This is a genomic window from Amycolatopsis sp. WAC 04197 (genome assembly GCF_003947475.1).
In the GTDB taxonomy this organism is placed as follows: Bacteria; Actinomycetota; Actinomycetes; order Mycobacteriales; family Pseudonocardiaceae; genus Amycolatopsis; species Amycolatopsis japonica.
In genome coordinates, this window is sequence record NZ_QHJK01000006.1 from 337,113 (window position 1) to 393,483 (window position 56,371).

Genomic DNA, 56,371 nt, shown 5'->3' on the forward strand with positions numbered 1-56,371 from the left:
GCGTGGCTGGTTCCGGTGCAGCTCCCCGACAAAGCTGCCTCAGTGGCGATCCCGTGTCGCCGTCTGGCGACGACTTCCGGCCACGAGATCTCGGACAGGTTACGAAACCACGGGCACCGCGTCCACCATGGCAAGCGCAAAAACTCTCCGTGATGCGCCGAAACACCTTCGGACCAGCATGAGCGGAAAGGTGTGACGGGCGTTACAACCTGGGGCCGATCACGACTACCTACCGTTCACCCGATCGGATCGACCACTCGTCGAATACCCCGGTCGAGGCGTGTCCTCAGGCCGTTTTCCGGCGCTCCTGCTCCACGATCTCGACCATCCGGAGGCGCGGGACCATCCCGGCTTCGGCGAGCGCGTCGACCGCTTTCCGCTCGTCGGCGTCCCATTCGAGCGCGAGCGGCGCGCCGAGGAGGACGCTGACGACGCAGTCATGACATGCGTCACCGCGGACCGCGCACCGGTCGCAATCGATGACGAGCGTCTCTATGTCGGCTATATCGGCGATGGCCTTGTCGTCCATCTCGGACTCCTCACTTTCAGTGGTGAGGTGCACATTAAGAGCGACCACCGACAGTTTCGGGCCTCGTGAGCTGCAAGGAGCGGTCCCGGATGTCATGAAAGGGCCGTTCAAGACGAAAAACGTCCTGAACGGCCCTTTCATGACATCCGGAAGCGCTACACCCGGCTGAGCCGCGACACCAGCACCGCCGACGGCACCGGATGCGCGCCCTTGCCCCGCACCGAATCCGCCACCGCCCGGTCCGTGCTCGCGACCACCATCGGCCGCCCCGGCGGCTCGGCCGCGACGAGGGACCGGATGACGTCGTCCGCGAGCACGCCGCGTTCGGAGAACAGCACCCGCACCCCGCGCGGCACCGCAGCGGGCACGGAAAGCACGCCGGCACCGTCGAACACGACGGTCACTTCGGCCGAAGTCCGCGCGGCGAGTGCGGAAAGCTGATGGATCAGCCGGTCGCGCTGGTCGGAGAGCGCCAGCTCCGGATAACCGGTCTTCGTGACGTTGTAGCCGTCGACGATCAGATGCACGTTGGGCAGCGCGAGATGCCGGTCGAGCGCGGTGACGTCCTGGATCTTGCCGCCCGCCCCCAGACCCGACGTCGCGCCGCGCACCATGTCGGCCGGACGCTGCCCCCGCGCGCTCACCGAAAGTTCACGACGGAGCCCGCCGACCGCGCCCTCGATCGTGTCCAGCAGCAACCCGAGCCTGACCTCGTCGGCCTGACGCGCCTCACGCGCCGACTGACGGGCGATCTCCGCGTCCGTGACGGCCTTCTCCGCCCGCGCCCGCTCTGTCGCGACGCGCTGCCTCTCGCGGTCCAGCTGGGCCTTCAGCGCCTTGATCTCTTCGGCGCTCTCGGCGCCTCCGCTCTCCAGCCGGGCGTGCGCCTCGGCGACGGCGTCCTTCGCCTGGCGCAGTTGGACACCTTGTTCCCGCAGGCGCTTCAACAGCTTTTCGACCTCGGCGTCGCGTTCGCCCCGCGCACTACCGGCGATCTCCTTGGCCTCGCGCAGTTCTTCGCGCAGCTGCGCGAGTTCCGCCTCGAGCCGCTGGTTACGCGCCAGCGCGGCGTCGCGTTCGGCACGCAACGCCGTCTCCTCGGCGTTCTTCGCCACCAGCCGGACCCGTCCGGCCGCGCCCGCCTCGCCGAGCAGCACGGCGGCGGCCGCGGCGGCGACGGAATCGGGGGCGTTCGGGTCGAGGGCGTCCTTGCGGTGGTCACGCAGCCATTCGGTGACCGCGACCCGGAACTGCGAAGACTCCCCCAACGCGGTGAGCAGCGCCGTCCCACCGAGTTTCGCGCGTTTCGCCGGGGCGAACTTCGCGACCGGGCGCAGCTGCCTCGGCACGTCGGCGACCGGCAGTTTGCCGACGGCGGCGGCCGCCAGCTCGGCGATCCGCTCCCGCACGGTCTCCGGCAGGGCGGTCCAGCCTTCGGCGGGCACCTCTTCGGACGGCTCCGGCGCACCCGCCGACGCCACGACACCCGAGGGGCCGCCGGTGGCGTCCTCGGGCGATTCGGGCACTGCGGGCTGCGGTTGCATCGCTCCAGCGTAGGCCCCATGGCCTCGGGGCGCGCTCGATGGGACGGCGTGCGCGCATCCTGGGATTGTCGGTGCCCGCCCCTACTGTGCCCGACCATGGACACCGGACGGCGGCCCGGCGCGGCGCAACTCGCCTTCGACGAGCTGGGAACTCCTTTGCGGGACATCACGTTCGTCGTATTCGACCTGGAAACCACCGGCACGAAACCCGGCCCGGACGGGATCACCGAGATCGGCGCGGTCAAGATCCGCGCGGGTGAGGTCGTCGGCGAGTTCGCCACCTTCGTCAACCCGGGGATGCCGATCCCACCGCAGATCGTCGAGCTCACCGGCATCACCGGCGCGATGGTCTACGACGCTCCCCGGATCGAGCGCGTGCTCCCCGCGTTCCTCGAATTCATCTCCGGTGCCGTACTCGTGGCGCACAACGCCGCCTTCGACACCGGATTCATGCGCGCGGCCTGCGAGGGCCACGGTTATCACTGGCCCAAGACGGCCGTCGTCTGCACGGTCCGGCTCGCCCGCCGGGTCATCTCCCGCGACGAGACGCCCAGCTACCGCCTTTCCGCGCTGGCGGCGTTGTTCGGAGCGCGCACGACGCCCAACCACCGCGCGCTCGCCGACGCGCGCGCCACCGTCGACGTCCTGCACGCGCTGCTCGAACGGGTGGGCAATCTCGGCGTCCACACCCTCGAAGAGCTGCTGGACTACCTACCAGAGGTGACCGCGGCCCAGCGCCGCAAACGGTCGCTGGCCGAACATCTGCCGTCGAGGCCGGGCGTCTATCTCTTCCGCGGCCCAAGCGACGAGGTCCTCTACGTCGGGACCTCATCCGATCTGCGCCGCCGGGTCCGGCAGTACTTCACCGGTTCGGAGAGCCGTGGCCGGATCCGGGAGATGGTCGCGCTGGCCGAGCGGGTCGACGCGGTGGAATGCGCGCACGCGCTCGAAGCCGCCGTCCGTGAGCTCCGGCTGATCGCCGCCCACCGCCCCATGTACAACCGCCGCTCCAAGAACCCACGGCACGCGTGGTGGGTCGCGCTGACCGAGGAGGCGTTCCCTCGCCTTTCGGTGGTCCGCATGCCGCGAGACGGGATGCTGGGGCCCTTTCGCACCCAGACCGACGCCCGCTCCGCCGCGGACACCCTCGCCGGCGCCTCCGGGCTGCGGACGTGCACCCAGCGCATCTCGGCGACCGCGCCGAACGGGACACCCTGTGTCCTCGCCGAACTCGGCCGCTGCGGCGCGCCGTGCGCCGGCAAGCAAACGGTCGAGGCGTACCGGCCGGGAGTGCTGGCGGTGTCCGGCCTCATCGCCGGTACGGACGGACGGCCGCTGCGGGCCGCCGCCGACCAGCTGGCCCGGCTCGCCGCGGCGGAGCACTACGAGCAGGCCGCCCAGCATCGCGATCAGCTGGCCGGGCTGATCCGCGCGGTCGGCCGGGCGCACCGGCAGTCGGCGCTGGCGGGTATCCCGGAGCTGATCGCCGCCGGTCCGGACGGGAACGGCGGCTGGGAACTGGCGGTGATCCGGCACGGCAGGCTCGCGTCGGCGGGGGTCGCGCGGCGCGGGGTGCCGCCGATGCCGGTCGTCGAGATGCTCGTGGCCTCGGCGGAGACGGTCATCCCGGGGCCCGGCCCGCTCTTCGGCGCGATCCCGGAGGAGATCGGCATCCTCCTGCGCTGGCTGACCCGTCCGGGTGTCCGGCTCGTGCGCACGACGCATCCCTGGGCGGAGCCCGCCGCGGCGGCGGGCGGCTGGCAGGAGTGGCTCGACCTGGCGGCGAGCGCGACGGCGCTGGAACGGGTGGCGGGCTAGGATTCGCACACCGGATTCATTGACGTAGGAGGCGCTGTAGTGATCACCGCGATCGTGTTGATCCAGGTCGAGGCCGATGCCATCCCCGAGGCGGCGCAGGCGATCGCGGACATCGAGGGTGTCCGCGAGGTCTACTCCTGCGCGGGTGACGTCGACCTGGTCGCTTCGGTCCGGGTCACGGCCCACGAAGACCTCGCCGATCTGATCCCGGCGAAGATCGGCAAGGTGCCCGGCGTGCTGAACACCGTCACGCATATCGCGTTCCGCTCGTACTCGAAGGCCGACAAGGAGTCCGCGTTCGACATCGGCGTCGAAGGAGCTTGAGGACAAACAAGAACCCCGCCCCGTCGGTGACTTTTTAACCTTCGGGGTGCATCTTGCGCAAACCGCCCATTCGCGGTTAGCTGGGTTCAGAATCGGAATTTCACTGGGGGAATTCCGGTACTGGGGATTCCGGGGTATGTACCGATGATCGATCCGTCATGGGATCGCGGCGATCGCCGCCACATTCACTCCACACGAGCCACCGCATCGCCCGTCGGCGGAAGCTGCTCGCCGATCCATCACCGAAGCCGCCGGATACGCGGCCACTGACGAAGCCAGAACCCTTTCCCGGTGACTGAAACAGTCACCGGGAAAGCGCTGGCGTTTTCCCGACAAGGATTCGAAGAACTTCGAATTCATCGCCGGCTCCGGTCTCGATTCCGGATGCCGTTGCCACCGACACCTTTCCCGGCACCGTCCGGGAAGGGTCCCCGTTAATTCAACCTGCACCGAAGCTGACTGGGGGCTTGGAGTGTACAAGCGTATTTTGTCCTGCGCGCTTTGCGCCGCGGCGCTGTTCTCCGGGACGGTCGCCGTTCCGGCGGGGTTCGCCGCCGAAACCGGAGTACACGCCACGGCCGCGGCGATGACACCCGGCGAGATCGCCCGCTGGGAGGTCCTGACCCACGCCAGGTACAGCGTCCACAGCACGGTGAAGACGGACGCGTGGACCGCTCTGCTCAGCGAAGACCCGGAGGCGGCGTCCATCGAGTTCCTCCGCTATCCGGGTGGCGGGCTCGAATACGCCACACAGCGGGCGCTCAACCGCGACGAAGGCAACAAGCGCTTCCTCCGGCGACTGCTGGAGACCCACCTCCGGGCCTACTCGCCGGAGGTCTACGACGCGGCGAACCACCATTTGACGGCGACCGCGTCCAAACGGGAACAGTTCTGCCACGGTGGCGGTTACGAAGCCGCGAAGGCGCGGGATCAGAAGTTCCGCGCCGACCTCGGCGAGCAGAAACGCGCCCTCGTCGAGGAGGACCGCCGATACGTGCGGATGCTCGCCGAGCGGGATCCGGGTACCCAGGTGAGATTCGCCGCGGCCTACGCGGTCCGCGAGGGATCGACCGACGACGATCTGACGGATTTCTTCGCCTGGGGCTGGGCACAGGGCGCGCGGCTGGACATCGAGACCTTCCGCGAAGAGATGCTGCGCGAGAACCGCCAGTGGCAACTGACGATCACCCAGTTGATCGTCGACGCCGAAGCCGCCGAAAAGGCCGCGCGGGAAATCGAAGGCGAAGCCGGCAAGGAGGCCCGTGACCGGGCCGCGGCCGCCTGGCGCAAGGTCGGCACCGAGGTTTCGCCGGTGCGGTCGAAATGGGAAGAGGCGAGGGACTTCGCCCAGCGGCAGGCGGAAACCTGGCACGCCATCCTGCTCGCCGCGCAGCAGGCCGCCCAGAACCCCAACTGGAAGGCGATCATCGACCCCGCGAAGACGGTGGAAGGCGACTGGACGGACAACCGGTCCCTCTCCGGCGAAAACGTCGAGTACTGGGAGTCGTTGCTGCGGAAGGCCCTCGAAGGCGAGCAGCGGATCAAGAACCCGAGCTGATCATTCCGCCGTCCGGTTTCCCGCGGCGGCTTCCTCTCGAGAATAGGTGACTGGGGTATGCGAAGAACGTCCATGTCAAGGCCATGGCTCAGCCGTGGCATAGCGGCGGCCGCCGTCGCCGCCGTGTTCACGGGGCTGGTCGGCGCACCGGCGGGCGCGGCCGAAACACCACCAGGACAGGGTGTGCCGCCCGCCGTACCGACCGCGGAACCCGATATCGGGTCGACCACGGTTCCCCCGGCGTCACAGCGGGACAAGGTGCTGGCGGTCGAGGCGATCGAGGTCGGCGAGGCGACCGACGATTGGCTGCGGTTGTCCGACAAGAACTTCGTCTTCAAGGTCTACGAGAAGATCAGTATCGACGCCTTCCCCCGTACCAAGGCGGAAGCGTCACGGATCTACGGTCTCACCGTCGCCGACGCCTCGGCGTTCATCCGGACCGGTATCCACGAATTCGTCCAGCGCGATCACGACGAGAAGATCCTCCGCGACATCGAACGGCGGGACCGGATCGGCGCGCGGATGAAGGCGCTGGAGAACGCCCGCATCATCCCGTTGGACCCCGTGCTGCTCGACCTCACCGACCGGAACTTCGTCTTCCAGGTCGCCAGCCGGGCCAAGAGCGGCTCCAAGGTCCAGAGCGGCGCGATGACCGCGTACAAGGGGGACGCCGCCGCTTGGAAGACCTTCATCGAGGTCACCATCCTCGACCTCGCCGAGCAGGACATCATCGAACACCTGGAACGCCTCCGGCAGGAGAACGCCGAGAAGGCGGCCCGGGAAGAGCGTGACATCAAGCGGCGCACCGCCGTCGCCGAGATTCCGGCCACCTTCCAGAACGTCTGGCTGGACGCCGAGGACGACGTCTTCGTCCGTGAGCTGCTGCGGCTGCCCGAACTGGCCAACCCGGCGAACATCGAGGTCAAGGACGCGGCGGAGCGCGCCTCCCGCAGCACGGATCCGGCGGCGTGGAAGGCGTTCATCGACACCGGGCTCAAGGCGGCGGCCGGCCGGGACAAGGCCCGCCGTGAAGCGCAGGAGGACCAGGCCAACCGGGACGCCGTGCGGCAGCTCAAGGTCCGTGCGGAGAACAGCGGGCTCCGGCCGCGGCTGGTCGCGGCCGCCAACGCGGCGCTGGCGGGCAACCGCGACGCGGTGGTCACGTTCCTGCGCACGGGCCAGTACGAGGTACTGACCCAGTCGCTCGGGACCTACACCCCCGGCGTCCGCGGCTGGCACGTCCACACCGGCGGGGGCGACGCGTGGATCACCACCGGGAACCCCGGCACCGACGGGACCAAGGCGTTGCCGTACGCGACCTGGAAGGTGGCGAGCGGGCTCGCCGACCCGCTGTGTTACTCCCTGGAGTCCACCGACCGCGCCGGGAACTACCTGCGGCAACAGGATCTGCGGGTCAAACTGCACGGCAACGACGGCACCGACCAGTTCAAGAAGGACGCCACCTGGTGCCCGCGGCGCAACGGCGGCGAGGTCCAGCTGGAGTCGAAGGCCCACCCGGGCCGGATCCTGCGGCATATCGACGCGCAGCTCTGGATCGCCCAGCAGGGTGGCGGGAACTGGTTCGACACGGACCGGCTCTTCACCGAGGACTCGAACTGGCGGGTGGTCGCGCCGAATCCCGAGGTGTCGACGCCGCTGATGCTGGACTGGTTCAACAACGACGGCCTGCGCGGGCTCGCCGGTAGTCCGAAGGCGGCTGAGATCTACGACGCGGGTGTCCGGTTCCGCGAATTCACCAACGGCCGCCTGTACTGGGGCCCGGAGACCGGCGCGAAGTTCATCACCGGCGAGATCCTCACCCGGTACCTGAGCCTCGGCGGGCACAAGTGGCTGCTGCCGAGTACCGACCAGGTGAACGGGACCAACCGGTCGATGATCAATTTCCACGGCCACAACATGGCGATCTACTGGACGCCGTCGACCGGGGCCAAATTCGTGATGGGTTCCATTCGCGACCGGTGGAATTCGCTCGGCGCGGAAAACGGCAGGCTCGGTTTCCCGACCAGCGACGAGTTCACCATCCCCATCGGACGGCAAAGCAATTTCGAGCACGGCTACATGACCTGGAACTCCAGCACTTACGAAATCCTCGTGTTCATGACCGTCAACTGACCGAGTTCGTCCTGCTCCGGCCGGGGGCCCGGGAAACACGCTCCCGGGCCCCCGGCCGGCCTTTTTCGCCCGAACAGAGGTATGTGAAATGCGAAGATCACTGATCGTCGGCAGACGACCGGCCGGACGTGTCGCCGTGCTGACCGCCGCGACCGTGCTGTGCGGCCTGGTCACCCCGGCCATCGGGTACGCCGCTCCCCCGGCACCGCCGAGCCCGACCGTCGAGGCGCCCGCCCCGTCCGCCCCCGAGGCATCGGTCCCCCGTGAAAGCCCGGACGCCGCGGCGGCCGAACTGCCGAGCGCGACCGAAACCGAAAAGGTACGCGCGGTTTTCGAGATCGAAGTCGGTGAAGCCACCAAGGAATGGCGCGAGGCCACCGACATGAATTTCGTCTTCAAGGTCTACGACAAGATCGACGCGACGAACTTCCCGGTCACCAAGGCCGAGGCCTACCGCGTCTACAAGGTCATGCTCGACAACAACGCCGCCCCCGACGCCACGGCGTTCATCCGCACCGGCGTCTTCGATTTCGCCGCCCGCGACCGCGTCGAACGGCAGCGTCGCCAGGAGGCCTGGGACCGCACCGTCCAGCTGCGCCGGGAGATCCTGATCGACGCCGACATCGTCGGTTTCGACGACGTCATGCTCAACGACAACGATCAGATGTTCATCTACAAGGTGTACCAGAAGGCGAGGCCGGAACAGCCGAAACTCAAGCAGGGCGCGTTCGACGCGTTCGGCGGTGACGCGGCGGTGTGGAAGGACTTCATCGAGAACAAGATCCGGGCACTGAATCACCAGGATCAGCTCGATTACCTCGACCGGTTGAACCAGGAGAACCAGGAGGCCGCCCGCAGGGAAGCCGCCAGGATGGCGAAGAAGGACGCCTGCGACAAGGTTCCCGTCATCGCCGTCGCGGCCTGGCTCGACCTCGCCGACGACGACTTCATCCGCGAGCTGCTCAAGACCCCGGAGCTCGCCGACCCCGCGCACCGCGAGATCAAGAACGCGGCCACCGTCGCCCTCACCGGCCTGCCCGCCGACTGGAACGCCTACATCAGGACCGGTGTCGCCGAGGCCCGTGCGAGGGACGACGCCAGGATCCTGCGCGAACGGGAAGAGGCCGACCGGCAGAAGGTCCGCGACATCAAGGCCAAGGCCGACGCCAGCAGGCTCCGTCCCCGGCTCGCCGCGGCCGCGGCCGACGTCGCCGCGAACGGGACCTGGGACCAGGTCAAGGACTTCCTCGCCAAGGGTCAGTACACCGTGCTGGAACAGGCGTTCGCCGGCGTCACCGCCGGACGGCGGGGCTGGCACGTCCGCAGTGCCGGCGGCGATGCCTGGGCCACCCCGGGAACCCAGCCGTCGAATGTCGTCACCGCACCACTGGGCGACGCCACCTGGAAGATCGTCCCCGGGCTCGCCGACCCGAACTGCTTCTCGCTGGAATCGGCCACCCGGGTCGGCAGCTACCTGCGCATCGCGCCCAACCTGCGCGTCCAGCTGGCGGGCAACGACGGCACCGACGGATACAAACTCAACGCCACCTGGTGCGCCAAGGCGGGCAGGGACGGCAATCCGACCAACGTGACGCTGGAGGCGAAGGCGTATCCGGGCCGCTACCTGCGGCAGTACTGGGGCGAGCTCTGGGCGGCCAACGGCCAGAGCAAGGAGAACAACTTCGACACCGACGGCAACTTCGCCGCCGACATCAGCTGGATTCCCGTCGGCCCCAACCCCTCGATCACCACGAAGATCGACGAGCGCTGGCTCAACGAGGACTGGTGGGGCTGGAACGGCCTCGGTCCGCAGACCCAGCCGGAAAACATCTTGAACGGCATCCGCTACAAACGCTTCCAGAAGGGTGGCGCCTTCTGGTCGGCACAACACGGCGTGGTCCGGATATTGGACCCGCTGCTCAACAAGTACCTCGAATCCGGTGGCCGGAACATTCCGGGATTCATTCCCAGCGGGGACACGGGATATCTGCCCGACGGGAAGGGTCTGCGCAACCTGTTCGCCGGCCCCAGAGGAATCTGGTACCACCCCGACATCGGCCCGAAGCTGATCTACGGAGCCATTTTCGATCGGTGGGCGGCACTGCAGTACGAACGAAGCAGGCTCGGTTATCCCACTTCCGACGAAATGGATTTCCCCGGCGTACCCGGTAAACGCGTGAGCTACTTCCAGCACGGAAGGATCGAACACACCGCCGCCGAAGGCGCGAAAGAGTACTACAACTGACAAGCCCGAGGTGCCTGCCGGTTCGACCGGCAGGCACCGATTTCTGGGGGTTCTGATGTCGAGAACGAGATATCTGCTGAGAACGTTCCTTGTCTTCTTGGCCACCGCCCTGCTCGCCGGGCTCATCAACCCGGCGCCCGCGGCCGCGGCCGACGATCCACCACCGACCACACCGCCACCGACGTCCCCGGCCCGTCCCCTGCCGGAAGACCCGTACCGCAACTGGGACGGCCGATCGGGTGTCCCCGCCCTGGTGGGCAGTCCCGTCGTCCGGCAGATCATCGCCGATCACGCCGAGCTGGCCGAGGAGCCCGAAGTACGTGAGGCCGCGCGCGCGGCGCTCGACGCGGGCACCGAAGCCGCATTGCACGAATTCCTCGAAACCGGCCTCGACGCCGCCAAGGCGAGGGCCGCGGCGCGGGAAGCCGAGACCGCGCGCCAGAACCGGGCCACCATCCAGGCGATGGCCGGCACCGGCGGGCCGATCTTCAACGCCGAGGTCCAGCGGGTCCTCGCGGGAAGCGATACCGACCGCGAGCAGTTCCTCGCCTACGGCAAGGAGATCGCGAGGGAACGCGACGCACAGGTCGCGGCGGGCGGCCAGGCACGCGCGGAGCAGCTGCGCGCCAGGGTCACGGCGCTGCTCGGCGTCGCCGGGCACCACGTGAAGACGGCGGCACAGGCCGCGCTCGACGCGGGTGACGCGGCCATCGCCGAGTTCCTGAACACCGGATACCTCGCCGCGGCGAAACGTGACGCCGAAGAGCGGGAGAAGCAGATCCGTGATCAGGAAGCCGCGGCACGGGCCGCCGAGCAGCTGAGCGACCTCGCCAAACGGGCCGTCCGGGCGATGACCGCGCGGCGGAACCTGATGGTGGCGCACGGGGACGCGCTGCGCGCGCTCCAGCGGATCGCGAACGCGATGGTGCTCGCGGGGAACGAAGCCCGTAAGGCCAAGCAGATCCTGGACGCGAACGACGCGGCGGGCAACCACCCGCCCGACTCCTTCGCCTTGGTCAAGGCCGAGGCCGCTCGTCAGGTCGGCAACGCCCGCGTCGCCGCGGCCGATGCCGTACGCGCGGCCGAACAGGCAGGCGTCCAGGCCGCCGAACTGGTCGCCGTCGGACTCCCCTACGGCACTCAGTGGGCCGACATGGCGAGAGGGATGAGCGCGGCCGGGCAGGCGGCGGTCCACGCCTCGGAGACCGCACAGCACGCGATCGACGCCACCGAAGCCACCGACCAGGCACGCAACGCCCAGGAACGCGCCGAGAAACACGCCGAGCAGGCTCGCCAATGGGGTCTGCACGCCGAAGAACACGCGACCGCCGCGGCCCAGGTGGCCGAAGCAGCGCGAGTGCAGGCGGTGGCGGCCAAGGACGCGGCCGTCCGGGCCAGACAAGCGCGCGAAGCGGCCGAAGCCGCGGCCAACGCCGCCAGGGCCTCGGCCGAACGCACCCGCGCGCATCGCGAAGAAGCGGAACGGCAGCGGGACAGGGCGAAGAACGCCCGCAGGGTCGCCGAGGCCGAACGCGCCAACGCGGCCGCCGCCCGTCAGCGTGCCGACCAAGCGGCCGCGGAAGCACGTCGTCATCGCGGCGAAGCCCAACGCCAAGCCGGCATCGCCAACGACTCCAACCTCCGCGCGCAGGAACAGGAACGGCTTGCCGGGGAAGCCGAACAGCGGGCGGTGGGCGAAGAAGGGAAGGCGAGAACCGCTCGCGACGCCGCCTTCACCGCGGAACGGCTGAAGCAGACCGCGCAGGCGAAGGCGGAAGCGCTGAACGCGGCCGAAGCCGCCGCACGAGGCACCGCGGCGGAGACCGATGCGAAGAACGCCGCCGCCGCGGCACGGAACGAGGCCAACAACGCGACCGCCGCGGCCACCGCGGCCCGCGACGCCGCCGACCGGGCGACCGGCGCCGCCGTGGTCGCGAGGCAAGCGGCGGGCGAAACGACCCGGGCGGCGGCACGAGCCCGCGCAGCCGCTCAGGAAGCCCGTGCCGCCGCCTCCGCGGCCAACCACGCGGCCAACCAGGCCGAGTCCTCGGCGGCGGAGACCCATCACCACGCCACCCAGGCCAACGTGAAGGCGGCCGAGGCGACCGCTGAGGAGACCAAGGCGGCCGAGGCGGCGCGGAACGCGGTCCAGCTCGCGGAACAGGCGGCGGGCGAGGCGATGCGTTCGCTGATGGCGGCGGAGCGTACCCGCGCCGAAGCCGACGCCGCGTTCACCGAGTCGGTCTCCGCGGCCACGCAAGCGGATATCGCGCTGCGGGCGTCCACCGCCGCGCGGTCGTCGTCGAGTGCGATCACCGATCCGGCCAACCGGGCGATCACCGTCGTCGCGCCGTACGCGGGTTCGGACCTCGACGCCGATTTCGTCGTCCTCGTCGCCAACCAGGCCAGGGCGGTCGGAGCCGAGCAGGCGCAAGCGGCTCGCGACCGGGCCACCGAGGCGAGGCTGGCTGCGGATCGGGCGGCCGAGGCCGCGGCCCGGGCCCAGAAAGAGGTGAAACCCGCGTTCGAAGCGGCGTCGAGGGCAGCGGCTTCGGCCGCCGCTGCGGCGAACTCGGCGGCCGAAGCGCAGGAAGCGGCAGCCGCTGCCGCGGCCGAAGGCGCGCTGGCCCGTGCCGCGGGCGAGCGGGCGAACGCGTCGGACGCGGCCGCCCGCGCCGACGCCCAGACCGCGCGTGCCGCGGCCAACGAGGCCAACGCCGACGCCGCCATCGCCGGCCGGAACGCCGCCGCGGCCGAACGCGAGGCACAGAGCGCACGGGACTCGGCGTCGCGGGCCGAGCGGGACGCTCAAATCGCCAGGGACGCGGCGACCGCCGCGGAAGCCTCGGCGGCGGAAGCCAGGGCCGCGGCCGACCGGGCCGAAGAACACGCGCGCAACGCGGCCGCCGCCGCGGAACGGGCCCGGCAGAGCGCGACCGAAGCCCAGCAAGCCGCCGACCGTGCGGAAGACCAGCAACGCAAGGAAGAAGAGGAGGCGAGACGCCGCGCGGCGGAGGAGACGGGCGCCGGGCTGCCCGATCTGACCCAGGAAGAGGTCGCCATGCTCTCGGCGACCGAATTCGGCCGGATGCTGCTGGACGAGTACCGCCAGGCCGCCGAACAGTCCAAGAACGGCGGCAGTGTGACGTCGTTCCTGGTGGAGATCGGGGCCGAAGTCCTGCTGGAGGTGATCGGCTGGCGTGACGCGGAGCGGTGCTTCGGTGAAGGCAACATCGAGGCCTGCATTTGGACTGTGGTCAACGTCGCGTCGATCGTCGTCGTCTTCCTGAAACTGCCCAAGGTGGCTTCGGCGGTCGTCAAGATCATCCAGAACATCTCCAGGTTCTTGAACAAATCCGCGATCTTCCGCAAGGTCGCGGACAAGGTCAAACCGCTCTTCAACGCCATCCGCAAATGGTGCAACCGGATCAGCCAGGTACCGGCCACCGCGAAGACCGCGGACCTCCCCGATTTCACCTGCGGGCTCGTGGATCACGGTGACAACGGGGGAACGTTGCCGAGCATCGCGCTCGACTACCGGATCGGAAACGGCTACGGAACCAGCCGGAACGTCGCCGTCGCCTATCTCCCCGGCTACAAGGACCCGAACGGGAAGCTCCCCGACGGCTACGTGGCGGGCAACAGCAACGACGCCGGCCGCCACTCCGAGCAGCACATCGTCGAGCAGGTCATCGAGCAGGGTTTCGATCCCAAGAACATCAAGGGCCTCTACAGCGAACGCGAACCGTGCCCCGACTGCAAACGGGACTGGGTCAGCAAGATGGCGCCCGATCTCAAGACGTCGTTCTCGGTACCGTGGACCGGTGATCCCGAGATCGACAAGATCTACAAGGGGAGCCTGATCGACATGATCAAGAAGTCCTACAAGAGACGCGGACTCTTCCCCGGTGCGGCGACGGCCGCCGAAGCGGAACAGCGCGTCTTGGTGGGCAGCGGAGCAGGTGGATGACCTCGCTCCGCCGCGTCCACCCCGCCGAGCAGGAACGGCTGTTCGCTCTGGGCGACCGGACCGAAGCCGCGTTGCGGATGGCGGGAGTCCCGGTGATCGTCGAGCCCGATCCGGACGATCACCGGGACGCCGGAGGTGCCGTGATCGAGGTGGACGTCTTCGAGGGCTCCTGCGGGGTCTGGGTCGACTGGGTGGTGGCGAGGCCTTGGCGTGATGAGGCCTTCCGGCTCCTGGTGGCGGGCGACAAGGAGGATCCCCGGGTGCGGCGGCAGATCGCCGTCCACGCGGCGATGCGGACGGCGCTCACCGCCGTCCTCACCGCCGCGGGCCTGACCGTCGTCCCGAGCGACGACGACATGCGTCCCCTGGAGCTCAAGGTCACCGGCTGACGATCCACCACGCGTGGCAGGGTCCGTGAAGGCCTCCTTCCCTACCTTGAACGCAGGGTCCCTGCAAAGTCGGATAAGCGCTGGTCAGTGCCACTCCAGGCGGTTCGGACTCGATCTCCGAACGGACGGACGACCGAACGCTTGACCGGGTGATGTCCACAAAGGACACCAACCGGCAGGCAAATGTCCGTTTGATTCATATTCGTCCGGTTTTCAAGTGGGGGTCGTGAGTGTTTTGGGTCGTTCTAACGACCCAAAACACTCACGAGGCGGCACCTGCGACCGAACCGCCGCTCCCCGTAGCCGACCGGGGCGAAGGCTCCTTTCGTCACATCAGACTCGATGAAGGGAGCCTTCAGCCCACACCACTCCGCTAGTGCCCACAGGCGCAGGTTGGATCAGCCGCAGCCGCTCTCCGCGTAGGCAATTTAGACCCCCTTGGCTCTAACGACCAAAAACACTCACGACCTTTGCCGGGCCCCTGCCTTGAGCGTAGGGAAGGAGGCCTTCACGACACGAATGCCGGACCCCTAACGCGTGCGAAGGCCCCCTTCCCTCGGCTGAGCCGAGCGAAGGGGGCCTTCACGCGTGTCTGACGAACTAGTGCCCGGAGGTGATCTCCTTGCGCTCCTCCGAAGGCTCGCCACCGATGTCGTCGACCTTGCCGTTGCCGTGCCCGTTGGCCCGGGCGCGCTCCAGCGCGATCGTCTCCTCGACCGGGTCCGGGGACCAGGTCGAACCGGCGACGGCGTGTCCGGCCGAGCCGAGCTTGTTCATCTTCTTCGGCACCGACGCGCCCTGGTACTCGAGCGGGATCGCGTGGCCGTGGTCGTCCACCGGGCCGAGCGGCTGGTGGATCTCGATGAACTCACCGTGCGGCAGGCGCTTGATGATGCCGGTCTCGACACCGTGCTCCAGCACCTCGCGGTCGGCCCGCTGGAGGCCGAGGCAGATCCGGTAGGTGATGTAGTAGGCGATCGGCGGCAGCAGCAGGACACCGATCCGGCCCGCCCACGTCGTCGCGTTCAGCGAGATGTCGAAGGCGAACGCGATGATGTCGTTGAAGCCCGACAGCATGATGACCGCGAAGAAGGTCAGGGCCATGATGCCCAGCGAGGTCCGGACCGGGACGTCGCGCGGACGCTGCAGCAGGTTGTGGTGCGCGGTGTCCTTGGACAGCTTTCGCTCGATCCAGGGATACATCACCAGCAACCCGATCAGCAGCGGCATCCCGACCGCGCCGGGGAAGAACACCGCCGGGACCGTGTAGTTCCCGAGGTAGAGCTCCCACGCGGGCCAGATCCGCAGCATGCCGTCGGCCCAGGCCATGTACCAGTCAGGCTGCGAACCCGCCGAGACCTGCGCCGCGTTGTACGGGCCGATGTTCCAGATCGGGTTGATCTGGAAGAGGCCCGACATCAGCGCGATGACGCCGGTGACCAGCGCGAAGAACGCACCGCCCTTGAGCGCGAAGACCGGCATGATGCGGACGCCGACGACGTTGGTCTCCTTGCGGCGCACGCCGGGGAACTGCGTGTGCTTCTGGTACCAGACCAGCGCGAGGTGCGCGGCCACCAGGCCGAGCATGATGCCCGGCAGCAGCAGGATGTGGATCGTGTACAGGCGCGGGATGATCTCGTTGCCGGGGAACTCCCCGCCGAACAGCGCCCAGTGGATCCAGGTGCCCATGACCGGCACCGAGAGCACGATGCCCGACAGGGTCGCGCGGATACCGGTACCGGACAGCAGGTCGTCCGGGAGCGAGTAGCCGAAGAAGCCTTCGAACATGCCCAGGACCAGCAGCAGCGCGCCGATGACCCAGTTCGCCTCACGCGGGCGGCGGAACGCTCCGGTGAAGAAGATCCGGAACATGTGCACCATCATCGAAGCCACGAAGATCAGCGCGGCCCAGTGGTGCAGCTGGCGGACGAAGAGACCGCCCCGGACGTCGAACGAGATGTCGAGCGTGGTCGCGAAGGCCCGCGACATCTCGACGCCCTGCAGACCGGTGTAGCTGCCGTTGTAGACGACCTCCTCCATGGAGGGGTCGAAGAACAGCGTGAGATACACACCCGACAGCAACAGGATGATGAAGCTGTAGAGCGCGATCTCGCCGAGCAGGAACGACCAGTGCGTCGGGAACACCTTGTTGAGCTGGTGCCGCATGCCCTTGGCCAGGTGATACCGGTCGTCGGCCCACTTCGCACCAGCGCCCGCGGCCTTCTCGACCGGGTTCGTCCCCTTGGTCGGGGTGGTGAGTGAACTCATGACTTACGCTCCCAAAAGGCCGGTCCGACGGCCTCGTTGAAGTCTCCGCGCGCGATCAGGTAGCCCTCTTTGTCCACTGTAATCGGAAGCTGGGCCAAAGGCCGCGTCGCGGGCCCGAAAATCGGCTTGGCGTAGTGGAGCGCGTCGAACTGCGACTGGTGGCAGGGGCAGAGGATGCGGTTGGTCCGCTGCTCGTACAGGGAGGTCGGGCAGCCCACGTGGCTGCAGATCTTCGTGTACGCGTAGTAGTCGCCGAAGTTGTAGTCCTCCTGGCCCTGACGCTTGACGACCTTGGCGGCGTCGGTCGGGCGGAGACGGATCAGCATGACCGGGTTGTCGACGCGCTTGAAGGCGGCCGACAGCGCGTGCTCGTCGTGCTCCTCGGACTTGCGGTACGGGAACACCGTCTCCATCGCGCCCGCGTCGAGGTCCTCGGCCTTGACCAGGGAGATCTCGTGCGGACGGCCGGTGTTGCGGCGCAGGTAGACGACCTCGTCCGGGAAGTTCTTCTTCCAGCCCGAGTGCCACAGCGAGTCGCGGTTCTCGGTGTCCTTCCACGGGTCCTTGATGAAGGACGCGACCGGCAGCGCCGCGACGGCGAGGCCGAGCACACCGGCACCGGCGCCCGCGGACCGCTTGATCATCGAGCGGCGCGCGATGGTGCTGCGGTTACCCGAGTCGGCGAGCTGGGCGACGATGGTGGCCTTGTCGACCTCCTTGGAACCGCCGTCCCCGCGCTCCTGGACCGAGACCTCGGCCGGGATGAACTTCTTGGTGTAGAGGATCACACCGATACCGAGGCTGAGCACGGCCAGCCCGAGGGTGACCCCGAGCAGCGGCGTGTACAGCGTGTACTTGGTGTAGCCGGTCGTACCCGGCTCCTTGTACTCGAACCAGTGCGGCCACGCGATGAGGACCACGAACGCGAGGCCGGACAGCGCGGCCAGCACGAACCAGAGGGCGACAGCGCGCTCGGCGCGCTTCTCCGCCCGTGTGCCCTCGACCGGCCACGGCGTCGGGTACTCCACGATCTCGACCCCGTCGAGCGCGGTACCCAGCTTGACGAGCTGGTCGCGATCCATGTCCGCCAATTCCGCCTCTGTCGGCGGCTTCGGCCCTTCGGCGCTCATGCCTTCGATCCAATCCACAACGTCACGCCGATCAGCGCGGCGATCCCGACGATCCACGCGATCGCGCCCTCCGAAGCCGGGCCGAGTCCGCCGAGCGAGCTACCGCCGGGAGCGTTGTTCCCGTGGCTCACGGACTTCACGAACGCGATGATGTCCTTCTTCTCCTCCGGCGACAGCTGCCGGTCGGAGAACTTGGGCATGTTCTGCGGCCCGGTGAGCATCGCGGTGTAGATCTGCTCTTCCGTGGCCGGGTCCAGGTTCGGGGCGAACTTGCCCGAGGAGAGCGCGCCGCCGCGGCCGGTGAAGCCGTGGCAGGAGGCGCAGTTGAGGCGGAAGAGCTCGCTGCCGCGCGCGACGTCATCGCCGCGCAGCGCGTCACCCTTCTCGGCGGGACGCTGCGCACCGCCGCCGTTGGCCTGGATGTAGGCGCCGAGGGCGTTGATCTCGGCCTCGGACAGCTTCGGCGGCTTCCGCTGCGCCTGGGCTTCTTGACGCACCGCGGGCATGCGGCCGGTGGAGGTCTGGAAGTACACGGCCGCGTCGCCGATGCCGATGAGGCTCGGGCCACGGTCGGTGACACCTTCGAGCTTCGGCCCGTGACATTCGATACACGTGTTGTTGTAGAGCTTCTCGCCCTCGCGCAGGAGGGCGGATTCGCCCTGCGCCTGCGCGGTCTGCGGCTCCGGGGCGAAAACGGCGTACAACCCGCCCACGCTGAGCAGCGCGATCCCGAGCGCCAGCGCGCCGGCGAACCGCCTGCGTGCCTTCGACCGCTTGCGGAAGCGGCGCTCCGTGTTGTTCTTGCTGGAGGTCATCTTGCGGCAACCCTTGCTGTCAGTTCAGGCCGATAGGTCGTGGTGGCGGCTTCGTTCACGGAAGGATGTAGATCACCGCGAACAGACCCACCCACACGATGTCGACGAAGTGCCAGTAGTACGACACGACGATCGCCGAGGTGGCCTGGGCCGGGGTGAACTTGCTCAGCTTGGTGCGGATGAGCAGGTACACGAACGCGATGAGCCCGCCGATGACGTGCAGGCCGTGGAACCCGGTCGCGAGGAAGAAGACCGTGCCGAACGGGCCGGACGGGATCGTCATCCCCTCTTCGATCAGGTGGAGGTACTCGTAACCCTGGCCGCCGACGAAGATCGCGCCCATGATCAACGTGATGATGTACCAGCGTCGAAGGCCGAAGACGTCGCCCTTTTCGGCGGCGAACACGCCGAACTGGCAGGTGAACGAGGACGCCACGAGGATCACCGTGAACGGGATCGCCAAGGCGACGTTCAACTCGAAGGGCTCACCGTGCAGCGGCGGCGGCCACTGGCCGGTCGCGTTCTGCGCCTTCACGGTGAAGAACATGGCGAACAGTCCGGCGAAGAACATCAGTTCGCTGGACAGCCACACGATGGTGCCGACACTGACCATGTTCGGCCGGTTCAGCGAGTGGACCCGCTGGCTGATGGTGGGAGCTGCCGTTGTCACGCGTCGCATTATGTCCTCTCACGCATGGCGCCCGCCGGGTGGGTCCACGGCGGGTCGCGTGCGTGTCGGGTCACATCTGAACGAAAGTGGGAACCGGGCTACTCATGGGTTTACTAGATCGGCTTCGTGACCTGGTCAGGAAGCCTTCCGCGCCGAGCCTGACGATCGACACGCCCGGCGTGGAGATCGTCGTGGAGGCGTTCGATCCGGCCGAGGCGGATTCTTCGGCGTTGGCGAGATCACCCGCTTGGGTCGCCGAAGCGCCCGCGATCCTGCGGCATCACTTGAAGCTGCCGCCCGAAAAGGTGGCGGAGGCGGCCTCGATCCTCGCCCAGGACGGCTGGGAGCTGCGAGAACAGGCATCCGACGGGGAGTCCGCCCTCGCGCACGCACTGCGCGTCCAGACCCTCGACGCGCTGCACTGCGCGCAGGAACGGTCACGGATGGCGGGGCTCGCGCAACGGCTCGGCGGCGACTCCCTGGGCTGGGACGCGCTCCAGCCGTCGGGTGCGTCCACGTGATGTCGGTCATGGCGGATAACATCGCGGGGTCGACATGACTAGACGAGGCGGAGGCGCGCTCATGGGCGAGCAGGCGATGCGGATCCTGGTGTTCAGCCACAAGGCGGAGGTGCGCGAGGCGATCATCAACGCCGTCGGCCGCAGGCCCGCCGCCGACCTCGGCCGGGTGGACTACACCGAGGCGTCCGGCATCTCCGAGGTCCTCGTCGAGATGGACGCGGGCAACGTGGACCTGGCCATCCTCGACGGCGAGGCCCAGCCGACCGGCGGCATCGGGCTGACCCGTCAGCTGAAGAACGAGATCGAGGATTGCCCGCCGATCGTGGTGTCGGTGCGGCGCAAGGACGACCGCTGGCTCGCGACCTGGTCGCAGGCCGACGCGGTGCTGGTCCACCCGCTCGACCCGCTGACCGCCGCCGAGACCGTCGCCGACGTGCTGCGCGCCCGGCGGGTGCCGGCCGTGCACGGCTGAGCCGTGACCGCCAAGACCTGGCCGTCCCTGCTCAACCAGCTCATCGCGCGCGCGGATCTGTCCGAGCAGGACACCGCGTGGGCGATGGACCAGATCATGAGCGGGGCGGCGACGCCGTCCCAGATCGCCGGATTCGCCGTCGCGTTGCGCGCGAAGGGTGAGACACCGGCGGAGATCTCCGGTATGGCCGACGCCATGCTGGCGCACGCCAAACGGGTGACCATCGACCGGCCGTCGGTGGACATCGTCGGCACCGGCGGCGACCGGTCGAATTCGGTCAACATCTCCACCATGGCCACGGTGGTGACGGCCGCGGCGGGTGCCCCGGTGGCCAAGCACGGCAACCGGAGCGCGTCGTCGAAATCCGGCGCGGCGGACGTGCTGGAGGAGCTCGGCGTCACGATCGACCTGCCGCCGGAGACGGTCCAGCGCAGCGTGAACGAGCTGGGCATCGGCTTCTGCTTCGCGCCGAAGTTCCACCCGGCCCTGCGTCACGCGGGCCCGACCCGCGGCGAGCTCGGCGTGCCGACGACGTTCAACCTGCTGGGTCCCCTGACCAACCCGGCGCAGCCGCGCAGCTCGCTGATCGGCTGCGCGTATCAGGACAAGACCCGGGTGCTGGCCGAGGTGTTCGCGCGGCGCGGCATGACCGTGCTGCTCGTGCGCGGCGACGACGGCCTGGACGAGCTCACCACCACGACCACGAGTTCGGTGTGGGTGGTCTCCGGCGGCGAGATCACCGAGCGGAGCTTCGACCCCGCTTCGCTGGGCATCGCCAGGGCGACCGCGGACGACCTGCGCGGCGGGGACGCCGCCCACAACGCCGACGTGTTCCGCCAGGTGATGGCCGGGAAGACCGGGCCGGTGCGGGACGCGGTGCTGCTCAACTCGGCTGCCGCGCTGGCGGCTTTCGCCGGGTTCTCCGGATCGCTGGAAGACGATCTGGCGGCCGGGCTCGAACGGGCGGCGTCGGCCATCGATTCGGGCGCCGCCGCGGACCTGCTGAACCGGTGGATCGCCTTCGCCTGACCTGCGCCCGCCCTGCCCTCGGTCCCGCAAATGTCATGAAAGGGCCGTTCAGGACGTTTTTCGTCTTGAACGGCCCTTTCATGACATTCGGCGACCATCGGCACCCCGCCGGACGCCGCCCCTCAAGAGCGCGCCATGAAAGGTCCTTTCCTTGCAAATTTTGCAAGGAAAGGACCTTTCATGGCATCGGCGACCGGTCACGACGCGGTGCTGAAGCGCGCCCGGTAAGCCGTAGGCGTCAGCCCAGTAGCCCGCCGAAGCTGCGTACGCAGGTTCGCAGCGGTCCCGAACCCCGAAGCCCGCGCCACCCGGTCCAGCCGCTGCTCCCCACGCTCGATCAGCCGGCACGCCAGCGCGATCCGTTCCGTCGTGAGCCACGCCAGCGGCGTCGTCCCCAGTTCGGCGCGGAACCGCCGGTGCAGCGTCGCCTGGCTGGCCGCCGCCCGCGCGGCGAGGTCGGCGACGGTGAGCGGCCGGTCCAGCCGTTCCCGCGCCCACGCGAGCACCGGCGCCAGCGACGTGTCCGGCACCGGCGGCAGGGGACGTTCGACGAACTGCCGCTGCCCGCCGTCCCGGTGCCCGGCGAACACCAGCCGCCTGCTCACCGCGTTCGCGATCTCGGCGCCGTGGTCACGGCTGATCAGATGCAGCCCCAGATCGAGCGCGGCCGCGCTGCCTGCCGCGGTCAGGACGTCGCCGTCGTCGACGAAGAGCACGTCCGGCTCCAGCAGCACTTCGGGGAACAGCTCACGAAACCGTCCGGCCCATTTCCAGTGCGTCGTCGCGCGGCGCCCGTCCAGGACCCCGGCGCGCGCGAGGGTGAAGGCGCCCGTGCAGAAGCTCACCAGCCGGGCACCCCGCTCGGACGCGGCGCGAACAGCCTCCAGCACCGACTCCCTGGCCGGGCTCTCCGGATCGGGCCGGTTGGGCACGATCACCGTGTCGGCGGTCTCCAGGGCTTCGAGCCCCGCGACCCCGGTGAGGGTGAACATGCCCAGATGCATCCGCACGGACGGCTCGGCCGCGCACACCGTGAAGTCGTACCAAGGCCTGTCCAGCTCCGGCCGCCGCAGGCCGAAGAGCTCGGTCGCGACGCCCATTTCGAAGGGGTTGGAGCCCTCGTCGACCAGGATGGCGACCTTGTGCGAGGAATCATGCGACATATGCGATTCCTAGCACTCACTGCTCCGGCGGTCCAGTGACGAGGATCGGGGTATGAGCAAGCAGCCGATCGATCTGGAAACCGCGCTGGCCGGGTTCGACGAGATCTGGAGCCCCCGGATCGTCGCCCACGTCAACGACTACGACGTCCGTCTCGCCAAGGTCGCGGGCGAGCACGTCTGGCACGTCCACGAGAACACCGACGAGTTCTTCCTCGTTCTCGACGGCACCTTGGACATCGCGTTGCGGGAAGAGGGCGGCGAACGCGTCGTCACCCTGCCGCGCGGTTCGGTTTTCGTCGTCCCGCGCGGGACGTTCCACAAACCGTCCTCAGTGGACGGTGCGTCGTTGTTGCTGTTCGAGCCGACCGGCACGCTCTCCGTCGGCGACGAGCACGACGAGGTCCCCGACCACGTCCAAGTGACAGTTGGACAGGAAATCTCCTTCTAGCCTGCGGAAAAGGTCCTGCGGTACGCGCTCGGGCTGGTCCCCCGCAGCTTGCCGAACTGATGCCGCAGCGCGGCGGCCGAGGCGTATCCGCAGGCGACCGCGATGTCCTCAATGGACAGACGGCCTTCTTCGAGCAAGGACTGCGCCCGGTCCAGGCGGCGCTCGGTGAGCCATCGGTGCGGCGTCGTGCCGGTGGCAGCCGAGAACCGGCGCAGGAACGTGCGCTCCCCCAGACCGCTGCGGCGGGCGAGCTCCGCGACGGTGAACGGCCGGTCCAACCGCCGCTCGATCCATTCGAGCGCTTCGGCGAGCACGGTGTCGTCCGGCGCGGCGGTCTCGGGCACCGGCGCCTGCACGAACTGCGCCTGCCCGCCGACCCGGTGCGGCGCCGCGACCATCCGCCTGGCCAGTGTCGTGGCCGCGGCGACACCGCGCAGCTCCCGCACCAGATGCAGGCACAGATCGACGGCGGCCACGGTTCCCGCGCTGGTGAGAACGCCGCCGTCGTCGACGTACAACGCCTTCGGGTCGACCTTCGCCGTCGGGAAGCGCGACCGGAACTCCTGCTCGTAGACCCAATGGACGGTGCAGTTGCGCCCGTCGAGCAGCCCCGCGTAGCCGAGTGAGAAGACGCCCGCGCAGAAGCCGGCGACCCAGGCACCTCGGCTCGCCGCGTCGCGCAGGACCTCGAGCACCGGCTCCGGCGGGCTCGCGCTGCGGGGCGCACAGGTCGGGACGATCAGCAGATCCGCGGACGCCGCGAAGTCCAGGTCCCGCAACCCATCGAGCCCGAAACCGGACCAGCTCAGGACGTTCGCGCCGCCGGGCGAGCAGACCGCGAAGTCCCAGCCCTCGATGCCGTCGGCGCTGCGATCGGTGCCGAAGACCTCGCAGGCGACGCCGAGTTCGAACGGCGAGACCTGGTCGGCGAGCACCACCGCGACCTTCTTCACATCCATCCGGGCAGTGTGTCACAAGTTTTGCGGTCGGTGTCATCTCTGACACTGGTTGAACGCGCAAACGAGGGCGAAAGTGGTCGCCATGAACAAGAACAACCCCGTGTTGCAGTGGACGGCCGCGATGGCGCTGTCCGGCACGATCGGCGCCGTCGTCCTCGAAAGCGGCGCCGACGCCCCCGCCGTGGCGTTCGCGAGGAGCCTCGTCGGCGGCCTGCTGCTCCTGGTGTGGAGCGCGGCTCGCGGCTGGCTGCGTCCGTGGACGCTCAGCCGCCGCGACCTGCTGCTCGCGGTCCTCGGCGGCCTGTTCCTGGTGGGGAACTGGGTGCTGCTGTTCGCTTCGTACTCGCTGTCGTCGATCGGGGTCAGCACCGTCGTCTACCACACGCAGCCGCTGATGCTGGTCGGTCTCGCCGCGGCGTTCCTCGGCGAGAAGATGGCGAAGAGCCAGCTGGTCCGGGCGCTGATCGCGTTCGGCGGGGTGACCCTCATCTCCCTGTCCGCGCACGGCGCCGACGGCAAACCCGTCCGGCTGGCGGGGATCGCGCTCGCCCTCGGCGCGGCCGCGCTCTACGCCGGCGCCTCGTTCGTCGCGAAGCAGCTCACGCACGTCCGCCCGCACGTCCTCGCGGCCGTACAGCTCGTGACCGGCACGATCGTGCTCGCGCCCACCCTGCTGGTCACGCCGCTGCCCACGGATACCTCAGGGCTGCTGTGGCTCGTCCTGCTCGGGACCGTGCACACCGCGCTGATGTACGTGCTGATGTACGCGAGCATCGGGAAGCTGCCGACCACGACGGTGGCGCTGCTGTCCTACGTCTATCCGGTGGTCGCGGTGGTCGTCGACGTCCTCGCCTACGGACACCGGCCGACCTGGCCGGAAGGGGTGGGGATGCTGGCCGTCCTGGCGGCCGCGCTGGCCCCGAAGCGCACGCGAGCCCCTCGCCCCGAACCCCAGCCCGCCCGCGTTTAGTCCTCTGAATGCGAAAAGCGGCGCCCCGGTCCGGAGACCGAGGCGCCGCTTCCGGCGTCAGAACGTCACTCGTGGTTCGGACCGGTGTGGTACTCGAACACCAGCCCGCCGATGGCGATGATGACCAGGCCCAGCGCGATGATCAGCAGCCAGACGTGGAAGAACGCGAGCGCGACACCGGTCAGCGCGGCGGCCGCCGCGAGACCGATCGGCCAGTAGCTGCCCGGGCTGAAGAAGCCCAGCTCACCCGCACCGTCGCTGATCTCGGCGTCTTCCCGGTCCTCCGGCCGCGGCTCGATGCGCCGCGCCACGAACTGCAGGTAGCTCCCGGCCAGGAAGGCCAGGCCACCGGTGAGGATCAGGGCCACCACACCGACCGGCTCGACGCCGTCCCGGGTCATCGTTCCGGTCATGTACGCGTAGATACCCGCGACGATGACGGAGAAGACCGCGACGAGGAAGAAAATCCGTCCTTCGACCTTCATGGACGTTGCCTCACTCCTGTTTCGGGCTCGAACAGCCGGGTCAGTTGGACGCGACCCGCGCGGTGCGGTCGGTGTTGAACGGGGTGGTGGTGACGGCGTAGGGCGAGCACAGTTCGCCGCAGTTCATCGCCGTCAGCGCCTCGGAAGCCGTGTTCGGCTTGCCGCTCTTCGGGTTCACGGTGCCGCGGAGCTGGATGTACTGCGCGTACTTGTCCGGCGAGAGCGCCCTGACCTCGAAGTTCATCCCCGAGTGGTAGGTGCCGCACAGTTCGGCGCAGCGGCCGACGAACGAACCTTCCTTGTCGATCGAGTTCTGGAAGGTGAAGTCCTGGTTGTTCTTCTCCGGGTCCGGCATGACGTCCCGCTTGAAGTGGAACTCCGGCACCCAGAACGAGTGGATGACGTCGGCCGACCGCAGGTTGTACTGGATCGTCTTGTTCGTCGGCAGGACCAGCAGCGGGATCTCGGTCGAGCTGCCTACCGTGGTGATCTCGGGGTCCTCGTGGTTCTTGGAGTCGCTCTTGTACTTGAACTCCCAGTTCCACTGGAACGCGACGATGTCGACCGTGACGTCCGGGTTCTCCGTCTCGGCGAGCACGCGGTTCTCGGTGGTCGCGGTGAAGAAGAACAGCACGCAGACCATGATCGTCGGGACGACGACCGTGAAGATCTCCAGCGGGATGTTGTACTGGAACTGACGGGGCAGTTCCTCTTCCGCGCCGTCGGCGGTCTTCTTCTTGCGGTGGAAGATCGCGGTCCAGAAGATCAGCGCCCACACGATGACACCGACGGCCAGCGCGGCGATGACGGTCCACGTCCACAAGGTGCGCATGTCGTGCGCCTGCGGGGTCACCCCGACCGGCCAGCCGAAGCGGAGGATCTCGTCCCCGGAACAGCCCGTCGCGGTCAGCATCACCAGCGCGGCGAGCGCTGCGACGCGACCAGCCCGCTTAACTGGGGTGCGCTCTGGATTTCCCACTGCGCCTTGCCCTTTCACCCAGAGCCTCCTCGACCGATCTTCGTGACAGGCGGAGCCTAGCCGAGTTGCGGCGCCGCGCTGACTAAGGGGTAACCCCAACACGCGTATCCCCCACCACATCGGGGTGTACACACCCACCGGCATACTGGGCCCTTCTCCCCGCTCGGCCAACAAGAGGTGTGTGAACTAGACGTGTGCGGCCTGCTTGGACTGATCTGTTCGACCGAAGCCGACGCTGCGAGCGCCCGTGACGCCGTCGACGCGGCCATGCGCTGCCAGCGGCACCGCGGCCCCGACGAGCACGACACCTGGGCCGACGCCGAGGTGGTCTACGGCTTCAACCGGCTGGCGTTCATCGACGTCGACCACGCCCACCAGCCGCTGGTGTGGGGGCCGCCGGAGGCGCCGGAGCGCTACACGCTGAACTTCAACGGCGAGATCTACAACTACAAAGAGCTGCGTGACGAGCTGGCCGCCGAGCATGGTGCGAAATTCGCCACAGAAGGCGACGGCGAGGCCATCGTCGCGGCGTACCACTACCTCGGCGACGAGGCGGTCAAGAAGCTGCGCGGCATGTTCGCCTTCCTGATCTGGGACTCGCAGGAGAAGGTCGTCTTCGGCGCGCGGGACCCGTTCGGCATCAAGCCGCTGTTCTACTCGGCGGGCCCCGGCAAGGTCGCCTTCTCCAGCGAGAAGAAGAGCCTGCTGGAGCTTTCGAGCGTGCTCGGCGTCCAGGACGAGCTGGACAAGACGGCCCTGCAGCACTACCTGGTGCTGCAGTACGTGCCGGAACCCGAGTCGATGCACACCGGTGTCCGCCGCGTCGAGTCCGGCACGTCGTTCCGGGTGGTCCCCGGCGGTGACGTCGAGTTCACGCGGTACTTCCACCCGACGTTCAACGCGAAGCCGGTGAACAGCCAGGCCGAGGCCGACGAGCTGTACGAGCGGATCGCCGATGTGATGCGCGACTCGGTCGGCAAGCACATGATCTCCGACCCGGACGTCACGGTCGGCGCGTTCCTCTCCGGCGGCATCGACTCCACGGCGACCGCGACGCTGGCCAAGGAGCACAACCCGAACCTGATCGCCTTCACCACCGGGTTCGAGCGCGAGGGCTACTCCGAGGTCGACGTCGCCGCCGAATCGGCCGCCGCGATCGGCGTGAAGCACGTGGTCCGCACGGTGTCGGCGGACGAGATGATGGAGGCGCTGCCGCTCATCGTCTGGTACCTCGACGACCCGGTGGCGGACCCGGCGCTCGTGCCGCTCTGGTTCATCGCGCGCGAAGCCCGCAAGCACGTCAAGGCGGTGCTGTCGGGCGAAGGCGCCGACGAGCTCTTCTGCGGCTACACGATCTACAACGAGCCGATCTCGCTGGCGCCGTTCGAGAAGATCCCCGGCGGGATGCGGAAGATCATCGGCAAGGTCTCCACGAAGATCCCGGAGGGCACCCGCGGCAAGGACCTGCTGCGGCGCGGGGCGCTGCCGCTGGAAGACCGCTACTACGGCAACGCGCGCAACTTCCGCGACGACCAGCTCCGCAAGGTGCTGCGCACGTACGAGGACGGGATCGGCTTCAAGGACGTCACCGCTCCTTGGTACAAGATCTCCGAGAACTGGGACCCGGTCGCACGTATGCAGCACGTCGACCTCTACACCTGGCTGCGCGGCGACATCCTGGTCAAGGCCGACAAGGTGACCATGGCGAACTCGCTGGAACTGCGCGTGCCGTTCCTCGACGCCGAGGTGTTCAAGGTCGCCTCGACCATCCCGCTCGACCAGAAGCTCGCGCACGGCACCACGAAGTACGCGCTGCGCCAGGCGCTGGCGAAGATCATCCCCGGCCACGTGCTGAACCGGCGCAAGCTGGGCTTCCCGGTGCCGATCCGGCTGTGGCTGCGCAACGAGATGTACGACTGGGCCAAGGGCATCATCTCGGACTCGCAGACCGACGCGCTGCTCGACAAGAAGGCCGTCCTGGCGCTGCTCGAAGAGCACAAGGCCGGGCAGCTCGACCGCAGCCGTCAGCTGTGGGCGCTGCTGGTGTTCATGCTGTGGCACGGCATCTTCGTCGAGAACCGCATCAAGCCCGAGGTGCCGGAACCCGTCTACCCGGTGAAACTCTAGTCACGACTCGTGACGCCGGCCTTCACCGTTCACCCGGTGGAGGCCAGCATGGAGCGATGGACTTCGTCCTCGTGCACGGCACGACGCAGAGCCCGGCGGGCTGGGACAGGGTGGCGAAGCTGCTCACCGCCGCCGGGCACCGCACGATCGCGGTGGATCTGCTGACCCCGCGGGAACTGCCGGTCGAGGGCTACGCGCAGCACGCGCGAGACCAGTACGACGGCGAGCGGCCGGTGGTCGTGGCGCACTCCGGCGCGGGAGTCCTGCTGCCCGCGATCGCCGAAGCCCTCGACGCGCGGGCGCTGGTGTGGGTCGCCGCCTACATCCCCGATTTCGCCGGTGGGCGGAGCCTGCGGGACGAGGCGCGGGACGTGCTCGCACCGGACTGGATCGGCGTGGACCCGACGGCGGATCCCGAGAAGGCGTCGGAGTTCCTCTTCCACGACTGCGATCCCGAAACCGAACGGCCGGCGCTCGAGAGCCTGCGGCTGTTCAACCCGGCGGTGCTCGCGGCGCATCCCGCCGGGGCGGCGCCGGAGATCCCGTCGACGGTGATCGTCCCCACCCGCGACCGCACCCTCCGGCCGGACTGGCTGCGGCGGGCCGCCCGGGAACGACTCGGGGTCACCGCGATCGAGATCGACGCGGGGCACTGCCCGCAGATGTCCCGGCCCGCCGAACTCGCCACCATCCTGACCGGTCGCAGCTGAGAGCCCCCAAGTCCGTGAAGGCCTCCTTGAGGGACTCTGGGTCCCTCAAGGAGGCCTTCACGGACTTGCCTTCAGCTCACTCCGGCAGGATCGCCGCGATCTCCTCGGCGGACTCCGGCCCGAAGGCCTCCTTGAGCCGCCCCAGGACGTCGGCGCGGTCGAAGGACCACTCCTGCGTCCCCACGGTCTCCAGCACCAGCACGGCGATCAGCGAGCCCAGCTGCGCCGAACGCTCCAGGCTGAGCCCGCCGTCGATACCCGCGATGAACCCGGCGCGGAAGCCGTCACCGACGCCGGTCGGGTCGACCTTGCCGCGTTCCGGGACGGCGCCGATCTGCAGCGCGAGGCCGTCCTTGCCGATGATCTCGACGCCCTTCTCCCCGAGCGTCGTGATGCGCATGCCGACGCGGTCGAGGACCTCGGCCTCGGTCCAGCCGGTCTTCTGCAGCAGCAGTTCCCATTCGTAGTCGTTGCTGAACAGGTACTTCGCGCCCTCGACGAAGGCGCGCACCTGCGCGCCGTCCATCCGGGCCAGCTGCTGCGAGGGGTCGACGGCGAAGGTGTAGCCGCGCTGACGGCATTCCTCGGCGTGCCGGACCATGCCTTCGGGGTCGTCCGGGCTGATCAGCACGAGCGACAGTTCGCCGGCGTGCGCGGCGACCGGCGCCAGCTCGATGTTGCGGGATTCGGCCATCGCGCCGGCGTAGAAGGTCGCGATCTGGCAGAGGTCCTCGTCGGTGGTGCAGACGAACCGGGCGGTGTGCGCGACCTCGGACACCAGCACCCCGGCCGTGTCGACGCCGTGCCGCTCGAGCCACGAGCGATAGTCGGCGAAGTCGGAGCCCACCGCGCCGACCAGGATCGGGCTCTTGCCCAGCACCCCGAGACCGAAGGCGATGTTCGCGCCGATCCCGCCCCGCCGCACGACGAGATCGTCCGCCAGGAAGCTCAGGGACACCCGGTGCAGCTGCTCGGCGATGAGCTGCTCGGCGAACCTGCCCGGGAAGTGCATGAGATGGTCGGTTGCGATACTGCCGGATACCGCGATCCTGGCGCTGGCTGCCACCGGTTCTCCTTGTTCGGTCGGCCCCGCGGGAGCGAGGACGGCTAAGTTACCCGCAGGTCATGCCCCATACGGGTTGCTTCAGGCACGGCCGTCAACACTACCGGTTGGTAGTGGTGTCCGACTCCACCATGAGTCATTAGCTTGTCGTTCGTGACCACTTCCGCGTATCACCTCGAACCGGAATCGATCGGCGAACTCATCGCCGACTGTGCCGGTATCCCGTCGTCCCTCCAGGCCGAGAACATGCCCCTGCCCCGGGAGAGCGCTCCGCCCTGGACCGTGGACGAGCGTTGTCTCGCCCAGGTCGCCGATCTGGACGCCTACGTCTGATCCGCTCCGGGCATGAAGAAGGGCCGCGACCTGGGTGAGGTTCGCGGCCCTTCTTCATGCCTCGACGCGGATCAGTGGAAGCTGTCGCCGCAGGCGCAGCTGCCGGTCGCGTTGGGGTTGTCGATCGTGAAGCCCTGCTTCTCGATCGAGTCGACGAAGTCGATCACGGCGCTCGACACGTACGGCGCGCTCATCCGGTCGACGGCCACACGGAGGCCGTCGAAGTCACGGAACAGGTCGCCGTCGAGCGTGCGCTCGTCGAAGAACAGCTGGTAGCGCAGGCCGGCGCACCCACCGGGCTGGACGGCGATGCGCAGGTGCATGTCGTCGCGGCCCTCCTGCTCGAGCAGGGCCTTCGCCTTGCTGGCGGCGGCGTCGGTCAACGTGACGCCGTGGGTCTCCTCGGCGGTTTCGGCCTGAGCTGCGGCTGCCTGCTCAGCGGTCGTCATGGTTCTCCCTCTGGTCGAACTCGCTGCGGGTACTCGTCTTGCACATGGTCCAACACGTCGGAGTCCCGATCTGTTCCCCTCCATGGTGACATATCGCTCGGCCTGGTGCGTGGCACCGTGACGCCTGCAACTACCCTGGTGAGGTGAGGTTCCTGCGCCGTAGCACCACAGACTCCGCCACGACGGACACCGAGACGCCCGACACCCAGGCCGTCGAGGTCCAGGCCAAGGCGTATACGCCGGGCAAGGGCAAGGCCACGCCCAAGCGTCGTGAGGCCGAAGCCAAGCGCCGCGGCCCGGTGGCGCCCCCGCCGACCACCATGCGGGAGGCGATGAAGCGCAACAAGGAGCTCCGCAAGTCCGCGAAGGCCGACCCGGAGTACAAGCAGAAGCAGCGCAACGCCGCCAAGGAACGCCGCGAGCGGATGATGGCGGGCGAGGACAAGTACCTGCTCCCCCGCGACCGCGGCCCCGTCAAGGCGTACATCCGTGACCTGGTCGACTCGCGGCGCAACCTGCTCGGCCTGTTCATGCCGCTGGCGATCCTGGTGTTCGTCGCGCTGATCCTGCCGTACCCCGAGGTCCAGCGGTACGCGACGCTGCTGTGCACCGTGATGCTGCTCGGCATGATCGTCGAAGGTTTCCTCAGCGGGCGCCGGATCGCGAAGATGGTCCGCCTGAAGTTCCCGAACGAGACGATCAAGGGCACCTCCGTCGGCTGGTACTCCTTCATCCGGGCGAGCCAGATCCGCAAGCTGCGGGTCCCCAAGCCGCGGGTGAGCCCCGGCGACAAGGTCTGAGAACAGGCGAAACGCAGGTCGTTAGCGACGCTAACGGCCTGGGGTAGAGTCGCGCCCATGGAGTTTCGACGACTGGGCCGCAGCGGCCTCAATGTCAGTGAGATCTCGTACGGCAACTGGCTCACCCACGGGTCCCAGGTGGAAGAGGACCAGGCCCAGGCCTGCATCAAGGCGGCGCTCGACGTCGGCATCACCACCTTCGACACCGCCGATGTCTACGCGAACACGGCCGCCGAATCGGTACTCGGCCGCGGCCTGAAGGGCCTGCGCCGCGAAAGCCTGGAGATCTTCACCAAGGTCTACTGGCCCACCGGCCCCAAGGGCCCGAACGACCAGGGCCTCGGCCGCAAGCACATCATGGAGTCGGCGAACGCTTCGCTGAAGCGACTCGGCACCGACTACGTCGACCTCTACCAGGCGCACCGGTTCGACCGGACCGTCCCGCTCGAAGAGACGTTCCTCGCCTTCGCCGACCTCGTCCGCCAGGGCAAGGTGCTCTACGTCGGCGTCTCCGAGTGGACCGCCGAGCAGATCACCCAGGGCGCGGCGATCGCGCGCGAGCTCAACGTGCCCCTCATCTCGAACCAGCCGCAGTACAACGCGCTGTGGCGGGTCATCGAGGCGCAGGTCGTCCCGGCCTCCGAGCGTGAGGGCCTCAGCCAGATCGTCTGGTCGCCGATCGCGCAGGGCGTGCTCACCGGCAAGTACAAGCCCGGTCAGCCGCTGCCCGAGGGCTCCCGCGCGACCGACGAGAAGGGCGGCGCCAACATGGTCGCCCGCTTCCTCAACGACGACGTCCTCGAGCGCGTGCAGCGGCTCGAGCCCATCGCGGAGAAGGCGGGCCTGACGATGGCCCAGCTGGCCGTGGCGTGGGTGCTGCAGAACCCGAACGTCGCTTCGGCGATCATCGGCGCCTCGCGGCCGGAGCAGGTGCACGAGAACGTGAAGGCGGCCGGCGTGAAGCTGGACGCGGATCTGCTCGCCGCGATCGACGAGGCCCTCGACGGCGTCACCGAGACCGACCCGACGCTGACCCGCTCCCCCTGATCCCCGGAACGCATTTAGCCGACTAAACGCGGGCGCTTTTCCCCGCGTTTAGTCGGCTAAATGCTGTCAGTCGCCGTGCACGCGGGACTGGTACGCGATCTGACCGTCGAGGTCGAGCGCGTCACCGGGCGCGCGCAAGGGATCGATTCCCAAGCCCCGCAACAACCTGCTCGCGCCGGCGACCCGGTCACCGGTCCGGCCGTCGAGCCGCACCGGTGCGTGGCCCCGCTGGATCAGCAGGCCCTCGACGTCGTCGATCAGCCGGTACGGGTCGTAGACCTGCTGTTCAGGCATGACCACCACCGGGAATCCAGGTGTTCCCGGTGATCCTTTCGTAGACCTCGGTGTAGCGCTTGCGGGTCGCCTCGACGATCTCGGCCGGGATGGCGGGTCCGGGCGGCGTCTTGTCCCAGCCGGTCGTGGTGGACCAGTCACGGACGAACTGCTTGTCGAACGCGTGCTGCGTCCGGCCCGGCTCGTACTCGTCGGCGGGCCAGAACCGCGACGAGTCCGACGTGAGGACCTCGTCCCCGAGGGTCAGCACGCCGTCGGCGTCGAAACCGAATTCGATCTTGGTGTCGGCGATGATGATGCCGTTCTTCGCCGCGTGCTCCGCACCCTTGGTATAGACCTCGAGCGTCAGATCGCGGATGCGGTCCGCGGTCTCCTGGCCGATCTCGTTCACGACGTCGGCGAAGGTCATGAACTCGTCGTGCCCGGTGTCGGAGATCTTCGTCGTGGGCGTGAAGATCGGCTCGGGCAGCTTGTCCGCCTCGACCAGACCGGCGGGCAGCTCGACCCCGGAAACCTTGCCGTCGCGCTGGTATTCGCGCATGCCGAGACCGGTGAGGTAGCCGCGCGCGATGCACTCGACCTGGATCATCTTCAGCGGCTTGCAGCGCATGGCGCGGCCGGCGAATTCGGCGGGCACGTCGGTCGTGGAGACGACGTGGTTCGGCACCACGTCGGCCATCTTTTCGAACCACCAGGCGGAAAGCTGGTTCAGCAGCGCGCCCTTGTCCGGGATCGGGGTCGGCAGCGAGACGTCGTAGACCGAAACGCGATCCGACGCGACGAGCAGAATGTCGCCGTCGATTTCGTAAAGGTCCCGGACCTTACCCGCGTGAATGTGCTTCATGCCCCGTCCTCGATGTTGTATTCGTAGAAAATCCAGTGGTCCGGCAAGGCCGCCGATTCGCCGTACTCGAGTACGTCACCCTCGGCGGACAAGAACCTGTTGCGACTCAACAGAATCGCCGAACCTTCGGCCACGCCGAGTTCCGCCGCCTCCTCGGCACCCGCCAGCCCCGCGGCGTGCTGAGAATGAGTCGCGGCCAGTACCCGGCCCGTCCGGTCCGCCACGTATTTGACCGTGCCTTCGACGATCCGCACGGGCTCGAACAGCAAAGGCGCCTTCGACGCGACAGCTCCGTCGAACCACGAAACCGACGTCGACACCGGCCTGCCTTCGGCCGCGTACGTGGTCCTTCGCCGCCGGATCACCGGAGCACCTTCATCGATTCCGAGCGCGCCGGCCACCCTGTCCGGTGCCGGCAGGAGGCCCGCTTCGCGGATTTTCGCGTAGTGGCCCGGTGGATAGACCTTGCCGGTTCGCGCGATCGAGATCGTCCGATCGTGCGCGGACCGATGCAGCGCCCTGGTCTGCACCACTGTCCCGATCCCGCGTACCGCGCGGACCAGACCTTCGGCGCGAAGTGTCGAAAGCACCTTCATCGCCGTCGCCATCGCGACGTTCCAGTTCCTGGCGATCTCGCGCGCGGACGGAACCGCGTCGCCTTCCTTGAGCCTGCCCGAAACGATGTCGTCGCGAATGTTCCCCGCGATCTGGAGATACGGCGGTTCGGGTCGATCGACGGCGGGCAAGGTGACTCCTCACAAGGTCGCGCGGTGCGCACAAGCGTTCTAGCACACCAATGGGCGAGCACCAAGGATCCTGCTCACACCCCATTATTACGTACTAGTACACATTCTGGACGGTGCTCTAGTACACCTGTTACTCTCCGAGAAGTTCCCGAAACCCGTTGGGGGGCTCGATGAACCATCTGAGCATCGACGAACTGCTCGAAGAGCTTCGAAGACGCCGGTGGGTCGTCTACATCTTCGGCCCCCGGGAGGAACCGGAGGTCTGCGCCGCGGTGTTCCAGTGGGACACCTGCGCCGACGTCCTCATCCTCCGCGGGGAAGAACGGGCGAGCGCCTTCCGCGTCACCACGGTCGCCGACACCGACGTCTTCCGGCCCGCGCTCGTGTCCTGGCAGTACCACTCGACGGCCGACTGGACCCTGCGCGCCGTGCTCACCATTCCGCCGCCCGGCGACACCGCCGCGCCGATCCAGCTGCTGCAACCACATCCGGACTGCGTGATCCCGATGGAGGCACGACGGCCGGTCACCGTCCTGCCCGCCATACCGACCAAGGCCGACCAGGGAGATCCCTAACCTCGGCCGATCACCTGCTCGGCGACAACGAGGTCGTGCGGGTAGGTGATCTTGAGGTTCTCCGCGCTGCCCGGAACCCACCGCACCGGCAGCGCGGAGAACCTTTCCATGCACGAAGACGTGTCCGTGCCGACGAAACCCTCACGCTCGGCCGTTTCATACGCTTCGAGCAACGGGGCGGCACGGAAACCCTGTGGTGTCTGCACCCTGATCGCTCCGGGCAGCGCGCCGGAAACGGTGTCGCCGTCGACGCGCACGATGTCGTCCGCCGCGACACCGGGCACCGCTCCCCCGTGGCGCCGCGTGCCGTCGAGGACGTCCGCGATCAGTTCCGGAGTCACGAGCGGGCGGGCCGCGTCGTGCAGCAGTACCGCGTCGATCTCACCGCTCTCGATGCGGGAAGCCATGTGGCGCAAGGCGTTCAGCTCCGAACCCTGCCGGGTCGCGCCGCCGTGGACAAGCTCGACCTCGCCCGGATGCGCGGCGAGCACCTCGTGCGCGAGTTCGGTGTCCTGCGGCCGGATGACCAGCACGAGCACGTCGATTCCGGGCACTCGCGCGAAGGCGTCGAGCGACCACGCGACGACCCGTTTGCCCGCCACCGGCAGATAGACCTTGTTGAGCTTCGCGCCGACCCGGGTACCCGCTCCGCTCGCGAGCACCACTCCGGCGGCCTTCGTCTGAGCCACAGGCAACTCTGGCACAGCCGGGTGGGTAGGTTTGGGCCCGGCCACCAAAGTGATCCGAAGGGGCAGGGCGTTGGACGACGAAATCCTCGAGTTCGCCGAAGTCGAGCAGCCTGATGAACACGCGCGTTCGGCGGCGATCGCCCTGCACACGAAACTGATCAAACCGGCCGGTTCGCTGGGCAGGCTCGAAGAACTGGGCGTCTGGGTCGCGGCCTGCCAAGGCCAGTCGCCGCCGCGGCCGTTCACGCGGCCGCGGGTCGTGGTGTTCGCCGGTGACCACGGTGTCGCCGCGAAGGGCGTCTCGGCTTATCCGGGTGAGGTCACCGCGCAACTCGTCGGAAGCATGCTGACCGGCGGCGCGGCCATCAACGTCCTTGCCGCTTCGGCGGGCGCGAGCGTCCGGGTCGTCGACATGGCCGTCGACAGCGACGCCCCCGCGACGCGGTCGATCGGCGAGTTCAAGGTGCGGCGCGGATCCGGCTCGATCGACGTCGAAGACGCGCTGACCGACGAAGAGGCGCGTGCCGCCGTCCGCGCCGGCCGGGCGATCGCCGACGCCGAGGTCGACGGCGGGGCCGACCTGCTCATCGCGGGGGACCTCGGGATCGGGAACAGCACCCCGGCCTCGGTGCTGGTCGCGGCGCTGACCGGCAGCGAACCGGTGGCCGTCGTCGGCCGTGGTTCCGGTATCGACGACAACGCCTGGATGCGCAAGGCCGCGGCGGTCCGTGACGCGCTGCGGCGGGCGAGGACCGTGCTGGCCGACCCGGTCGCGCTGCTGCGCACCGCCGGCGGCGCGGACATCGCCGCGATGGCGGGTTTCCTCGCGCAGGCCTCGCTGCGGAAGACGCCGGTGATCCTGGACGGCCTGGTCGCCTCCGCGGCCGCGCTGGTCGCCGAGGAACTCGTCCCGGGCGCGCGGCAGTGGTGGACCGCGGGCCAGCGCGGCGGCGAACCCGCGCACGCGCTGGCACTGGAGCACCTCGACCTGGAGCCGATCCTGGACCTGGACGTCCGCCTCGGCGAGGGAACGGGCGCCGTCGCGGCGCTGCCGCTGGTGTTCATGGCGACGCGGGTGCTCGCGGAGATGGCCACGCACGAGCAGGCAGGCGTCAGCGGCCCGCTGATCGAGACCCCCTCCACCTGACCCCACTACGCATTTAGTCCTCTAAATGCGTAAGTCCGTGAAGGCATCCTTCCCTACGCTCAAGGTAGGGAAGGAGGCCTTCACGGACTTGGGCTCAGCCCAGCGGGTACATCCAGCCTTCCGGAGCCGGGCGGGTGCCCTCCTGGATCCCGGTCAGCGCGCCGCGCAGCTTCATCGTCAGCTCGCCGGGCTGCCCGCCCGCGACGGAGAACTCGCCGCCCGCATGCTTCACGTGCCCGACCGGCGTGATGACCGCCGCGGTCCCGCAGGCGAACACCTCGGTCAGCTCGCCCGAAGCCGCCGCCTTCTCCCACTCGTCGGTGGAGACGCGGCGCTCCTCGACCTGGTGCCCGAACGACTTCGCCAGCTCCAGCAGCGACTTGCGGGTCACGCCAGGGAGCAGCGAACCGGTCAGTTCCGGCGTCACGACGCGGGCCTCGTCGCCGGAGCCGAAGACGAAGAACAGGTTCATCCCGCCCATCTCCTCGACCCAGCGCCGCTCGACCGCGTCGAGCCACACGACCTGGTCGCAGCCCTTCTCCACGGCCTGCGCCTGCGCCACGAAGGACGCCGCGTAGTTGCCCGCGCACTTCGCCTCGCCGGTGCCGCCGGGGACGGCGCGCACGTACTCGGTCGAGAGCCACACGCTCACCGGCTTCACGCCGCCCGAGAAGTACGAGCCGGCGGGCGAGCCGATCAGCGCGTAGAGGTATTCGTTCGCGGGCCGGTTGACGCCGAGCCCGGCCTCGGTGGAGATCATGAACGGCCGCAGGTACAGCGACTCGCCCGGCTTCGTCGGGACCCAGCGGCTGTCGACCGCGATCAGCTCGCGGATCGAGTCGAGGAAGGTCTCCACCGGCAGCTGCGGCATGGCGAGGCGCTCGGCCGAGTTACGGAAGCGGATCGCGTTCGCGTCGGGGCGGAACGCCGCGATCGTGCCGTCGGGCTGGCGGTACGCTTTGAGGCCTTCGAAGATCGCCTGGCCGTAGTGCAGCACGGAGGTGGCCGGGTCGAGCGACAAGGGCGCGTACGGCCCGACGGTCGCTTCGTGCCAGCCCTGCTCGGCGCTCCATTTCACGGTCACCATGTGGTCGGTGAAGTGCAACCCGAAACCGGGTGCGGCCAATACGTCCGCGACGCGTTCCGGGCTCGCGGGGCTCGGGTGCGGGAGGTGGCTGAACTGCGTCGAGGTCGTCATACCCAAGACGATAACGCTTGGTCGGACCCACGTTAGTCGGACGTCCGCATATCTTTACCTCCCTCGATCTGTCCGTCACGACGAACACGGGAGGGGTCGCGCCCCTAGGATGGCGGCGTGACGTACAACCAGATGCAGCCCGCTCACCCGGCCGCTCCCGCCGTTCCCGGCAAGGGGGCCGACGTCAAGACCTTCGTGACGGCCGTGCTGCTCACCTTCGGCACCGGCGTGCTGATGATGGACGGCTGGGCCCTGCTCGACAGCGGCTTCGGCGCGTTCCTCGGCCTGATCGCCGGTTTCTTCGGCATCTTCTGGTGGAAGCACATCCACGGCAAGGTGTTCCCGCGCGAGCTGTCCACCAAGTCGGTGGTCGTCCTCACGGTGATCAACGTCGTGCTGGTGCTGCTCCTGCTGCTGCAGGTCAGCTAGAGCAACCCGTCGGGGAGGCCGGGCGCGGGCCAGTCCGGGTCGGGCCGGAAGTCGGTCCACGTCCCGTCGAAGGGAAACGCCCCGGCGTCCGCGAGTGCCCCGATCCGCTCGCCCTCGGCGCGCAGGCGTTCGAGCTGACCCGCGGTGATGCGGCCCGCGAGGACGGCCTCCTCGGCCTCGTCCTCGTCCTTCCACTGCCAGCGTCCGCCGGGCTCCACGGCGACGTCGAGGATGCCGTCGATCCGGTCGGGACCGGACGGCGTGCGCCCCAGCGGGACCTCGAGGTTGACGTACCAGTTCAGGAAGTGGCCGTCGGCGTCGAAGAACCACCAGACCGACGACCATTCGTCGTCGGCGATGCGGCGCAGCGTCGACGTGTCGCGCCAGAAATCGGCCACGCGCACCCTCGGCACCCGGAACCGCTCTTCCAAGGGCGCTTCACGGAAAAGCCGTCCGTCGGCGAGCCTGCTGCCGACGATCGGGGTGTCCGCGGGCAGCCAGCCGAGCAGCACGGTGCCGTCGTCGGCGATGACGCGCAGCGGGTGGTGCTGGCCGATCGAGCCGTCCGGTCGCAGGAAGCGTTCGACGACCGTGTCGCCCGGGGTCCAGAGAGGATCATGCACGCCTTGAACGGTCACTCTCCGAACGGTACCGACGGGCGCGGACCCGCAGAACCAGTTCGGCGAGCGTTCCCACTCCCGCGAGCGCGAGGGCCACGACCGGCCCAGCGAAGAAGGCGGCGACGGCCACGATCAGTCCACAAGCGAGTGTCGCCTTCGGACGTTCCGGGGAAAGCCGTTCCCTGCCCTCGGTGAAGGCGTCGACCGCGACGGGCACGGTCGCCACGGCGGCCACCACGGTCAGCACCGGCAGCAGCGAGACCGCGTCGGCCGCGGCGAGGAGCTCGCGGAACGAGGTCGCCGAAAGCCCCAGCCGGATCGGTCCCAGCTGGTAGAGGGCGACGGCCGTGATCGCGACGGCCACCGCGCCCACGGCGGCGGCCCGGCCCGCGCCAGGGCGGCGGGGCAGCAGGAACGGCAGCACGACCAGCACGGCGAGGCCGAGACCGGGTACCGACGGCGGATCCGGCGCGATGAACTGCGCCAACGGCGGGATGCCCACGCAGATCGCGATCAGCGACGCGGCGGCGGCCAGCGACAGCCCGGTGACCCAGCGGGCGGCGTAGTCGCCGAGACGGACCCCGGCCAGGTCGGCGACGGTCACCACGACCGCGAACACCGCTGCCGCGGCTCCCGGCGCGGACGGGAAGAGGTACTGCCCGAACGTCGTCGCGAAGACCAGGACCAGGCCCAACCGTGAAACGCATGTCGCGATCCGTTCGGGCCGGGTGTCACCCAGCGCCGGCAGCACCGCCTCCGCGGCGACGGCGAGGACAGCCGCGACGACGACCGCGACGAGTACCCAGTAGTCCGCTCCAGAGGTGCCCACCGCCAGGGCGATGAGCAGACCGCCAGCCAGTCGCACGCCGTCGCCCTTCCAGTTCGTCCAGTCACCTGCTCGGCCCCGCTGTTCCCCCAGGTCCCACTGTCATTAGCATGGCTCACGATCCAACCGGGCGGCCGCCCGGTACCACCGCGAACGCGCGAGGAGCCAGAAGTGACCGTGCCGAAGCTTGCCCTGACCGAGAACGCCGAAGCGGCGCTTGCCAAGACGCGCGCCGACGTCGTCGTCATCGGCACCCTGCAGGGTGAAGACGGCCTGGCGCTCGCCGCCGGCTCCTCCGTCGCCGACGCCGCTTTCGACGGCAAGCTCTCCGAGGTCCTCGGCACCCTCGGCGCCTCCGGCAAGGCCGACGAGGTCGTCAAGGTACCGACGCTGGGCAAGCTGTCCGCCGGTGTCGTGCTGGCCGTCGGCCTCGGCAAGGCGGGCGCGGACGGCGCCACCGCCGAGCAGGTCCGCCGGGCCGCCGGTGCCGCCGCGCGGGCGCTGAGCGGGACCGACCGCGCGTTCGTCACGCTGTCGGCGATCGATCTGCAGGCCGCCGTCGAGGGCACCGTGCTCGGCGCCTACAACTTCACCGAGTACCGCTCCGAGAAGGGCGACGGCCCGGTCGCGAAGGTCGACTTCGTGAGCCCCGAAGAGGGCACCGCCAAGGACCACAAGGCGACGCTGAAGGCCGCCGGCCTGATCGCCGAGTCGGTCATCATCGCCCGGGACCTGATCAACACCCCGCCGAACGACCTGTTCCCGGCCTCCTTCGCCGACCGCGCGAAGACGCTGGCCGAGGCGAACAACCTCGACTTCGAGGTCCTCGACGAGAAGGCGTTGAAGCGCAAGGGCTTCGGCGGCATCCTCGGCGTCGGCGGCGGTTCGTCGCGGCAGCCGCGCCTGCTGCGCATCGCCTACAAGCCCGCGAAGGCGTCGAAGAAGGTCGCACTGGTCGGCAAGGGCATCACCTTCGACTCGGGCGGCATCTCGATCAAGCCCGCCGCGAACATGGACCACATGACCTCGGACATGTCGGGCGCGGCCGCCGTGCTCGCCTCCGTGGTGCTGGCCGCGAAGCTGAAGTACCCGCTCGAGGTCGTCGCGCACATCCCGCTGGCGGAGAACCTGCCCTCGGCCACCTCGTACCGGCCGGGCGACGTGCTCAGCATGTACGGCGGCAAGACCGTCGAGGTGCTCAACACCGACGCCGAAGGCCGTCTCGTGCTGGCCGACGCGATCGTGCGCGCGGGCGAGGAGAACCCCGACTACCTGATCGAGACCTCGACGCTGACCGGCGCGCAGGTCGTCGCGCTCGGCAACCGCACCGCGGGCGTCATGGGCTCGGACGAGTTCCGCGACCGGATCGCTTCGATCGCGCAGGCCACCGGTGAGGGCGGCTGGGCCATGCCGCTGCCGGAGGAGCTGCGCGCCGACCTCGACTCGCGTCTCGCCGACCTGGCCAACGTCACCGGGCACCGCTGGGGCGGCATGCTCGCGGCGGGCATCTTCCTGCGCGAGTTCGTCACCGAGGGCCTGCCCTGGGCGCACATCGACATCGCGGGCCCGTCGTTCAACACCGGCGGCGCGTGGGGCTACACCGGCAAGGGCGGCACCGGCGTCCCGGTCCGCACCATCGCCGCCGTCCTCGCGGACATCGCCGCCAACGGCTGATCCTTTTCGCGCGTGAAGGCCCCCTTCCGTCGGCTGAGCCGCGGGAAGGGGGCCTTCACGCGCTTTATGGCAAGGTCGGTGCCGTGGACAGGGACGCGTATCTCGAAGGCGCGATCAGGGACGTGCTCAGCGGGGACGACGCGACGCTCGACGACCGGATCGCGCACGCGGCGCTGCTCTTCGCCGCGTCCGGGGCGATGGCGGACGCCGACCGGCTGGTCACGCACTGGCACGCGCTCACCGAACGCCCGGTCACGGCGCTGATCCCCGGCGCCGTGCAGGCGCGCGCGTGGGCGATGCTCTTCGAAGCGCGGGGAGCACACCCGGACTGGGCCGCGGCGATGATCCCGCTCGATCTCGACGCCGAGGAACGCGCCCACGACGACTACCTCGCCCGGCGGGTCTCCGATCTCGACGGTCTGCTCGGCGGCTCCCCGATCGGCGAGGCCGTGTCGCATCTCGGGCCGTCGCGGCCGGATCGGTTGCGTGAGGCCGTCGCGCGAGGCGACCTGGACGGCTGGGCCGAGATCGCGTCGCGACAGGGCCGCCCCGACGTCGCCGTGCTCGCCGCGACCAGGCGCCTGGCGCCGCGGCTCGCCGCCGGCGCGGACCCGCTCGGGCTCGGCGACTGGACGGAACTCTGCGCCGGGGCGCTGGTCGCGGCCCTGTACGAGCGCTACCCGCCCGACACCGGCTCGTGGCGCGAAATGATCGGGGGCATCCTCCGGCTGCGCGGCGGAGGCACCGCTCCCCCGGCGGCGTCGCTCCGCACCATCGAAGCGGCCGAGGCGCGGCTCGGGCTCCGGCTGCCCGACGACTACCGCGAATTCCTCCTGACCTGCGACGGCCTGCCCGCGGACGTCGTCTTCCCCCGGCTGCTCGGGACCGCGGAACTGCGCGCGGAAGGCGGTGTCGTGGTGATCTCGGAACCGGCCGTCGTGCTGCTGACGTCCGCCGGCGAGCAGTGGCGGACGGTCGAGATCGACCCGGCGCTGGGCACGACGGTGCATCCGACGTTCCGGGCGCTGCTGGAGCGGCACTTGCTCCTTTTGGCCCAATCCGCGTGAGGCCTCAGGCTTCGCCGCGCTTCTTCCGCTCGGTGTACTCCCGCATCCGCTTCGGGTAGCCGACCCGCGCCACCTCGTACACGGGGATCGACCGTTTGTGACCGAACTGCTGCGCCGCGTCCAGGCTCTCGATCCGGCGCCGGGTCCACTCACCGTCATGGGCGATCAGGACGACGGTGGTCTCGGTGACGTTGGTCTTCGGCTCCACGTACGCCTCGACACCGGTCCGTGACGACGCCCAGTCCTCAAGATGCTTGAAGTCGTTTGAAGAGGCTTTCCGCAGCGTACCGGGCTTTTGCCCGCCCTTAGAGCGCCGGCGCAGCGAGTCGAACAGACCCACTCCGACCACCTCACTTCCCATTCGCGTCCGATGTCCATTATCCCGACGCGGGCGTGTGCTCAGCGTGGCGGTCCGCGTGGACCGTGTCCCGTGGGTCACAGCACGCGGCCTAGGTCGCAGCCTCTCCACACGTAGTGACAAGATGGCAAGTGTCCGCGCGCGCGTATACCGCGCGGAGCGGCGCCAGAGCACCACCCCTACCGCTTGCCGAGGAGTTATTGAAGTGACCGACACCTCCGCCGACCTTGTGATCCTGGGTGGCGGATCGGGCGGCTACGCCGCCGCGTTCCGCGCGGCCGAGCTGGGCCTTTCCGTCACCCTGATCGAAAAGGACAAGCTTGGCGGGACGTGCCTCCACCGAGGCTGCATCCCGACCAAGGCCCTCCTGCACGCGGCGGAGGTCGCCGACGAGACCCGCGACGCCGAGACCTTCGGTGTGAAGGCCGTGCTGGAAGGCATCGACATCGCCGGCGTCAACAAGTACAAGGACGGGATCATCTCGCGCCTGTACAAGGGCCTCCAGGGCCTGGCCAAGGCGCACAAGGTGAACCTCGTCGAGGGCACCGGGACGTTCGTCGGCGGCACGACCGTCGAGGTCGACGGCACCCGCTACACCGGCAAGAACGTCATCCTCGCCACCGGTTCGTACTCGAGGACGCTGCCGGGCCTGGAGCTGGGCGGGCGCATCATCGCCAGCGAGCAGGCGCTTTCGCTGGACTACATCCCGAAGAAGGCCATCGTCCTCGGCGGTGGTGTCATCGGTGTCGAATTCGCGTCCGTCTGGGCGTCCTTCGGCGTCGACGTCACCATCGTGGAGGCGCTGCCCCGCCTGGTCCCGAACGAGGACGAGTACGCGTCCAAGCAGCTCGAGCGCGCTTTCCGTCGTCGCAAGATCGCCTTCAAGACCGGCGTGCGGTTCACCGGCGCCAAGCAGGACGACAACGGCGTCAGCGTGTCGCTGGAGTCCGGCGAGACGCTCGAAGCCGACCTGCTCCTGGTCGCCGTCGGCCGCGGCCCGAACTCCGCCGGGCACGGGTACGAGGAGGCAGGCGTCAAGATGGAGCGCGGCTTCGTCCTCACCGACGACCGCCTGCGCACCAACCTGCCGAACGTCTACGCCGTCGGTGACATCGTGCCCGGCCTGCAGCTCGCGCACCGCGGGTTCCAGCAGGGCATCTTCGTCGCAGAAGAGATCGCCGGCCAGGAGCCGCGCGTGATCGACGAGAGCGGCATCCCGCGCGTCACCTACTCGCACCCCGAGGTCGCTTCGGTCGGCCTGACCGAGTCGCAGGCGAAGGAGAAGTACGGCTCCGACGTCACCACCTTCACCTACGACCTCGGCGGCAACGGCAAGAGCCAGATCCTCAAGACCTCCGGTGGGGTCAAGCTGATCAAGGCTCCGGACGGCCCGGTCGTCGGCGTGCACATGGTGGGCGACCGCGTCGGCGAGCTGATCGGCGAAGCGCAGCTGATCTACAGCTGGGAGGCCTTCCCCGAGGACGTCGCCCCGCTCATCCACGCGCACCCCACGCAGACCGAGGCCCTCGGTGAAGCGTTCCTCGCCCTGGCGGGCAAGCCGCTGCACGTCCACAGCTGACGTCTCACCGTCGAAGAACCAGACCAAGCAAGACATATCAAGGGAGTCAGCGAACGATGGCCTACTCCGTCACGTTGCCGGAGCTCGGTGAGAGCGTCACCGAGGGCACCGTCACCCGGTGGTTGAAGCAGGAGGGCGACACCGTCGAGGTCGACGAGCCGTTGCTCGAGATCTCCACGGACAAGGTCGACACCGAGGTCCCGTCCCCGGTCGCCGGCAAGGTCGTGAAGATCAGCGCTCAGGAAGACGAGACCGTCGAGGTCGGCGGCGAGCTCGCCGTCATCGACGACGGGACCGGCGGCGTGCCGGAGTCCTCCGGTTCGGCCGAGCCGGCCGCCGAAGAGGCGCAGCCGGAGCCGGAACCCGAGCCCGCGAAGGAAGAGGCCTCCGCGCCGTCCCAGCCGGACACCGCGCCGGCTTCGGGCGGCGAAGGCACCGAGGTGAAGCTGCCCGAGCTGGGCGAGAGCGTCACCGAGGGCACCGTCACCCGGTGGCTCAAGCAGGTCGGCGAGAGCGTCGAGGTCGACGAGCCGCTGCTCGAGATCTCCACGGACAAGGTCGACACCGAGGTCCCGTCCCCGGTCGCCGGCACCGTGCTGGAGATCCGCGCCGGCGAGGACGAGACCGTCGAGGTCGGCGGGGTGCTCGCGGTGATCGGTGCCGCCGGTTCCGCCCCGGCCCCGAAGGCCGAGCCGAAGCCGGAACCCAAGCCCGAGCCCAAGCCGGAACCGAAGCCCGAGCCCAAGGCCGAAGCGGCTCCCGCGCCGAAGCCCGCCCCGGCTCCGCAGGCCGCCCCGGCCCCCAAGGCCGAGGCGCCGAAGCCGGCGGCGAGCAGCGACAACGGCTCGGACAACGCGCCGTACGTGACGCCGCTGGTCCGCAAGCTCGCGTCGGAGCACGGCATCGACCTGTCGTCGCTGTCCGGCAGCGGTGTCGGTGGCCGCATCCGCAAGCAGGACGTGCTCGCGGCCGCCGAGGCCAAGCAGAAGGCCGCCCCGGCTCCGGCCGCGCAGCCCGCTGCCGCCGCCCCGGCCGCCGCCCCGTCGGCTCCGCGCAAGGCCGCGGTTTCGCCGGAGCTCGCGGCTCTGCGCGGCACCGTGCAGAAGGCCAGCCGGATCCGCCAGATCACCGCCACGAAGACCCGCGAGTCGCTGCAGGTTTCCGCGCAGCTCACGCAGGTCCACGAGGTGGACGTCACGAAGATCGCCAAGCTCCGCCAGCGGGCGAAGGCGGCCTTCAAGGAGCGCGAGGGCGTCAACCTGACGTTCCTGCCGTTCTTCGCGAAGGCCACCGTCGAGGCGCTCAAGCAGCACCCGAACGTCAACGCGTCCTACAACGAGGACACGAAGGAGATCACCTACCACGGTGCGGTGCACCTGGGGATCGCGGTGGACACCGAAAAGGGTCTGCTGTCGGTGGTCATCCACGACGCGGGTGAGCTCAGCCTCGCCGGTCTCGCGCACCGCATCGCCGACCTGGCGGGCCGCGCGCGTTCGGGCCAGATCAAGCCGGACGAGCTGTCGGGTGGCACCTTCACGATCACGAACATCGGCTCCAACGGCGCCCTGTTCGACACGCCGATCATCGTGCAGCCGCAGTCCGGCATGCTCGGTACCGGCGCGGTCGTGAAGCGCCCGGTCGTGATCGCGGACGCCGACGGCAACGACACGATCGCCGTCCGGTCGATGGCGTTCCTGCCGCTGACCTACGACCACCGCCTGGTGGACGGGGCCGACGCGGGCCGCTTCGTCACGACGATCAAGCAGCGTCTGGAAGAGGGCAACTTCGAGGACGAGCTCGGTCTCTGATCCTCCGGTGGTCCGTGAAGGCCCTCGTCCCGCTTCGGCGGGGCGGGGGCCTTCGCCTTTCCCCTCCCCTCTCCCCTCCCGCATTTCGTCCTCTGAATGCGGTCGTTGGCATAACGAACTACCGCATCCAGAGGACGAAATGCGGGGGTTTGACAGCCACCATGAACTCTAGTATTCCGGAATTACGGAAAACAAGAGGGAGGGTGTTGACCATGCTGACCAGACGCCATCTGCTGGCGGGTGCCGCCGCGGGATCGGCCGCGCTGCTGCTGCCGGGGGCCGCGAGCGCGGCCCAGCCGGACACGACGACCGGACAGGGCTGGCTCGACTGGATCGCCGCGCACCGGCACGACGTCTCCGTCCTGATCGACGACGGCGCCGGCCGCCGGGCCGCGCGCAACCCCGACGTCCGGCGCGTCATGGCCTCGTCGATCAAGGTCGTGCATCTCAGCGCGTACGCCGTCGCGGTCGCCGAGGGCAGGCTCGATCCGAAGGAACAGATCCGGATGGGCGACTGGGACGCCCACCACCCGTTCGTAGGCGATGGCCGCGCGCACTTCCTGGCGCTCAACCGGCTGGGTGTCCCCTGTGACGACTACGGCATCGCCAAGGATCCCGAACAGCGCGTCCCCCTGGCCAGGCTCGCCGAAGCGATGATCTTCTTCAGCGACAACGCCGCCACGGACTATCTCCGCACCCGCCTCGGCGACCCGGCCCTCCAGCGCGCCGCGGCGCGGGGCGGCTGGCACCGGCCGGACACCCGTTCGCTCGGCGGCGAGGTCCTGATGCTGATCATGCCGGAGTACGCGCCCCCGCCCGGCAGCCCGGTCGCGGTCCGCCGGGCGATGGGTGACGCGGTCGCGCGCCGCTTCGTCCGCGATCGGGCGTTCCGCGCCGAAGCGCTCAGGCGCTGGCCGGACATGCCGAGCACCCCCGACACCCAATGGCCGTGGATCAAGGGACACGGCCAGGGCTCGGCGGCGGATCTGTTCGCGCTGCACCGCGGTATCGCGAACGGGCTGTACCCGACCGCGCGCGAGATCCTCGCGAGGCCGCTCTCGGACCGCGTGCCCGCCGGAGCGAGCGAAGTGCTCTTCAAGGGCGGAAGCCTGCCGCGCTCGCTGACCACGGGGCTTTCCGTCCGCTGGCCCGGCGGACGTTCGGGCACCGCGGCCATCCTGTTCACCGGCGTCAGCGATCAGGACATCGCGAACGCCCCCGTGCTCCTCGACGTCTTGCTCGCGGCACTGTCCGATCCGGCGCGCTTCGCCGCCCTGGAACGAGCGCTCCGCTGAGGCGCAGGTATAGATAGCCGGTATGGACGCTGAGCTCGCCGACCGGATCGCCGCCCTCGAAGCCCGGGTCGCCGCGCTCGAAGGCCGGCACGGCGAGCACGAGGCCGAGCACGCGGTGAGTCCCGGCGGGATCGTCGGCTACCACGGCGAGCTGACCGAGCCCCTCGAACTGAGCTGGGCGATCACCATCACGCCCGGCCCGATGCTGGGATTCGAGGACGGGCCGCGGGTCGAGGTGCTCGCGGCCCTGTCCAGCACGGCGCGGGTGGCGCTGGTGCGGACGCTGGCCGAGAAGGGCGCGCAGACCGCGCCCGCCCTGCAGGAGGCCGCCGATCTCGGGTCGCCCGGCCAGCTTTACCACCATCTCAAGGCGCTGACCGGCGCCGGGATCGTCGAGCAGGACAAGCGCGGCAGTTACCGGCTTCGTCCCGCCGCGACGATCCCGGTGCTGGTGCTGCTGACCGCCGCGTCGGACGTCGCCGGGCAACTGAAGAACCTGAGCGTGCGGCCGGATCGCGGATAGGACACGATCGGATCATGCGAGTTCTGATCGCGGGCGCGAGCGGACTGATCGGCACCTCCCTGACGACCCGGTTACGCCGTTCCGGGCACGAGGTCGTCCGCCTCGTCCGCCGGGAGGAGCGGGCCGCCGACGAACGCCGCTGGGATCCCCCCGCGGGCGAGATCGCCGACGGCGCGCTCGACGGCGTCGACGCGGTCGTGAACCTCGCGGGCGCGCCGCTGCTGCCCGGACGCTGGAGCGCGGCCCGCAAGCAGGTGCTCCTCGACAGCCGGGTCGAACCGACCGAGGTCCTCGCGGAAGCCGTCGCCGAACACGGGATCCCCGTGCTGGTCAACGCTTCCGCCGTGGGCTACTACGGCGATCCCGGTCCGTCCCTTGTGGACGAAACGAGCCCGGTGGGCCGCGGTTTCCTCGCCGAGCTCTGCACCGCGTGGGAAGGCGCCACCGAGTCCGCGGCCACCGCCGGAGCCCGCGTCGTGCGCGTCCGCACCGGGCTGGTGCTCGCACGCGACGGTGGGCTCCTCGACGTCCTGCGGCCGCTGTTCCGGTTGGGGCTCGGCGGGAAACTCGGCGACGGCAAGCAGTACATGCCCTGGATCTCGCTCGACGACGAGGTCGGCGCGATCGTTTTCGCGCTGGAGAACGAATCGCTGTCGGGCCCGGTGAATCTCTCGGGGCCACAGCCCGCCACGAACGCCGCCTTCACGAAGGCACTGGGCCGCGCCGTGCACCGGCCGGCGATCTGGCAGGTACCCGGGTTCGCCATGAAGATCGCCCTCGGGCAGGCGGCGGAGGAGATGGCGCTGTTCGGGCAGCGCGCCATGCCGCGTGTGCTGGAGGAGGCGGGATACGCCTTCCGCCATCCGACCCTCGAGGACGCGCTGGCCGCCGCGACATGACCTTGCAGCGCGGGCTGTACATCGTCGCCGGAATCCTGCTGCTGGTCGGCTTCGTCACACTCGGGCTGTCCGTCGACGAACGGCCGCCGCCGGTGGACGTCGCCCTCGCCGACGCGTTCCGCGACCAGTACACCCGGCCCGCCGGGCAGGTGGCGGGCCTGGTCACGCACGTCCTCGGCCCGGTGCTGCCGTTCGCGCTGGGCGCCGTGCTGGTGGTGATCGCCTGGCGCCGCCGGGACCTGACCGTCCTGTGCGTCAAGCTGGCCGTCGTCCTGCTGTCGTGCCGCCTGACCAGCCTGATCGCGAAACCGGCCTTCTACCGGGAGCGGCCACGCGAATTCCCCGATCTGAGTTACCCGAGCGGGCACGTGGTCGCCGTCGCGTGCACGGGTTTCGTCGCGGTGCTGCTGTGCGCGTGGACCCGGCCGCGTCTCGCGCGCCTGGCGATCACGATCGCCGCCGCCGCGACGGTGCTCGGCGCCCTCTGCCGCATCGTGCTGGGCGTGCACTGGCTGACCGACACCGCGGGATCCGTACTCGCGGTGGGTGGCGTCGGCCTGATTTCGGCGGCCTGGCTGGGCCTGCTCCCCCTGCCGAAAGACCCGGCGTAGTGTCGCTGACGTGAGCTCTTCGACCACGTCATGCCGTGCCGCCACCGAGCCCGTCGACGTCCGCGAGATCGGGACGATCGACTACACCGAAGCCTGGGACCTCCAGCGCCGCCACGTGACAGCCCGTGCCGACGGCGAGGGTCCCGACACCATGCTGCTGCTGGAACACCCGTCGGTGTACACGGCGGGCAAGCGCACCGAAGCCGAGGACAGGCCGACCGACGGCACCCCGGTGATCGACGTCGACCGCGGCGGCAAGATCACCTGGCACGGGCCCGGTCAGCTGGTCGGGTACCCGATCGTCAAACTCGCCGACCCGATCGACGTCGTGCACTACGTGCGCCGTCTCGAAGAGGCCCTGATCACCGTTTGCGACCAGCTCGGCGTGCACACCGGCCGGGTCGAGGGCCGCAGCGGCGTCTGGATCCCCGCCGACGACCGCGGCCCGGAGCGGAAGATCGCGGCGATCGGCATCCGCGTCCAGCGCGGCGTGACCATGCACGGTTTCGAGCTGAACTGCAACGCCGACCTCGGCGCCTTCGACAAGATCGTCCCGTGCGGCATCCGGGACGCGGGCGTGACGTCGCTTTCCTACGAACTCGACCGCGAGGTCACCGTCGCGTCGGTGCTGCCGATGGCGCGGGAAGCCGTCCTCGCGGCGTTGGAAGGCGAGCTGGCGGTGAGCGACGAGCGCTGGCTGCCGCGCCCCGAAGCCCCGGCCGCCCCCGGCGTCACTTTCGCTCTGCAGAGCTGATTCCTGTGCCAAGCTCCCAGTAGGGCCGTGGAAGCGCCGCGGCCCCACTGGGAGGAATCATGCGCAGGATCGCGTATGCCGCGGCGGTCGCGGCCGCCGTCGGCGGACTGCTGGCCACCCCCGGCGTCGCCTCGGCGGTGCCACCGGGCTGCTGGACCGAGACCAACGGCTCGACCTGGGCCGCGGGCTTCTGTCCGAGCGGGACCTACAAGGTCGTCGTCCAGTACTGCCGGGTGCACTGCACCCGGGAAGAGGGCTACCCGGCGGTGAACGGCAACCCTTCGGGTGTCTCGTTCAGCCCTGGCGGCTCCATCGCCAGTGTGGACGTCGAATACGTCTGAGAAGTACATGAAGGCCCCCTTCCTTGCGCCTGGCGCAAGGAAGGGGGCCTTCATGTACTTCAGTCCAGCTGCGGAGCGACCTCGGAAGCGATCAGCTCGACCTGATCCAGATCCGAAAGGTCCAGCAGCTGCAGGTAGAGCCGGGTGATCCCGGTCTTCTCGCGCCACTGCCCGACCTTCTCGACGACCTCCGACGGCGTCCCCGCGAGCCCGTTCTCCCGCAGCTCGGACACCTCGCGCCCGAGCACCGAAGCACGCTTCGCGACCTCGGCGTCGTCACGCCCCACGGCGACGACGAGCGCGGCCGACCGGATGATCTCCTTGGGGTCGCGGCCGATCTCGCGCGCGGCGTCGTCGACGCGGCCGAACTGCTCGGCGGCGAAGTCCGGGCCGACGAACGGCAGGTTGAACTCGTCCGCGTAGCGGGCGGCGAGCGCCGGGGTGCGCTTCTTGCCGCCACCGCCGATGATCACCGGCGGCCGGGGCCGCTGCGCCGGCTTGGGCAGGCCGGGCGAGTCGACGAGCTTGTAGTGCTCGCCGTCGAAGGAGAACGTCTCCCCCTCCGGCGTCTCCCACAGCCCGGTGACGACGGCCAACTGCTCGGCGTAGCGGTCGAAGCGCTCCTTGATCGGCGGCAGGTCGAGGCCGTAGGCGGTGTGCTCGTCGTCGTACCAGCCCGAACCCAGGCCGAGTTCGACGCGGCCGCCGGACATCTGGTCCACCTGCGCGACCGAGATCGCGAGCACCGACGGATGCCGGAAGGTGGCGGCGGTGACCAGCGTGCCCAGCCGGACCCGGCTGGTCTCACGGGCGAGACCCGCGAGGGTGATCCACGCGTCGGTCGGCCCCGGCAGCCCGGTCGCCGAACCCATCTTCAGGTAGTGATCGCTGCGGAAGAAGGCGTCGTAGCCCGCGTCCTCGGTGGCCTTCGCCACCCGGAGCAGGTCATCGTAGGCGGCCCCTTGCTGGGGCTCGGTAAAGATCCTGAGGTCCACGCCGCAACCCTAGCTATGGCGCGGTCAGCTCGCTTTCCCGTGCTCGGCGGGCGGGACGCGGCGGAAGCCGACGAGCAGCCGCACCAGCACCTCCTCGACCTGGGCGCTGACCTTCTTCGGCTCGGGCGACGAAGCGATCTCGATCGCCGCGCTCGACAACGCGCCGAACAGCAGCCGCGCGGTGACGTCCACCGGGACGTCGTCGACCTCGCCGACCTCGATGAGCGACTGGATCCCGGTGCGGACCAGGCCGAAGCTGCACCGCTCCTCCGCCTCGCGCCAGCGTTCCCAGCCCATCACCACCGGCGCCTCGTGGATCGCGATGCGCTGGTACGCCGGGTCGAGGCAGCTCTGCAGGAAGCCGCGCAACCCCGCGAGCGCCCGCTCCCACGGCGAGGCCGGGCCGTTCATGATCTTTTCGAGCCGGTCGAAGACCTGGCTCTCCACCGTGTCGAAAGCGGCCTCGAACAGCGCCTGCTTCCCACTGAAATGGTGGTACAGCGCGCCTTTCGTCACCCTGGCCCGCTTGGCGATCTCGTCGAGAGACGTGCCGGCGTACCCGCGTTTGGTGAACAGCTCGACGGCACTCTCGACGAGCGCCGACCGGGTGGACTCGGAATAGTCCAGCCGCCTTGACCTCATTGTCGCCACCTTCACAACTTTACGCCGCCGGTCCCGCTCCATACCCATGGTATGTTGGCTGCTGTCAGGTCCGTACCGGGAGTATGCCGCAAACCTGCGGTATGAACCGGGTCACGGAGGGGAGCCCACATCATGAGCTGGAACGACTTCTACCAGCGGCGCGACATCCTCGAAGCCGCACTGCGCCAGGCGGGTCACCACCCGTCCGACGCGATCTCACTCGAAGAAATCCCCGGCGCCACCAAGTACTTCGCGACCGAAGAGGAACTTCTGGTCGCGCTCCGGTACAAGTGGAACCAGGTGTTCGCCGGTCACCTCCGCGCCGAGATGACCGATCCGGACTACGCCGACCAGGACCTCGCGCTCGACCGCGTCGAAGCCGTCACCCGCGCCTGGAACAGCGCCATCGCCGAACACGAGACCCTCCGCGCCGTTCTCGACGCGGCCCTCGAGCGGTGCCCCGCGCTGATCCCGTCGCACGAAGCCGAACTGCGCACGCTCGCGCTGACGGCGGGGCTGGCCGACGGCAAGGAACCGCTCGACGAGATCACCCAGGTCGGCAGCGCGTTCGCCACCCTGCTCCGGCACGGACGGCACGCGAAGCCCGCCCGCCGCCGCAGCCCCATGGGTCACCTGCTCCGGTTGCTCGCGCCGAGCGCCTGATCCGGCGTAGCGGCCCCGCCGACGATGTAGTTAGGTGACCGACATGGCTGCTCACGCGCGCTGGACCGAGGCCGACATCCCGGATCAGACCGGCCGGACCGTGTTCGTCACCGGCGCGAATTCGGGGCTGGGGTTGCGGATGTCCGAGGTGCTCGCGGGCAAGGGGGCCCGCGTGCTGCTCGGCTGCCGGTCGCCGGAGCGTGGCGCCAAGGCGTTGGAGCAGGTGCGCGCGGCCGCGACCGGGGACGCACCCGAGCTCGTCCGGCTGGATCTCGCCGACCTCGACTCGGTCCGCGAAGCCGCGAAGAAGGTCCAGGAACTGACGGGCGGCAAGCTCGACGTCCTGGTCAACAACGCGGGCGTGATGGCGACCCCGCGCGGCCACACCAAGGACGGTTTCGAAACCCAGTTCGGCACGAACCATCTCGGGCACGCGGTGCTGACCTGGCTGCTGATGCCGTCACTGCGCAACGGTTCGGGAGCGCGCGTCGTCACCTTGTCGAGTGTCGCGGCGACGGGCGCGCGCATCGACGTCGCCGACCCGAACTTCGAACGCCGGATGTACAACCCCGGCTCGGCCTACGGCCAGTCGAAACTCGCCAATCAGGTGTTCGCGCTCGAACTCGACCGCAGGCTGCGCGCCGCGGGAGAGAACGTCATCAGCGTGGCGGCGCATCCCGGCTACACCTGGACCGGACTCGGTTCGGGGATGGCCCGTTCCTACCGCAATCCGGTGGTCCGCGCGCTCGTCGCCGGGGGCAACCGGATCGGCGAGATCTTCATCGCGCAGAGCGCCCGTCAGGGCACGCTCCCGCAGCTGTTCGCGGCGACCTCCCCGGAGGCCGAAGGCGGCGATTACATCGGCCCTCGCGGGCTCGGCGGACTTCGCGGAGCCCCGGTCAAGGTGCGCCCGCTGGCCGCCGCGAGGAGCGAATCGCTCGGCGCCGCGTTGTGGGATCTGACCACCAAGTTGACGGGCGTCACCCCCGACCCCGCGTGAGCGGCGACCACTGCTCCGGCGGGCGTAGGGTGACGGTGTGAGTGCTGCCCCAGATGGCCGCAAGCTGTTGCGGCTCGAGGTCCGGAATTCCCAGACTCCCATCGAAAAGAAGCCGTCGTGGATCAAGACGCGCGCCCGGATGGGTCCGGAGTTCACCGAACTCAAAGGCCTGGTGCGCCGCGAAGGCCTCCACACCGTCTGCGAAGAAGCCGGCTGTCCCAACATCTACGAATGCTGGGAAGACCGCGAGGCGACGTTCCTGATCGGTGGCGACCAGTGCACGCGCCGCTGTGACTTCTGCCAGATCGACACCGGCAAACCCGCCGAGCTGGACCGCACCGAGCCGCGCAAGGTCGCCGAAAGCGTCCAGGCGATGGGCCTGCGCTACTCGACCGTCACCGGCGTCGCACGCGACGATCTGGAGGATGGCGGCGCGTGGCTGTACGCGGAGACCGTGCGGCAGATCCACGCGCTGAACCCGGGCACCGGTGTCGAGCTGCTGATCCCGGACTTCAACGCGGATCCGGACCAGCTGGCCGAGGTGTTCGGTTCGCGGCCGGAGGTTTTGGCGCACAACGTGGAGACGGTGCCGCGGATCTTCAAGCGGATCCGGCCGGGTTTCCGCTACGCGCGGTCGCTGGAGGTCATCACGAAGGCTCGTGAGGCCGGTCTGGTGACGAAGTCGAACCTGATCCTCGGCATGGGTGAGACGCCGGAGGAGGTGGCTCCGGCGATGAAGGATCTGGTCGACGCGGGCTGCGAGATCCTCACGATCACCCAGTACCTGCGCCCGTCGCCGCGGCATCATCCGGTCGACCGCTGGGTCAAGCCCGAAGAGTTCGTCGAGCACTCGAACGCCGCCGAGGCCATGGGCTTCGCCGGCGTCATGGCCGGGCCGCTCGTACGCTCCTCGTACCGCGCCGGTCGCCTTTTCGCCCAGACGAAGGCCCACCGCGGCGAGCCGCTGTCGGAGAACCTGGCCCACCTCGCCGCCGAAGGCCCCGCCGCGCAGGAAGCCAGCTCCCTGTTGGCCCGGTGACTCCGGTCACCCTCTTCGCGACATCGCCACCCACCAGGTCACGAATCAGTAAAGTGACCTGGTGGCGTTGGTAACCGATCTTCTGAACTGGCTGCAGGGACTCCCGGAACCGGGACTGGTCGCGGCGACCGGCGGGCTGGTGTTCGCCGAATGCACCATCGGGCTCGGCTTCATCGCCCCCGGTGAATCGGGGCTGCTGGTCGCGGCCACGACGGCGACGTCGGTCTCGCGCTTCCTGACCCTGTGGGCGGTCGTGACGGTCTGCGCCGCACTCGGCGACTCGCTCGGCTACGCGATCGGCAAACGCTTCGGCCCGCGCCTGCGCGAGACGAAGCTGATCCGCAAGTACGGCCTCGATGCCTGGGACAAGGCGACGGGGGTCCTCGAACGGCGAGGCGCTTGGGCGGTGTTCTTCGCGCGGTTCCTTCCGGTGATCCGCACGCTCACCCCGGCCGCTTCCGGGACCTCGGGCCTGCCCTTCCGTAAGTTCCTGCCCGCCGCCGCGGCCGGTGCGGCCTGCTGGTCGGCCATCCACATCGGTATCGGTGCCGCCCTCGGCGAAGCCGCCAAGAAGGTCGAAGGCGCGCTCAACACCGGCGGCCTGGTCATCGTCGGCGTGCTCGTGGGTGTCGCCGTGTTCTTCCTGCTGCGCTACAAGAAGAAGAAAGCGCTCGCGGTCACAGCCGAAGAAGCCACTCCGGCGAAGGTCGGCGCGGACGACTAGATTCCGGGCATGACCGCCCTGAACCTGCCCCAGCCGATCGGTTTCGTCCTCGGTGGCGGCGGAAGTCTCGGGGCGATGCAGGT

The 56,371-nt window shown here is 69.2% G+C and carries 57 protein-coding genes (1 of these 57 running past the window's edge); 35 read left to right on the plus strand and 22 right to left on the minus strand.

From position 1 onward, the window contains the following. Positions 1–286: 286 nt before the first annotated feature. Positions 287–529: a hypothetical protein gene (locus DMC64_RS23820; protein ID WP_037344759.1), complete on the minus strand. Its 243-nt coding sequence runs from the start codon at positions 527–529 to the stop codon at positions 287–289. Between the two features lie 155 nt (positions 530–684). Continuing rightward, entirely contained in the window at positions 685–2,073 is a 1,389-nt protein-coding gene (locus tag DMC64_RS23825; RefSeq protein WP_125735332.1) for an NYN domain-containing protein, read from the minus strand. A 96-nt stretch (positions 2,074–2,169) separates the two neighbouring features. On the opposite strand from DMC64_RS23825, the gene DMC64_RS23830 reads away from it, so the two are divergent. The 7 genes from DMC64_RS23830 to DMC64_RS23860 all read left to right on the plus strand — a co-directional run bounded on the left by DMC64_RS23830 (position 2,170) and on the right by DMC64_RS23860 (position 14,510). Then, positions 2,170–3,891, plus strand: a complete 1,722-nt coding sequence (locus DMC64_RS23830; protein ID WP_125735333.1) for a DEDD exonuclease domain-containing protein — start codon at positions 2,170–2,172, stop codon at positions 3,889–3,891. Positions 3,892–3,930: 39 nt separating this feature from the next. Beyond that, the gene (locus DMC64_RS23835) at positions 3,931–4,215 is read left to right on the plus strand and encodes an Lrp/AsnC family transcriptional regulator (protein ID WP_037344753.1); all 285 of its coding nucleotides are present in this window, start codon (positions 3,931–3,933) and stop codon (positions 4,213–4,215) included. A 472-nt stretch (positions 4,216–4,687) separates the two neighbouring features. Next, positions 4,688–5,773 carry a hypothetical protein gene (locus tag DMC64_RS23840; RefSeq protein ID WP_125735334.1) on the plus strand — a complete coding sequence of 362 codons (1,086 nt, stop codon included), beginning with the start codon at positions 4,688–4,690 and terminating at the stop codon, positions 5,771–5,773. 72 nt (positions 5,774–5,845) lie between these two features. Continuing rightward, positions 5,846–7,906, plus strand: a complete 2,061-nt coding sequence (locus DMC64_RS23845) for an AbfB domain-containing protein (RefSeq protein WP_158634251.1) — start codon at positions 5,846–5,848, stop codon at positions 7,904–7,906. An 88-nt stretch (positions 7,907–7,994) separates the two neighbouring features. Then, positions 7,995–10,151, plus strand: coding sequence for an AbfB domain-containing protein (locus tag DMC64_RS23850; RefSeq protein ID WP_125735336.1), 2,157 nt, complete (start codon positions 7,995–7,997; stop codon positions 10,149–10,151). Positions 10,152–10,206: 55 nt separating this feature from the next. Continuing rightward, positions 10,207–14,121 carry a nucleic acid/nucleotide deaminase domain-containing protein gene (locus DMC64_RS23855; RefSeq protein ID WP_233629787.1) on the plus strand — a complete coding sequence of 1,305 codons (3,915 nt, stop codon included), beginning with the start codon at positions 10,207–10,209 and terminating at the stop codon, positions 14,119–14,121. After that, on the plus strand, positions 14,118–14,510 hold the full coding sequence (locus tag DMC64_RS23860; protein WP_125735337.1) for a hypothetical protein: 393 nt from the start codon (positions 14,118–14,120) through the stop codon (positions 14,508–14,510). The genes DMC64_RS23855 and DMC64_RS23860 overlap by 4 nt, the downstream gene beginning before the upstream one ends. 600 nt (positions 14,511–15,110) lie before the next feature. On the opposite strand, the gene DMC64_RS23865 is transcribed toward DMC64_RS23860, so the two are convergent. Genes DMC64_RS23865 through DMC64_RS23880 form a run of 4 tightly spaced genes read right to left on the minus strand, consistent with a single transcriptional unit; the run spans position 15,111 to position 19,402 of the window. Further along, positions 15,111–16,778, minus strand: coding sequence for a cytochrome bc complex cytochrome b subunit (locus DMC64_RS23865; RefSeq protein ID WP_037344747.1), 1,668 nt, complete (start codon positions 16,776–16,778; stop codon positions 15,111–15,113). Beyond that, positions 16,775–17,908, minus strand: a complete 1,134-nt coding sequence (locus tag DMC64_RS23870) for a ubiquinol-cytochrome c reductase iron-sulfur subunit (RefSeq protein ID WP_125735338.1) — start codon at positions 17,906–17,908, stop codon at positions 16,775–16,777. The genes DMC64_RS23865 and DMC64_RS23870 overlap by 4 nt, the downstream gene beginning before the upstream one ends. Beyond that, complete coding sequence (locus DMC64_RS23875; RefSeq protein ID WP_037344744.1) at positions 17,905–18,723, minus strand: c-type cytochrome; 819 nt, start codon at positions 18,721–18,723, stop codon at positions 17,905–17,907. Before DMC64_RS23875 ends, DMC64_RS23870 begins: the two co-directional genes overlap by 4 nt. A 55-nt stretch (positions 18,724–18,778) precedes the next feature. Next, entirely contained in the window at positions 18,779–19,402 is a 624-nt protein-coding gene (locus DMC64_RS23880) for a heme-copper oxidase subunit III (RefSeq protein WP_081975967.1), read from the minus strand. 95 nt (positions 19,403–19,497) lie between these two features. On the opposite strand from DMC64_RS23880, the gene DMC64_RS23885 reads away from it, so the two are divergent. The 3 genes from DMC64_RS23885 to trpD all read left to right on the plus strand — a co-directional run bounded on the left by DMC64_RS23885 (position 19,498) and on the right by trpD (position 21,415). After that, positions 19,498–19,914, plus strand: a complete 417-nt coding sequence (locus tag DMC64_RS23885; protein WP_125735339.1) for a hypothetical protein — start codon at positions 19,498–19,500, stop codon at positions 19,912–19,914. 61 nt (positions 19,915–19,975) lie between these two features. Then, a complete protein-coding gene (locus DMC64_RS23890; protein WP_016336048.1) occupies positions 19,976–20,386 on the plus strand; it encodes a hypothetical protein in 411 nt (136 codons plus the stop codon). Positions 20,387–20,389: 3 nt separating this feature from the next. Next, entirely contained in the window at positions 20,390–21,415 is a 1,026-nt protein-coding gene (trpD, locus tag DMC64_RS23895; RefSeq protein ID WP_125735340.1) for an anthranilate phosphoribosyltransferase, read from the plus strand. Positions 21,416–21,612: 197 nt separating this feature from the next. Here trpD and DMC64_RS23900 read toward each other — a convergent pair whose 3' ends face one another. Next, positions 21,613–22,578 (minus strand): helix-turn-helix domain-containing protein, encoded by a 966-nt coding sequence (locus tag DMC64_RS23900; protein WP_125735341.1) that lies wholly within the window; start codon positions 22,576–22,578, stop codon positions 21,613–21,615. A 52-nt stretch (positions 22,579–22,630) separates the two neighbouring features. On the opposite strand from DMC64_RS23900, the gene DMC64_RS23905 reads away from it, so the two are divergent. Continuing rightward, on the plus strand, positions 22,631–23,026 hold the full coding sequence (locus DMC64_RS23905; RefSeq protein WP_037344733.1) for a cupin domain-containing protein: 396 nt from the start codon (positions 22,631–22,633) through the stop codon (positions 23,024–23,026). On the opposite strand, the gene DMC64_RS23910 is transcribed toward DMC64_RS23905, so the two are convergent. After that, positions 23,023–23,985 carry a GlxA family transcriptional regulator gene (locus DMC64_RS23910; protein ID WP_125735342.1) on the minus strand — a complete coding sequence of 321 codons (963 nt, stop codon included), beginning with the start codon at positions 23,983–23,985 and terminating at the stop codon, positions 23,023–23,025. The genes DMC64_RS23905 and DMC64_RS23910 overlap by 4 nt on opposite strands. An 82-nt stretch (positions 23,986–24,067) precedes the next feature. Here DMC64_RS23910 and DMC64_RS23915 point away from each other — a divergent pair, with 82 nt between their 5' ends. Beyond that, complete coding sequence (locus DMC64_RS23915) at positions 24,068–24,955, plus strand: DMT family transporter (RefSeq protein WP_125735343.1); 888 nt, start codon at positions 24,068–24,070, stop codon at positions 24,953–24,955. A 65-nt stretch (positions 24,956–25,020) separates the two neighbouring features. On the opposite strand, the gene DMC64_RS23920 is transcribed toward DMC64_RS23915, so the two are convergent. Both DMC64_RS23920 and DMC64_RS23925 read right to left on the minus strand, forming a co-directional pair. Then, the gene (locus DMC64_RS23920) at positions 25,021–25,440 is read right to left on the minus strand and encodes a cytochrome c oxidase subunit 4 (RefSeq protein ID WP_037344731.1); all 420 of its coding nucleotides are present in this window, start codon (positions 25,438–25,440) and stop codon (positions 25,021–25,023) included. 40 nt (positions 25,441–25,480) lie between these two features. Beyond that, complete coding sequence (locus DMC64_RS23925; protein ID WP_034321399.1) at positions 25,481–26,419, minus strand: cytochrome c oxidase subunit II; 939 nt, start codon at positions 26,417–26,419, stop codon at positions 25,481–25,483. Between the two features lie 192 nt (positions 26,420–26,611). Here DMC64_RS23925 and asnB point away from each other — a divergent pair, with 192 nt between their 5' ends. Then, positions 26,612–28,546, plus strand: coding sequence for an asparagine synthase (glutamine-hydrolyzing) (gene asnB / locus DMC64_RS23930; RefSeq protein WP_125735344.1), 1,935 nt, complete (start codon positions 26,612–26,614; stop codon positions 28,544–28,546). 56 nt (positions 28,547–28,602) lie between these two features. After that, the gene (locus DMC64_RS23935; protein WP_125735345.1) at positions 28,603–29,256 is read left to right on the plus strand and encodes an alpha/beta fold hydrolase; all 654 of its coding nucleotides are present in this window, start codon (positions 28,603–28,605) and stop codon (positions 29,254–29,256) included. Positions 29,257–29,332: 76 nt separating this feature from the next. Here the strand turns inward: DMC64_RS23935 and DMC64_RS23940 are convergent, their stop codons facing one another. Then, the gene (locus DMC64_RS23940) at positions 29,333–30,322 is read right to left on the minus strand and encodes a carbohydrate kinase family protein (RefSeq protein WP_125735346.1); all 990 of its coding nucleotides are present in this window, start codon (positions 30,320–30,322) and stop codon (positions 29,333–29,335) included. A 141-nt stretch (positions 30,323–30,463) separates the two neighbouring features. Here DMC64_RS23940 and DMC64_RS23945 point away from each other — a divergent pair, with 141 nt between their 5' ends. Continuing rightward, positions 30,464–30,652 carry a hypothetical protein gene (locus DMC64_RS23945; protein WP_016336059.1) on the plus strand — a complete coding sequence of 63 codons (189 nt, stop codon included), beginning with the start codon at positions 30,464–30,466 and terminating at the stop codon, positions 30,650–30,652. A 71-nt stretch (positions 30,653–30,723) separates the two neighbouring features. Here the strand turns inward: DMC64_RS23945 and DMC64_RS23950 are convergent, their stop codons facing one another. Beyond that, complete coding sequence (locus tag DMC64_RS23950; protein ID WP_016336060.1) at positions 30,724–31,101, minus strand: iron-sulfur cluster assembly accessory protein; 378 nt, start codon at positions 31,099–31,101, stop codon at positions 30,724–30,726. A gap of 143 nt (positions 31,102–31,244) precedes the next feature. Between DMC64_RS23950 and DMC64_RS23955 the strand changes: the two genes are divergently transcribed. Further along, a complete protein-coding gene (locus DMC64_RS23955) occupies positions 31,245–31,901 on the plus strand; it encodes a DUF3043 domain-containing protein (protein WP_016336061.1) in 657 nt (218 codons plus the stop codon). Between the two features lie 57 nt (positions 31,902–31,958). After that, positions 31,959–32,948, plus strand: coding sequence for an aldo/keto reductase family protein (locus DMC64_RS23960; protein ID WP_037344716.1), 990 nt, complete (start codon positions 31,959–31,961; stop codon positions 32,946–32,948). A gap of 66 nt (positions 32,949–33,014) precedes the next feature. Here DMC64_RS23960 and DMC64_RS23965 read toward each other — a convergent pair whose 3' ends face one another. The 3 genes from DMC64_RS23965 to DMC64_RS23975 are packed head-to-tail and all read right to left on the minus strand — an operon-like array spanning position 33,015 to position 34,832. Beyond that, complete coding sequence (locus DMC64_RS23965; protein ID WP_016336063.1) at positions 33,015–33,242, minus strand: hypothetical protein; 228 nt, start codon at positions 33,240–33,242, stop codon at positions 33,015–33,017. Beyond that, on the minus strand, positions 33,235–34,086 hold the full coding sequence (locus DMC64_RS23970; protein WP_037344713.1) for a phosphoribosylaminoimidazolesuccinocarboxamide synthase: 852 nt from the start codon (positions 34,084–34,086) through the stop codon (positions 33,235–33,237). Before DMC64_RS23970 ends, DMC64_RS23965 begins: the two co-directional genes overlap by 8 nt. Next, the gene (locus DMC64_RS23975; protein WP_125735347.1) at positions 34,083–34,832 is read right to left on the minus strand and encodes a GntR family transcriptional regulator; all 750 of its coding nucleotides are present in this window, start codon (positions 34,830–34,832) and stop codon (positions 34,083–34,085) included. Before DMC64_RS23975 ends, DMC64_RS23970 begins: the two co-directional genes overlap by 4 nt. A 170-nt stretch (positions 34,833–35,002) precedes the next feature. Here DMC64_RS23975 and DMC64_RS23980 point away from each other — a divergent pair, with 170 nt between their 5' ends. Then, positions 35,003–35,407: a hypothetical protein gene (locus DMC64_RS23980; protein ID WP_037344708.1), complete on the plus strand. Its 405-nt coding sequence runs from the start codon at positions 35,003–35,005 to the stop codon at positions 35,405–35,407. Here DMC64_RS23980 and DMC64_RS23985 read toward each other — a convergent pair. After that, complete coding sequence (locus tag DMC64_RS23985; protein WP_037344706.1) at positions 35,404–36,072, minus strand: 2-C-methyl-D-erythritol 4-phosphate cytidylyltransferase; 669 nt, start codon at positions 36,070–36,072, stop codon at positions 35,404–35,406. The genes DMC64_RS23980 and DMC64_RS23985 overlap by 4 nt on opposite strands. A gap of 94 nt (positions 36,073–36,166) precedes the next feature. Between DMC64_RS23985 and cobT the strand changes: the two genes are divergently transcribed. After that, a complete protein-coding gene (gene cobT, locus DMC64_RS23990) occupies positions 36,167–37,243 on the plus strand; it encodes a nicotinate-nucleotide--dimethylbenzimidazole phosphoribosyltransferase (protein ID WP_125735348.1) in 1,077 nt (358 codons plus the stop codon). A 94-nt stretch (positions 37,244–37,337) separates the two neighbouring features. Here the strand turns inward: cobT and DMC64_RS23995 are convergent, their stop codons facing one another. Then, a complete protein-coding gene (locus DMC64_RS23995) occupies positions 37,338–38,441 on the minus strand; it encodes a branched-chain amino acid aminotransferase (protein ID WP_125735349.1) in 1,104 nt (367 codons plus the stop codon). A 117-nt stretch (positions 38,442–38,558) separates the two neighbouring features. Here DMC64_RS23995 and DMC64_RS24000 point away from each other — a divergent pair, with 117 nt between their 5' ends. After that, positions 38,559–38,870, plus strand: a complete 312-nt coding sequence (locus DMC64_RS24000; protein WP_037344702.1) for a hypothetical protein — start codon at positions 38,559–38,561, stop codon at positions 38,868–38,870. Here DMC64_RS24000 and DMC64_RS24005 read toward each other — a convergent pair. Continuing rightward, a complete protein-coding gene (locus DMC64_RS24005; protein WP_125735350.1) occupies positions 38,867–39,493 on the minus strand; it encodes a DUF402 domain-containing protein in 627 nt (208 codons plus the stop codon). The two genes, DMC64_RS24000 and DMC64_RS24005, sit on opposite strands and share 4 nt — an antisense overlap. Beyond that, on the minus strand, positions 39,486–40,355 hold the full coding sequence (locus DMC64_RS24010) for a hypothetical protein (protein ID WP_125735351.1): 870 nt from the start codon (positions 40,353–40,355) through the stop codon (positions 39,486–39,488). The genes DMC64_RS24005 and DMC64_RS24010 overlap by 8 nt, the downstream gene beginning before the upstream one ends. A gap of 132 nt (positions 40,356–40,487) precedes the next feature. Here DMC64_RS24010 and DMC64_RS24015 point away from each other — a divergent pair, with 132 nt between their 5' ends. Next, positions 40,488–41,990 carry a leucyl aminopeptidase gene (locus DMC64_RS24015; RefSeq protein ID WP_125735352.1) on the plus strand — a complete coding sequence of 501 codons (1,503 nt, stop codon included), beginning with the start codon at positions 40,488–40,490 and terminating at the stop codon, positions 41,988–41,990. 83 nt (positions 41,991–42,073) lie between these two features. Beyond that, positions 42,074–43,057, plus strand: a complete 984-nt coding sequence (locus DMC64_RS24020) for an SMI1/KNR4 family protein (RefSeq protein ID WP_125735353.1) — start codon at positions 42,074–42,076, stop codon at positions 43,055–43,057. Positions 43,058–43,061: 4 nt separating this feature from the next. Here the strand turns inward: DMC64_RS24020 and DMC64_RS24025 are convergent, their stop codons facing one another. Further along, a complete protein-coding gene (locus DMC64_RS24025) occupies positions 43,062–43,406 on the minus strand; it encodes a hypothetical protein (protein ID WP_037345665.1) in 345 nt (114 codons plus the stop codon). Positions 43,407–43,620: 214 nt separating this feature from the next. On the opposite strand from DMC64_RS24025, the gene lpdA reads away from it, so the two are divergent. The 8 genes from lpdA to DMC64_RS24065 all read left to right on the plus strand — a co-directional run bounded on the left by lpdA (position 43,621) and on the right by DMC64_RS24065 (position 51,225). Further along, positions 43,621–44,994: a dihydrolipoyl dehydrogenase gene (lpdA, locus tag DMC64_RS24030; RefSeq protein WP_037344695.1), complete on the plus strand. Its 1,374-nt coding sequence runs from the start codon at positions 43,621–43,623 to the stop codon at positions 44,992–44,994. A gap of 56 nt (positions 44,995–45,050) precedes the next feature. Then, the gene (gene sucB / locus DMC64_RS24035; protein ID WP_125735355.1) at positions 45,051–46,802 is read left to right on the plus strand and encodes a 2-oxoglutarate dehydrogenase, E2 component, dihydrolipoamide succinyltransferase; all 1,752 of its coding nucleotides are present in this window, start codon (positions 45,051–45,053) and stop codon (positions 46,800–46,802) included. A 212-nt stretch (positions 46,803–47,014) separates the two neighbouring features. After that, entirely contained in the window at positions 47,015–48,097 is a 1,083-nt protein-coding gene (locus tag DMC64_RS24040; protein ID WP_125735356.1) for a serine hydrolase, read from the plus strand. A 22-nt stretch (positions 48,098–48,119) separates the two neighbouring features. Continuing rightward, on the plus strand, positions 48,120–48,620 hold the full coding sequence (locus tag DMC64_RS24045) for a helix-turn-helix transcriptional regulator (protein WP_125735357.1): 501 nt from the start codon (positions 48,120–48,122) through the stop codon (positions 48,618–48,620). A 14-nt stretch (positions 48,621–48,634) separates the two neighbouring features. Continuing rightward, the gene (locus DMC64_RS24050; RefSeq protein ID WP_125735358.1) at positions 48,635–49,519 is read left to right on the plus strand and encodes a TIGR01777 family oxidoreductase; all 885 of its coding nucleotides are present in this window, start codon (positions 48,635–48,637) and stop codon (positions 49,517–49,519) included. Beyond that, on the plus strand, positions 49,516–50,130 hold the full coding sequence (locus DMC64_RS24055) for a phosphatase PAP2 family protein (RefSeq protein ID WP_125735359.1): 615 nt from the start codon (positions 49,516–49,518) through the stop codon (positions 50,128–50,130). Before DMC64_RS24050 ends, DMC64_RS24055 begins: the two co-directional genes overlap by 4 nt. A 10-nt stretch (positions 50,131–50,140) precedes the next feature. Continuing rightward, on the plus strand, positions 50,141–50,884 hold the full coding sequence (gene lipB, locus DMC64_RS24060; protein ID WP_125735360.1) for a lipoyl(octanoyl) transferase LipB: 744 nt from the start codon (positions 50,141–50,143) through the stop codon (positions 50,882–50,884). Positions 50,885–50,943: 59 nt separating this feature from the next. After that, entirely contained in the window at positions 50,944–51,225 is a 282-nt protein-coding gene (locus tag DMC64_RS24065) for a hypothetical protein (RefSeq protein WP_016336083.1), read from the plus strand. Positions 51,226–51,284: 59 nt separating this feature from the next. On the opposite strand, the gene DMC64_RS24070 is transcribed toward DMC64_RS24065, so the two are convergent. Further along, complete coding sequence (locus DMC64_RS24070) at positions 51,285–52,220, minus strand: LLM class F420-dependent oxidoreductase (protein ID WP_037344674.1); 936 nt, start codon at positions 52,218–52,220, stop codon at positions 51,285–51,287. Positions 52,221–52,244: 24 nt separating this feature from the next. After that, positions 52,245–52,862: a TetR/AcrR family transcriptional regulator gene (locus DMC64_RS24075; RefSeq protein ID WP_016336085.1), complete on the minus strand. Its 618-nt coding sequence runs from the start codon at positions 52,860–52,862 to the stop codon at positions 52,245–52,247. Between the two features lie 132 nt (positions 52,863–52,994). On the opposite strand from DMC64_RS24075, the gene DMC64_RS24080 reads away from it, so the two are divergent. The 5 genes from DMC64_RS24080 to DMC64_RS24100 form a co-directional block, all read left to right on the plus strand. Further along, complete coding sequence (locus DMC64_RS24080) at positions 52,995–53,525, plus strand: hypothetical protein (protein ID WP_125735361.1); 531 nt, start codon at positions 52,995–52,997, stop codon at positions 53,523–53,525. A 43-nt stretch (positions 53,526–53,568) separates the two neighbouring features. After that, a complete protein-coding gene (locus DMC64_RS24085; protein WP_125735362.1) occupies positions 53,569–54,525 on the plus strand; it encodes an oxidoreductase in 957 nt (318 codons plus the stop codon). Between the two features lie 37 nt (positions 54,526–54,562). Next, positions 54,563–55,564, plus strand: a complete 1,002-nt coding sequence (gene lipA, locus DMC64_RS24090; RefSeq protein WP_043848287.1) for a lipoyl synthase — start codon at positions 54,563–54,565, stop codon at positions 55,562–55,564. A 61-nt stretch (positions 55,565–55,625) separates the two neighbouring features. Then, the gene (locus DMC64_RS24095) at positions 55,626–56,288 is read left to right on the plus strand and encodes a DedA family protein (protein ID WP_037344669.1); all 663 of its coding nucleotides are present in this window, start codon (positions 55,626–55,628) and stop codon (positions 56,286–56,288) included. Between the two features lie 9 nt (positions 56,289–56,297). Next, on the plus strand, positions 56,298–56,371 hold the 5' end (the start) of the coding sequence (locus DMC64_RS24100) for a patatin-like phospholipase family protein (protein WP_125735363.1). The gene runs 793 nt beyond the window's last position; the window shows 74 of its 867 coding nt (coding positions 1–74); it begins with the start codon at positions 56,298–56,300; the stop codon falls past the right edge of the window.

Excerpts from the sequence above, each read along its gene's own strand:
- DMC64_RS23820 (WP_037344759.1), bottom strand. The coding sequence starts at position 529 with ATGGACGACAAGGCCATCGCCGATATAGCCGACATAGAGACGCTCGTC.
- DMC64_RS23825 (WP_125735332.1), bottom strand. The coding sequence starts at position 2,073 with ATGCAACCGCAGCCCGCAGTGCCCGAATCGCCCGAGGACGCCACCGGC.
- DMC64_RS23830 (WP_125735333.1), top strand. The coding sequence starts at position 2,170 with ATGGACACCGGACGGCGGCCCGGCGCGGCGCAACTCGCCTTCGACGAG.
- DMC64_RS23845 (WP_158634251.1), top strand. The coding sequence starts at position 5,846 with ATGTCAAGGCCATGGCTCAGCCGTGGCATAGCGGCGGCCGCCGTCGCC.
- DMC64_RS23850 (WP_125735336.1), top strand. The coding sequence starts at position 7,995 with ATGCGAAGATCACTGATCGTCGGCAGACGACCGGCCGGACGTGTCGCC.
- DMC64_RS23855 (WP_233629787.1), top strand. The coding sequence starts at position 10,207 with ATGTCGAGAACGAGATATCTGCTGAGAACGTTCCTTGTCTTCTTGGCC.
- DMC64_RS23860 (WP_125735337.1), top strand. The coding sequence starts at position 14,118 with ATGACCTCGCTCCGCCGCGTCCACCCCGCCGAGCAGGAACGGCTGTTC.
- DMC64_RS23865 (WP_037344747.1), bottom strand. The coding sequence starts at position 16,778 with ATGAGTTCACTCACCACCCCGACCAAGGGGACGAACCCGGTCGAGAAG.
- DMC64_RS23870 (WP_125735338.1), bottom strand. The coding sequence starts at position 17,908 with ATGAGCGCCGAAGGGCCGAAGCCGCCGACAGAGGCGGAATTGGCGGAC.
- DMC64_RS23875 (WP_037344744.1), bottom strand. The coding sequence starts at position 18,723 with ATGACCTCCAGCAAGAACAACACGGAGCGCCGCTTCCGCAAGCGGTCG.
- DMC64_RS23880 (WP_081975967.1), bottom strand. The coding sequence starts at position 19,402 with ATGCGACGCGTGACAACGGCAGCTCCCACCATCAGCCAGCGGGTCCAC.
- DMC64_RS23885 (WP_125735339.1), top strand. The coding sequence starts at position 19,498 with ATGGGTTTACTAGATCGGCTTCGTGACCTGGTCAGGAAGCCTTCCGCG.
- DMC64_RS23890 (WP_016336048.1), top strand. The coding sequence starts at position 19,976 with ATGGGCGAGCAGGCGATGCGGATCCTGGTGTTCAGCCACAAGGCGGAG.
- DMC64_RS23900 (WP_125735341.1), bottom strand. The coding sequence starts at position 22,578 with ATGTCGCATGATTCCTCGCACAAGGTCGCCATCCTGGTCGACGAGGGC.
- DMC64_RS23905 (WP_037344733.1), top strand. The coding sequence starts at position 22,631 with ATGAGCAAGCAGCCGATCGATCTGGAAACCGCGCTGGCCGGGTTCGAC.
- DMC64_RS23910 (WP_125735342.1), bottom strand. The coding sequence starts at position 23,985 with ATGGATGTGAAGAAGGTCGCGGTGGTGCTCGCCGACCAGGTCTCGCCG.
- DMC64_RS23915 (WP_125735343.1), top strand. The coding sequence starts at position 24,068 with ATGAACAAGAACAACCCCGTGTTGCAGTGGACGGCCGCGATGGCGCTG.
- DMC64_RS23920 (WP_037344731.1), bottom strand. The coding sequence starts at position 25,440 with ATGAAGGTCGAAGGACGGATTTTCTTCCTCGTCGCGGTCTTCTCCGTC.
- DMC64_RS23935 (WP_125735345.1), top strand. The coding sequence starts at position 28,603 with ATGGACTTCGTCCTCGTGCACGGCACGACGCAGAGCCCGGCGGGCTGG.
- DMC64_RS23950 (WP_016336060.1), bottom strand. The coding sequence starts at position 31,101 with ATGACGACCGCTGAGCAGGCAGCCGCAGCTCAGGCCGAAACCGCCGAG.
- DMC64_RS23960 (WP_037344716.1), top strand. The coding sequence starts at position 31,959 with ATGGAGTTTCGACGACTGGGCCGCAGCGGCCTCAATGTCAGTGAGATC.
- DMC64_RS23965 (WP_016336063.1), bottom strand. The coding sequence starts at position 33,242 with ATGCCTGAACAGCAGGTCTACGACCCGTACCGGCTGATCGACGACGTC.
- DMC64_RS23970 (WP_037344713.1), bottom strand. The coding sequence starts at position 34,086 with ATGAAGCACATTCACGCGGGTAAGGTCCGGGACCTTTACGAAATCGAC.
- DMC64_RS23980 (WP_037344708.1), top strand. The coding sequence starts at position 35,003 with ATGAACCATCTGAGCATCGACGAACTGCTCGAAGAGCTTCGAAGACGC.
- DMC64_RS23995 (WP_125735349.1), bottom strand. The coding sequence starts at position 38,441 with ATGACGACCTCGACGCAGTTCAGCCACCTCCCGCACCCGAGCCCCGCG.
- sucB (WP_125735355.1), top strand. The coding sequence starts at position 45,051 with ATGGCCTACTCCGTCACGTTGCCGGAGCTCGGTGAGAGCGTCACCGAG.
- DMC64_RS24040 (WP_125735356.1), top strand. The coding sequence starts at position 47,015 with ATGCTGACCAGACGCCATCTGCTGGCGGGTGCCGCCGCGGGATCGGCC.
- DMC64_RS24045 (WP_125735357.1), top strand. The coding sequence starts at position 48,120 with ATGGACGCTGAGCTCGCCGACCGGATCGCCGCCCTCGAAGCCCGGGTC.
- DMC64_RS24050 (WP_125735358.1), top strand. The coding sequence starts at position 48,635 with ATGCGAGTTCTGATCGCGGGCGCGAGCGGACTGATCGGCACCTCCCTG.
- DMC64_RS24055 (WP_125735359.1), top strand. The coding sequence starts at position 49,516 with ATGACCTTGCAGCGCGGGCTGTACATCGTCGCCGGAATCCTGCTGCTG.
- DMC64_RS24065 (WP_016336083.1), top strand. The coding sequence starts at position 50,944 with ATGCGCAGGATCGCGTATGCCGCGGCGGTCGCGGCCGCCGTCGGCGGA.
- DMC64_RS24075 (WP_016336085.1), bottom strand. The coding sequence starts at position 52,862 with ATGAGGTCAAGGCGGCTGGACTATTCCGAGTCCACCCGGTCGGCGCTC.
- DMC64_RS24080 (WP_125735361.1), top strand. The coding sequence starts at position 52,995 with ATGAGCTGGAACGACTTCTACCAGCGGCGCGACATCCTCGAAGCCGCA.
- DMC64_RS24085 (WP_125735362.1), top strand. The coding sequence starts at position 53,569 with ATGGCTGCTCACGCGCGCTGGACCGAGGCCGACATCCCGGATCAGACC.